This is a genomic window from Pelatocladus sp. (genome assembly GCF_059505505.1).
Map to the genome: position 1 here is coordinate 1 of NZ_JCACKS010000070.1, position 57,671 is coordinate 57,671.

General features: G+C 39.9%; 46 protein-coding genes and 2 pseudogenes (1 of these 48 running past the window's edge). 23 read left to right on the forward strand and 25 right to left on the reverse strand.

Annotation, left to right across the window (positions count from 1 at the left end; translation table 11 throughout):
- Positions 1-81: 81 nt before the first annotated feature.
- Positions 82-1,323 (reverse strand): hypothetical protein, encoded by a 1,242-nt coding sequence (locus AC5JMK_RS06685; RefSeq protein WP_495909696.1) that lies wholly within the window; start codon positions 1,321-1,323, stop codon positions 82-84.
- A 174-nt stretch (positions 1,324-1,497) separates the two neighbouring features.
- Between AC5JMK_RS06685 and AC5JMK_RS06690 the strand changes: the two genes are divergently transcribed.
- Positions 1,498-2,049: a DciA family protein gene (locus AC5JMK_RS06690; RefSeq protein ID WP_096675165.1), complete on the forward strand. Its 552-nt coding sequence runs from the start codon at positions 1,498-1,500 to the stop codon at positions 2,047-2,049.
- A 3-nt stretch (positions 2,050-2,052) separates the two neighbouring features.
- Here the strand turns inward: AC5JMK_RS06690 and AC5JMK_RS06695 are convergent, their stop codons facing one another.
- A complete protein-coding gene (locus AC5JMK_RS06695) occupies positions 2,053-3,093 on the reverse strand; it encodes a CHAT domain-containing protein (protein WP_495909697.1) in 1,041 nt (346 codons plus the stop codon).
- 115 nt (positions 3,094-3,208) lie between these two features.
- Here AC5JMK_RS06695 and AC5JMK_RS06700 point away from each other — a divergent pair, with 115 nt between their 5' ends.
- A complete protein-coding gene (locus AC5JMK_RS06700; RefSeq protein ID WP_495909698.1) occupies positions 3,209-3,445 on the forward strand; it encodes a type II toxin-antitoxin system Phd/YefM family antitoxin in 237 nt (78 codons plus the stop codon).
- 154 nt (positions 3,446-3,599) lie between these two features.
- Here AC5JMK_RS06700 and AC5JMK_RS06705 read toward each other — a convergent pair whose 3' ends face one another.
- Together AC5JMK_RS06705 and AC5JMK_RS06710 are read right to left on the reverse strand one after the other, a co-directional pair.
- Positions 3,600-3,818, reverse strand: a complete 219-nt coding sequence (locus AC5JMK_RS06705; protein ID WP_495909699.1) for a hypothetical protein — start codon at positions 3,816-3,818, stop codon at positions 3,600-3,602.
- On the reverse strand, positions 3,787-7,146 hold the full coding sequence (locus AC5JMK_RS06710; protein ID WP_495909700.1) for a tetratricopeptide repeat protein: 3,360 nt from the start codon (positions 7,144-7,146) through the stop codon (positions 3,787-3,789). Before AC5JMK_RS06710 ends, AC5JMK_RS06705 begins: the two co-directional genes overlap by 32 nt.
- A 167-nt stretch (positions 7,147-7,313) precedes the next feature.
- On the opposite strand from AC5JMK_RS06710, the pseudogene AC5JMK_RS06715 reads away from it, so the two are divergent.
- Positions 7,314-7,473 (forward strand): annotated as a pseudogene (locus AC5JMK_RS06715) (IS701 family transposase); the annotation flags it as partial.
- Positions 7,474-7,829: 356 nt separating this feature from the next.
- Positions 7,830-8,123, forward strand: coding sequence for a hypothetical protein (locus AC5JMK_RS06720; RefSeq protein WP_495909701.1), 294 nt, complete (start codon positions 7,830-7,832; stop codon positions 8,121-8,123).
- A gap of 323 nt (positions 8,124-8,446) precedes the next feature.
- Here AC5JMK_RS06720 and AC5JMK_RS06725 read toward each other — a convergent pair whose 3' ends face one another.
- The 3 genes from AC5JMK_RS06725 to dnaA form a co-directional block, all read right to left on the reverse strand.
- On the reverse strand, positions 8,447-10,441 hold the full coding sequence (locus tag AC5JMK_RS06725; RefSeq protein ID WP_495909702.1) for a tetratricopeptide repeat-containing S1 family peptidase: 1,995 nt from the start codon (positions 10,439-10,441) through the stop codon (positions 8,447-8,449).
- Positions 10,442-10,682: 241 nt separating this feature from the next.
- Complete coding sequence (gene dnaN / locus AC5JMK_RS06730) at positions 10,683-11,852, reverse strand: DNA polymerase III subunit beta (RefSeq protein ID WP_096675162.1); 1,170 nt, start codon at positions 11,850-11,852, stop codon at positions 10,683-10,685.
- Between the two features lie 305 nt (positions 11,853-12,157).
- Positions 12,158-13,531 (reverse strand): chromosomal replication initiator protein DnaA, encoded by a 1,374-nt coding sequence (gene dnaA, locus AC5JMK_RS06735; protein WP_096675161.1) that lies wholly within the window; start codon positions 13,529-13,531, stop codon positions 12,158-12,160.
- A 528-nt stretch (positions 13,532-14,059) separates the two neighbouring features.
- On the opposite strand from dnaA, the gene AC5JMK_RS06740 reads away from it, so the two are divergent.
- The 8 genes from AC5JMK_RS06740 (at position 14,060) to dhaK (ending at position 23,832) form a co-directional block, all read left to right on the forward strand.
- The gene (locus AC5JMK_RS06740) at positions 14,060-15,226 is read left to right on the forward strand and encodes an HhoA/HhoB/HtrA family serine endopeptidase (RefSeq protein ID WP_096678830.1); all 1,167 of its coding nucleotides are present in this window, start codon (positions 14,060-14,062) and stop codon (positions 15,224-15,226) included.
- Positions 15,227-15,264: 38 nt separating this feature from the next.
- Positions 15,265-15,798 carry a peptide deformylase gene (def, locus tag AC5JMK_RS06745; protein ID WP_495909718.1) on the forward strand — a complete coding sequence of 178 codons (534 nt, stop codon included), beginning with the start codon at positions 15,265-15,267 and terminating at the stop codon, positions 15,796-15,798.
- Positions 15,799-15,893: 95 nt separating this feature from the next.
- Positions 15,894-17,075: an HMA2 domain-containing protein gene (locus tag AC5JMK_RS06750; RefSeq protein ID WP_096675159.1), complete on the forward strand. Its 1,182-nt coding sequence runs from the start codon at positions 15,894-15,896 to the stop codon at positions 17,073-17,075.
- 15 nt (positions 17,076-17,090) lie between these two features.
- Entirely contained in the window at positions 17,091-18,401 is a 1,311-nt protein-coding gene (locus AC5JMK_RS06755; RefSeq protein ID WP_495909703.1) for an HMA2 domain-containing protein, read from the forward strand.
- Between the two features lie 308 nt (positions 18,402-18,709).
- On the forward strand, positions 18,710-20,944 hold the full coding sequence (locus AC5JMK_RS06760) for a heavy metal translocating P-type ATPase (protein ID WP_096675157.1): 2,235 nt from the start codon (positions 18,710-18,712) through the stop codon (positions 20,942-20,944).
- Positions 20,945-21,083: 139 nt separating this feature from the next.
- Positions 21,084-21,380, forward strand: a complete 297-nt coding sequence (locus tag AC5JMK_RS06765; RefSeq protein WP_096675156.1) for a DUF5132 domain-containing protein — start codon at positions 21,084-21,086, stop codon at positions 21,378-21,380.
- 488 nt (positions 21,381-21,868) lie between these two features.
- Positions 21,869-22,453: an HMA2 domain-containing protein gene (locus AC5JMK_RS06770; RefSeq protein ID WP_495909704.1), complete on the forward strand. Its 585-nt coding sequence runs from the start codon at positions 21,869-21,871 to the stop codon at positions 22,451-22,453.
- Between the two features lie 305 nt (positions 22,454-22,758).
- Positions 22,759-23,832, forward strand: a complete 1,074-nt coding sequence (dhaK, locus tag AC5JMK_RS06775; RefSeq protein ID WP_495909705.1) for a dihydroxyacetone kinase subunit DhaK — start codon at positions 22,759-22,761, stop codon at positions 23,830-23,832.
- A gap of 37 nt (positions 23,833-23,869) precedes the next feature.
- Here the strand turns inward: dhaK and AC5JMK_RS06780 are convergent, their stop codons facing one another.
- Positions 23,870-25,855 (reverse strand): glycosyl hydrolase family 28-related protein, encoded by a 1,986-nt coding sequence (locus AC5JMK_RS06780; RefSeq protein ID WP_495909706.1) that lies wholly within the window; start codon positions 25,853-25,855, stop codon positions 23,870-23,872.
- A gap of 113 nt (positions 25,856-25,968) precedes the next feature.
- Here AC5JMK_RS06780 and dhaL point away from each other — a divergent pair, with 113 nt between their 5' ends.
- The gene (gene dhaL / locus AC5JMK_RS06785; protein ID WP_495909707.1) at positions 25,969-26,595 is read left to right on the forward strand and encodes a dihydroxyacetone kinase subunit DhaL; all 627 of its coding nucleotides are present in this window, start codon (positions 25,969-25,971) and stop codon (positions 26,593-26,595) included.
- A gap of 149 nt (positions 26,596-26,744) precedes the next feature.
- Here dhaL and AC5JMK_RS06790 read toward each other — a convergent pair whose 3' ends face one another.
- Positions 26,745-27,515 (reverse strand): MlaE family lipid ABC transporter permease subunit, encoded by a 771-nt coding sequence (locus tag AC5JMK_RS06790; protein ID WP_096675151.1) that lies wholly within the window; start codon positions 27,513-27,515, stop codon positions 26,745-26,747.
- Between the two features lie 2 nt (positions 27,516-27,517).
- Positions 27,518-27,628, reverse strand: a pseudogene (locus tag AC5JMK_RS06795) (tRNA dihydrouridine synthase DusB); the annotation flags it as partial.
- A 101-nt stretch (positions 27,629-27,729) separates the two neighbouring features.
- On the opposite strand from AC5JMK_RS06795, the gene AC5JMK_RS06800 reads away from it, so the two are divergent.
- On the forward strand, positions 27,730-28,677 hold the full coding sequence (locus tag AC5JMK_RS06800) for a HEAT repeat domain-containing protein (protein WP_495909708.1): 948 nt from the start codon (positions 27,730-27,732) through the stop codon (positions 28,675-28,677).
- 124 nt (positions 28,678-28,801) lie between these two features.
- Here AC5JMK_RS06800 and AC5JMK_RS06805 read toward each other — a convergent pair whose 3' ends face one another.
- A complete protein-coding gene (locus AC5JMK_RS06805) occupies positions 28,802-30,298 on the reverse strand; it encodes a beta-barrel domain-containing protein (protein WP_495909709.1) in 1,497 nt (498 codons plus the stop codon).
- Between the two features lie 208 nt (positions 30,299-30,506).
- On the reverse strand, positions 30,507-31,382 hold the full coding sequence (locus tag AC5JMK_RS06810; protein WP_495909710.1) for an SDR family oxidoreductase: 876 nt from the start codon (positions 31,380-31,382) through the stop codon (positions 30,507-30,509).
- Between the two features lie 584 nt (positions 31,383-31,966).
- On the opposite strand from AC5JMK_RS06810, the gene AC5JMK_RS06815 reads away from it, so the two are divergent.
- Positions 31,967-32,194: a GIY-YIG nuclease family protein gene (locus AC5JMK_RS06815; RefSeq protein ID WP_096675147.1), complete on the forward strand. Its 228-nt coding sequence runs from the start codon at positions 31,967-31,969 to the stop codon at positions 32,192-32,194.
- A 134-nt stretch (positions 32,195-32,328) separates the two neighbouring features.
- Here the strand turns inward: AC5JMK_RS06815 and hpnH are convergent, their stop codons facing one another.
- The gene (hpnH, locus tag AC5JMK_RS06820) at positions 32,329-33,342 is read right to left on the reverse strand and encodes an adenosyl-hopene transferase HpnH (RefSeq protein ID WP_096675146.1); all 1,014 of its coding nucleotides are present in this window, start codon (positions 33,340-33,342) and stop codon (positions 32,329-32,331) included.
- A 189-nt stretch (positions 33,343-33,531) separates the two neighbouring features.
- On the reverse strand, positions 33,532-34,623 hold the full coding sequence (thrC, locus tag AC5JMK_RS06825) for a threonine synthase (protein ID WP_096675145.1): 1,092 nt from the start codon (positions 34,621-34,623) through the stop codon (positions 33,532-33,534).
- Positions 34,624-35,047: 424 nt separating this feature from the next.
- On the opposite strand from thrC, the gene AC5JMK_RS06830 reads away from it, so the two are divergent.
- Positions 35,048-35,230 carry a hypothetical protein gene (locus tag AC5JMK_RS06830; protein ID WP_096675144.1) on the forward strand — a complete coding sequence of 61 codons (183 nt, stop codon included), beginning with the start codon at positions 35,048-35,050 and terminating at the stop codon, positions 35,228-35,230.
- A gap of 252 nt (positions 35,231-35,482) precedes the next feature.
- Here AC5JMK_RS06830 and AC5JMK_RS06835 read toward each other — a convergent pair whose 3' ends face one another.
- Complete coding sequence (locus tag AC5JMK_RS06835) at positions 35,483-35,812, reverse strand: hypothetical protein (RefSeq protein WP_495909711.1); 330 nt, start codon at positions 35,810-35,812, stop codon at positions 35,483-35,485.
- Positions 35,813-35,996: 184 nt separating this feature from the next.
- Between AC5JMK_RS06835 and AC5JMK_RS06840 the strand changes: the two genes are divergently transcribed.
- Positions 35,997-37,679: an iron uptake porin gene (locus AC5JMK_RS06840; RefSeq protein ID WP_096675143.1), complete on the forward strand. Its 1,683-nt coding sequence runs from the start codon at positions 35,997-35,999 to the stop codon at positions 37,677-37,679.
- 419 nt (positions 37,680-38,098) lie between these two features.
- Positions 38,099-38,449 carry a hypothetical protein gene (locus tag AC5JMK_RS06845; protein WP_495909712.1) on the forward strand — a complete coding sequence of 117 codons (351 nt, stop codon included), beginning with the start codon at positions 38,099-38,101 and terminating at the stop codon, positions 38,447-38,449.
- 48 nt (positions 38,450-38,497) lie between these two features.
- Here AC5JMK_RS06845 and AC5JMK_RS06850 read toward each other — a convergent pair whose 3' ends face one another.
- Positions 38,498-39,769, reverse strand: a complete 1,272-nt coding sequence (locus tag AC5JMK_RS06850) for a glycosyltransferase family 4 protein (RefSeq protein ID WP_096675142.1) — start codon at positions 39,767-39,769, stop codon at positions 38,498-38,500.
- 137 nt (positions 39,770-39,906) lie between these two features.
- On the opposite strand from AC5JMK_RS06850, the gene AC5JMK_RS06855 reads away from it, so the two are divergent.
- From AC5JMK_RS06855 to AC5JMK_RS06865, 3 genes are all read left to right on the forward strand, one after another.
- The gene (locus tag AC5JMK_RS06855; RefSeq protein ID WP_096675141.1) at positions 39,907-40,926 is read left to right on the forward strand and encodes an Npun_R2821/Npun_R2822 family protein; all 1,020 of its coding nucleotides are present in this window, start codon (positions 39,907-39,909) and stop codon (positions 40,924-40,926) included.
- A gap of 106 nt (positions 40,927-41,032) precedes the next feature.
- A complete protein-coding gene (locus AC5JMK_RS06860) occupies positions 41,033-41,980 on the forward strand; it encodes a glycosyltransferase family 2 protein (protein ID WP_096675140.1) in 948 nt (315 codons plus the stop codon).
- Positions 41,981-42,329: 349 nt separating this feature from the next.
- Positions 42,330-43,073: a two component system response regulator RpaA gene (locus tag AC5JMK_RS06865; protein ID WP_016863919.1), complete on the forward strand. Its 744-nt coding sequence runs from the start codon at positions 42,330-42,332 to the stop codon at positions 43,071-43,073.
- A gap of 301 nt (positions 43,074-43,374) precedes the next feature.
- Here the strand turns inward: AC5JMK_RS06865 and AC5JMK_RS06870 are convergent, their stop codons facing one another.
- Positions 43,375-43,542, reverse strand: coding sequence for a metallothionein (locus AC5JMK_RS06870; protein WP_096675139.1), 168 nt, complete (start codon positions 43,540-43,542; stop codon positions 43,375-43,377).
- Positions 43,543-43,932: 390 nt separating this feature from the next.
- Here AC5JMK_RS06870 and metH point away from each other — a divergent pair, with 390 nt between their 5' ends.
- A complete protein-coding gene (gene metH, locus AC5JMK_RS06875) occupies positions 43,933-47,508 on the forward strand; it encodes a methionine synthase (protein ID WP_495909713.1) in 3,576 nt (1,191 codons plus the stop codon).
- Positions 47,509-47,845: 337 nt separating this feature from the next.
- Here the strand turns inward: metH and AC5JMK_RS06880 are convergent, their stop codons facing one another.
- Entirely contained in the window at positions 47,846-48,058 is a 213-nt protein-coding gene (locus tag AC5JMK_RS06880; protein ID WP_495909714.1) for a hypothetical protein, read from the reverse strand.
- A gap of 287 nt (positions 48,059-48,345) precedes the next feature.
- On the opposite strand from AC5JMK_RS06880, the gene AC5JMK_RS06885 reads away from it, so the two are divergent.
- On the forward strand, positions 48,346-49,569 hold the full coding sequence (locus AC5JMK_RS06885) for an MFS transporter (protein ID WP_096675136.1): 1,224 nt from the start codon (positions 48,346-48,348) through the stop codon (positions 49,567-49,569).
- An 84-nt stretch (positions 49,570-49,653) separates the two neighbouring features.
- Here the strand turns inward: AC5JMK_RS06885 and AC5JMK_RS06890 are convergent, their stop codons facing one another.
- The 7 genes from AC5JMK_RS06890 to AC5JMK_RS06920 all read right to left on the reverse strand — a co-directional run.
- Positions 49,654-49,848: a hypothetical protein gene (locus AC5JMK_RS06890; RefSeq protein WP_096675135.1), complete on the reverse strand. Its 195-nt coding sequence runs from the start codon at positions 49,846-49,848 to the stop codon at positions 49,654-49,656.
- A gap of 690 nt (positions 49,849-50,538) precedes the next feature.
- Positions 50,539-51,663, reverse strand: coding sequence for a UDP-galactopyranose mutase (gene glf, locus AC5JMK_RS06895; protein ID WP_096675134.1), 1,125 nt, complete (start codon positions 51,661-51,663; stop codon positions 50,539-50,541).
- A gap of 45 nt (positions 51,664-51,708) precedes the next feature.
- Complete coding sequence (locus AC5JMK_RS06900) at positions 51,709-53,541, reverse strand: glycosyltransferase family 2 protein (RefSeq protein WP_096675133.1); 1,833 nt, start codon at positions 53,539-53,541, stop codon at positions 51,709-51,711.
- 42 nt (positions 53,542-53,583) lie between these two features.
- Positions 53,584-54,897: a glycosyltransferase gene (locus AC5JMK_RS06905; protein WP_096675132.1), complete on the reverse strand. Its 1,314-nt coding sequence runs from the start codon at positions 54,895-54,897 to the stop codon at positions 53,584-53,586.
- A 96-nt stretch (positions 54,898-54,993) separates the two neighbouring features.
- Entirely contained in the window at positions 54,994-56,190 is a 1,197-nt protein-coding gene (locus AC5JMK_RS06910) for a glycosyltransferase family 4 protein (protein ID WP_096675131.1), read from the reverse strand.
- Positions 56,191-56,222: 32 nt separating this feature from the next.
- Positions 56,223-57,530 (reverse strand): ABC transporter ATP-binding protein, encoded by a 1,308-nt coding sequence (locus AC5JMK_RS06915; protein WP_096675130.1) that lies wholly within the window; start codon positions 57,528-57,530, stop codon positions 56,223-56,225.
- Between the two features lie 2 nt (positions 57,531-57,532).
- Positions 57,533-57,671, reverse strand: partial view of an ABC transporter permease gene (locus AC5JMK_RS06920; RefSeq protein WP_495909719.1) — the final stretch only. The gene runs 641 nt beyond the window's last position; only the last 139 of its 780 coding nucleotides appear in the window; its start codon lies off the right edge, out of view; it ends in the stop codon at positions 57,533-57,535.

The following is a 57,671-nucleotide window of genomic DNA, read 5'->3' on the forward strand; positions in this document are numbered from 1 at the left end:
CGCCGAAATGATTTTTGGGTTCGCCGAAATGATTTCTGGGTTCGCCGAAATGATTCTTTTCTGGGAACCAAAGCTTATTAGCTACTCGACTTTGGCTGTAATTCCCTGACTTTGTAAAAATTGCATCTGTTTTTTGACTTGTTCTTTAGTTTTGAAAGCTCCCAGATAAATTAATTTTTTATCTTTTGATAAATAAGCATCAGGAACTACTTGCCTGACTGTGGCGAAGCTTTTTTCATCTTTATTATTTATAATGATGTGAAAAAATCCATCCGTCGATGGTTTTATTCCTGGATCATCGATATTTTGTAGACTTGGTGTTGGTTTTGGCGTGGTAGGAATCACACCAGCAGCAACAGTTGGTGATGCGATCGGCGAGAATGTTGGTTGTGCTTCTGTAGTCGTCTCAGGTGCTATTGTCGGATTTTGAGTAACTTGACTAGATTCTTTTACAAGTGTTGGCTTGGGTTTTGGTGTTAAACCAACAACATCATCGGGATTTTTAACTTCAGGAAATTCGCTAGTTTCTAGATTGGGAATTTTAGGGATGGGTGTAAGTTCTGGTTGTGCGACTGCGGTAATTTTTGGTTGGTTGTTTGTTGGTGGTTGGTGATTCGGGGTATTTTTTTTAAATAAACCACCGAAACTCAAACTCGGCAAACTTTTCAGATTAAATACTGCATAACTAAGGCTAAGACTTGCCATCAACAGCAGTAGCATTGAGCCTATACCCAAAGGTGAGAGCAGACTGTCATGAGAATTCTTACGCTTCTGGGTTGGTGATTGTTCTTCTGTTAAACTTCGCAGCAGTGCTTCTGACGATTCTAAATAGTCATTAGGTGGTTTGGGAATGTCGTCTGCTTTGACGATATTCTCACTCTCATCTGTTTTAATTAACGCAGGCACAATACTAGCGGAATTTGGTACAGGTGCAGAGTGAATAGTGGAAGTGCGCTGTTGCTGTGTAGATTCTTCCTTGACTGGTCTTGGTACTTGTACTTGTTCTTGGGTGTCTGGTTCAGATGTTTGTGTTGCGGTGGTGGAAAACTGTGGTAAGGATATTTCCTCACTACAGTTGGTGACTGGTGATGGGGTTTTAACTTCAGTTGTAGAAGTGGCAATTATCTGTTGAAATTTACTACTGATGGGACTACCCATACGAGTTTGACTAAGTGTCTTGTATGTAAATCGTGTACGTCGATAACGTGCCAACTCTTGATCCAGTTGTACTTCTAAACTCGCCAGTGCTGCTGCAAGTACTGGCTTTAACTCAGGTGTTTTGGAGGATTTTGCACCCGAATCTACCACAGGGTTTTGACTCATTGCCTATCTGCCTCAAACCTAGACTGCCAGATTAATCAAAAGGTAAACTAAAAAAGCCAAGTGCGATCGCCAATCGTTTCATTAAAAATATCTGTGTACCAACACTATCGTACATTTACATATATTTTGATGTGATGCATCAACCAAATTTAATTGTGACGCTCATAAACTAGGATGTCGTTGAAATCTGTTAATGATATCTTAAATGTTCTCCAACTAGAGACCAAGCTACAAGAGCAACCATTTCAACGTTTGCTTAAATGTTGGTCTGAAGTTGTAGGAACAGCAGTAGCAGCCCATACTCGTCCATTGTCAATTCAGCGTAACGTGTTGTGGGTGGCAACTTCTAGTGCTGCTTGGGCGCAAAACTTGACTTTTGAACGTCAAAGGCTACTTGTAAAATTAAATGCACTACTTCCTAATCCTTTAGTGGATATTCGCTTTTCGACTGCTGAGTGGCACTCTAGCAAACAAGTTGCTAATCAACCAAACTCATCTGTAAATCCCCAGCATCCAAGTTACCTTGGTAAACAAATCGCTACAGAAAATCATGTCAACTCCAGTGCTGGTGATGCTAATACAACTTTTGCAGATTGGGCAGTGACAATACAAACGCGATCGCACCATTTACCCCTTTGTCCTCAGTGTGAATGTCCCACACCCCCCGGTGAACTCCAGCGTTGGGGTGTTTGTTGTTTATGTGCTGCTAAAAAGTTTTCTCGTTAAAAATTAAATTGTTAAATTCACCAAATTTAACAAATCGTGCCAATTAGCACCTAGCCATGCAGTAATTTTTGTGAGATGTGGCTGAAGTTTGGCGATCGCATCGGCAAACCCTTCAGCTTTCTTGGCATATTTCAAGGCTCGGTTTAATGCATCACCTATTTCATCTTTATCTGGCTGTAACTTATTTAACTCCTCCTGTGCATCAGCAAAGGCATTGTCAATTTTACGACGGTCTGAGCTTTCTAACTTCGCTAATATTTCACGTAAGGCATTGAGTTCTGCTTGTATGTTGACGCTTGCAGGTGCAGGTAAACTGACTTGTTGAAAATTGACGTTTGCAGTGCTACTATCTCCCGTGATAATTGCGCTACCAGTGGCATTACCCCCAATAGAAACTGAACGGTTTTGTCCGCTTTTATTGTCATGATTCACACCATTATCTTTGTCAAATTTGGCTGGATTTGTTGCCTGTACTGTCTGATAACGCCGTCGCCTCATTTTGATTGTTGGGGTTAAATATTCTGGAATTCCTTGCAAATCAATGGAGGTACAACCCATTTGAAAACAATCCTCATAATTCCTGAGTGCTGCTAAGGCAGTATAAAATCCGACGCTAAACTTAATCGCCGCTCTATCTCCAATCGCCTGATTCATCCCCACCACGCAATCAATGTATTGATGAATTGCTGTAGCTTGTTCTTCGCTGTAGCAGGCGTTGAGTAAAACACACTCAACTTGTGACTCAAACAAATCAAATAGCTTTGCCAGGGCTTGGGTACTGACAAGTTGCACGTGTCCAGAATTATCTTCCAAAGCTAATCTATCAGTACCAGAGCCATGTCCAGAAAAGTGAACAATTGTTGGTTGATGGTGAGACAAAAAGCGGGTTAAATCATCCACTCGTACCGCAGATTCAGTGATGATTTGAAATTCCTCTCGATTTGGAGAGAGTTGCAGTGTGTTTTTGATTTCCCGCACCTCCTCATCTAAGCGCAGATTAATTGTGTTTTTAGGGTTGGCGGAGAGGATGAGGATTTTTTTCACAGTGTTATTTGATTTTGATATGGTGATGTGTTGCAGGAAATTAAGGAGAGGATTTTTGCAGTACCATACAGATAGAAAGGGGATAAAAAAGATAAACTAAGCTATTAGACCCAAAATGCAACAAATTAGTACCAACGAATTACCTGAAAATCTCCAAAAACTATTAACAGAAGTACAACGTACTAAAACACCCTTAACTGTTACCCATGAAGGCAAACCATTAGTAATTATATCTCCTGCGACAATTCAACCTAAACGTGCAAATTTTGGAGCAATGAAAGGAAGCGGAGAAATTTTTGGAGATTTAATAACTCCAGCAGTTTCCCTTAGGACTTGGGAAGTGCTTCATTAAGAAGTAAAAAGTAAAAAGTAAGAAGTAAAAAGTAAAAAGATAATCCCCATAAATAAATTGAGGGGATTTGTAATGAACGTCTTATTTCTCGCGGCACTTTCCGCTTGAAATAAATGTTTTTATTTCGTTCCATAACCGAAGTTGGGGGCTATGGCTAACGCCACGCTACGCTATCAAACCATTTTCCTTTTTCTTTATGAGTGCCTTTTAACTTTTTACTTTTGCCTTGTTCAGTGAAACTTTTACTAGATACCCACATCTGGCTTTGGTGTTTCTTGGTTGCAAACATTAAGCTAGTCCAGTAGGGTGTGTTGTCGCGCAACGCACCATTTTCAAGGTTTCTACCAATAAACCGAGTTTCGACTTCGCTCAACTCTCGACGGTTGAGGGTTGAGCGAAGTCGAAACCCGACTTGTTGAGACTACGAATGATTTACTCCTCCTCCTCCTCGTTCTCCCCTCCTTCAACTCACGATGCTGCTGCTCGGCATGAACCGTTAAAACCTTCGCCAGCAATTCCACCTGACAATCGTCACTGGGGCATTGTTGCGTAGCTTTCAGTGCCTGTCCCCAGTTTTTCAAGTCCGCTGCGGCTTCGGCAATGTCTCTTAAGGCTGTGGATCTTCTGCCATCGGAATCCTGAATCTGGTTGGCAGAGGCGATCGCTTTTTCGAGCAAGGGAGCGGCTTTTTCCGGTTGCTTGAGCTTGCCAATGCCTTCGGCAATGACTCTTAAAGCATAGGCTTTGTCTTCGGAATCCTGAATCTGGTTGGCAGAGGCGATCACTTGCTTGAGCAAGGGAGCAGCTTTTTCGGGTTGTTGAGCTTCTCCATAGGCTTGGGCAATGGCTCTTAAAGCATAAACTTTGTAACGGGAATCCTGAATCTGGTTGGCAGAGGCGATCACTTGCTTGAGCAAGGGAGCAGCTGTTTCGGGTTGTTGTAACTCTCCAATGGCTTGGGCAATGGTAATAAAGGCACTGGCTTTGTTATCGGAATTCTGAATCTGGTTGGCAGAGGCGAGTGCTTTTTCGAGCAAGGGAGCAGCTGTTTGGGGTTGTTGTAGCTCTCCAATGGCTTGGGCAATGGCTCTTAAAACTCTTGGTTTGTCATCGGAATCCTGAATCTGGTTGGCAGAGTCGAGTGCTTTTTCGAGCAAGGGAGCAGCTGTTTGGGGTTGTTGTAGCTCTCCAATGGCTTGGGCAATGAGACTTAAGGCATAGGCTTTGTCATCGGAATTCTGAATCTCGTTGGCAGAGGCGATCTCTCCCTCAAGCAAATCAGCAGCTTTTTCGGGTTGGTTGAGCTTGCCATAGGCTTGGGCAATGGCTCTTAAAACTCTTGGTTTGTAAAAGGAATCCTGAATCTCGTTGGCAGCGAGTGCTTTTTCGAGCAAATCAGCGGCAATTTCTGGTTGTTGAGCTTCTCCATAGGCTTGGGCAATGGCTATTAAGGCAAAGGCTTGGGCACTGGCTCTTGAGCCTCTTGCTTTGTCTTCGGAATCCTGAATCTGGTTGGCAGCGAGTGCTTTTTCGAGCAAATCAGCGGCAATTTCTGGTTGGTTGAGCTTGCCAATGGCTTGGGCAATGGCTCTCAAGGCATACGCTTTGCCACGGAAATCCTGAATCTGGTTGGCAGAGTCGAGTGCTTTTTCGAGCAAATCAGCGGCTTTTTCGGATTGGTTAAGCTTGCCAATGGCTTGGGCAATGGCACTTAAGGCATGGCCTTTGTCTTCGGAATTCTCCATCTGGTTGGCAGAAGCGAGTGCTTTTTCGAGCAAATCAGCGGCTTTTTCGGGTTGTTGAGCTTCTCCATAGGCTTGGGCAATGGCTATTAAGGCATACGCTTTGTAACTGGAATTCTCCATCTGGTTGGCAGAGGCGAGTGCTTTTTCGAGCAAGGGAGCGGCTTTTTCGGATTGGTTGAGCTTGCCAATGGCTTGGGCAATGGCACTTAAGGCATTGGCTTTGTCTTCGGAATCCTGAATCTGGTTGGCAGAGGCGAGTGCTTTTTCGAGCAAGGGAGCGGCTTGAGCAGAATTTTCATCCTTAGCAAAGGCGACAGCCGCTTTTGATTGATACTCAGGACCCGTCCGCTGACTCACATCAGTCAAGTTCCAGCGAATTTGAGTCAATTGCCCCGGACTTGTATAATTCAACCAACCCCAAAACCCCAGCGCCAGTAAGAGGATACTCCCAATCCCCCCCAAACTCAAGTAAATTCGCTGCTTACCACCTTGACGTAGTGCTACGCTAGCTTGAATAAATTCTTGCTCCCCTTTGCTCAGTTCTTCTCGGCGTTGTTCCAGCTTTTCTTCGGCTTCTTTTAACACTGCACCCCGCAACAATGCCCCTTCATCCCGTTGCATTTTTTGCCATTGAAGCATTGCGAACCGCAGCCTTTCTTGCCAAGCGCGAAAGCTACGGTCTGCATTCATCCATTGTCGCAGTTCTTCCCAATTACGAATCAACGCTTCATGAACAACTTCCACAGTTTCTTGGTTAGCAGCATTTTGACTGGTGACGACTAATCGATCATCCGCTAACTGTGTCACCAATTTCCAGCGTTCTTCACCCAATTCGGCTTTCGTCGCCACTCGTCGCGTATCTTGTCTGTCTTCACCCGGTTGCACTAATTGGATGAAAATCCGCCGTACCTGTTCTTTCTGGGCTGTACTATACTTACCATAATTCTGATCTGCATGACGAGCCAACGCACCTTGTACTTTACCTATGTGCTGATAAGCTGTATGAGTTAACTGTTTACCCTGGCGCTGCTTCCACAATTGGGTTAACGCAAACTCCAAAAGAGGTAAATTTCCTGGTTCATCTTGCACATCATCCAAAATGCGTTCCACCAGTCCGCCTTCAAATGTTACCCCCAACTTTTCAGCAGGTTTTGCAATCACTTGTGAAAGTTCATTATGATTCATCGACCTGAGCTTAATATCAGCTTTTAATACATCTCCAAAAGGGGGATATGATAGAGCATTGCCTAAGAAATCTGCCCGCATGGTTGCAACTAGCACATTAGTCTTGCCTGGGGAAGATTGAAAGCAGGCTAATAAGATATCTAAAAAACTATGGCGAGTTTTTTGATCCGCACACAAAGTATAAAGTTCTTCAAACTGGTCGGCAATCAACAAAACCCGATGATTGGGATAATTCCGTTGAATTTTGGAGAAAACATCTTGAAGAGGAACGGAACCATTAGCAAAGTATTCAGCTAACTGACGAGCTTGAAACATTTGCTCAGTAGCATTTTTATCCGGCTCGTAAAGGGGAACCAGCGACTCAGCCAGAGCTTGGAATGGTTCTGAACCGGGACGAAAATGGGTAAACTTCCAGTAACCTGCTTTTTGCAGCTTTGGCACTAATCCCGCCAACACCACGGAAGATTTACCGCTTCCCGACGCACCCAACACAGGTATAAAATTACGGTTTTGAGTCGCCGCGAATAGTTCTTCTACAAATACCTCACGTCCAAAGAAAAACTCCGCATCATTGGGACCAAAGGGAAACAAACCGCGATAGGGACAGGGAAGGGTTTCGTCCGTAGCAACCGTAGATTCAATAGGTACTACCGTTGTATTTTCACGGTAATTGTAGTTGATGATAGTGATAGTAGCAGTGTTGCGATCGCCAGTAATGATCGCACTGCTGTCAGCACTCCCTCCGACTTTGGCACTGCGGTCTTCTGTCATATCAACCTCGTTTATTGATTGCGTAAGGCTTGTACTGATTTAATACGTCACATCAATATGTAGTAGTCGTAAAATCTACGTAAGCATTCAAAGGACTACTACAGTACAAACAGCTTTAATTACGCAAAACTTCACAAGTTGAATTGAAACAAACCCCTCACATGGCGCATACTAGACAAATTTCACCAATAAGAAGAAAGTCGTTACCAGAAATAGCTTTCACTGGTAAGTATAAACTCTACATAGTCATTACACCATTTTTTAGCAAATTCAGAGTGGTCAGTAAATAAATTAAAAAAGCGAAGATTAAATAAAATCAAGAAAGTACGGTTATGTATGCTACCTTTTCTATTTATCTACTATGCCAGAATATATAAAAAATCATCTTACACTATATTCTGGTACTAAATTAAAAGTCTTAACACCTCAATAACTTTTATTTTACCCTTGATCCCCAACCTGTTTTATCTAAAATCAGACCTATTTCAATTTATTTGGTTGTGTGTCGTATTGTTAACAAAATAGTTGACAAACATAACACGAAGATAAAAAAAATCTAAAGCAATATCCTTCTTGGGGATCGCTATAACCCATATATAAATATGCTTTTTGGTACAAAACAGCATTAATAAGTGTATGCAAAATTAGATTATGTCAACAAGCCTTAGAAGGCACCATAATATATGAAAAACATTAAATACTTAACTTCTGCCTGCAAATATTGTCGTTATTACCAACCAGAAGGGCGTCGTGGTGGTATGTGTCAACAGTTGGGAGCGCCAGTACAAGCTTCTTGGAAAGCTTGTTCCTTTGCTCTACCACCATTTGCTCCCTCTTGGGAAAAATTGGAAGATGTTTGGAGCTTACCAGATGCTACCCCAGCCTTAATTTCAGATATCACTAAATCTGTGACTCTTAAAGACGAAGTAGCTAGCTGTACTTCTGAACATACAAAAGCAAAAGTTATGATACATTAGCTTTCTACTACTGATCTGAGATCAGTTAACTAGTAGAAGCACAAGTTCTATAATTTTTTATACATCAATCAAGGTAAAATGAAACTCAGACCCCTTTACAGTCAACTTTTCAAATAGTGGTGTAAAAAAAGTGAACGGCAGAGGGTTGAACTTTGCTAATTCCAAGATAAAATTTGCTTTTTAATGATTATGGGTCTAGACCAACCTTGATATCTACAAAAATCGCTCCTTTGATAGAGGAGCGATTTTTAGTGATTGGTTATGGGTCAATAAGGGTAGTTGGTTTTCCTACTTCCCCTTTCCCCTTTCCCCGCATTCCCTTTTTACTGTTCTAGTTTTCTAATCTGAATGAGTGTATCCTCGTAATAATTATTATTGTTTTGTTGCCGATAAAGCTCTGCGGCTTGTTTAAAATCAGCAAGAGCGCCTTTTTTATCTCCTAAATCACGACGTGTTAGCGCTCTATTGTAGTAAGCATTGGCATATTGAGAATTAATTTTGATGGCTTGATTAAAATCAGCAAGTGCCTGTTGCAAATTTTTCGAGTCAAAGTAGGCTATACCCCTGTTATAATAAGCTTTGTCATAGCCTGGTTTATAGTTGATTGCCTGATTATAGTCAGCGATCGCTCCTTGTTTATCTCCCAAATCAGAGCGAGTTAAACCCCGGTTAAGATAAGCATTGGCATATTTAGGATTTATCTTGAGAGCTTGATTGTAATCAGTTATAGCCCCTTGTTTGTCTCCTAATTCATAACGGGTTAATCCCCGGTTGTAGTAAGCTTTGTCATAGTTGGGATTAAGCTTGATCGCCTGATTAAAGTTATTTAATGCTCCTTGTTTATCTCCCAAATCATAAAGGGTTAAACCCCGATAAATATAGGCGTCGGTATAATCGGGTTTGAGCTTGATAGTTTGATTGAAATCATCCAGCGCTTTTTTAGTGTCTCCCTTTTCAGAAAGAGCTACTCCCCGATTGTAGTAGGCAAGAGCATAGTTAGGATTAATCCTGATTGCTTGGTTGTAATCATCAATCTCCCCTTGTCTGTCTCCTAATTCATAGCGGGTTAAGCCACGATTGTAGTAGGCTTTGTCATAATTGGGATTGAGCTTGATCGCTTGATTATAGTCAGCGATCGCTCCTTTTTGATCACCGGATGCAGAGCGAGCTAAACCCCGATTATAGTAGGCTTTGTCATAGTTAGGATTAATCTTGAGGGCTTGATTATAATCCGCCATCGCCCCTTGTGTATCTTTCAATTGATAGCGTGCTAAACCTCGGTTCAGGTAAGCATCTTCTGCGTTGGGCTTAATTTTGAGTGACTGGTTATAATCAGCGATCGCCGCTTGGTATTGTTGCAATTCATAGTAGATTAAACCCCGATTGTAGTAAGCATCGTCATGTCTGGGGTTGATCTTCACAGTTTGAGTATAGTCAGCGATCGCTCCTTGTTTATCTCCACTATCAGAGCGGGCTATACCCCGGTTATAGTAGGCATTAGCATATTTAGGATTGAGACGAATTGCTTCAGTATAATTGGCGATCGCTCCTTGATAGTCTTTATTGCGATAACTATCATAAGCTTTGATAAAAAAGTCATCTGCTTTCGGCGCAGTCGGAGTAGTATTATTTCTAGTGTATGAACGCCCGCCTACATCGATCCCAACAGCTACCATTTTTTGCAAAGCAACATTGATGGTTGTACCTATACCAACTTCTTGCTCATCAGCCCTACCATGAACACCTACCAATTCCCCTTTTTCATTCAGTACAGGGCCACCACTCATCCCATTGAGAGTCTTATTTTCATATATTAAGTTATAACCATCACGCTGGGCTGCACCGTTAGCATTTATCTGTCCCTTGTTGAAAGAAAAGTAAGGATTAGAAATAGCTGCTGTTTTGGCTGGAAATCCACCTACATATACAGTTGTGGTTGCTGTTGCTTGATCAGAGTTACCGATTTTGGCAACATTGTAAGGTCTGCTACTACTAAACTCGACAATTGCCAAGTCTAATCCTTGCAAGTGTTTGACATTGCTAACTGCATAATTTTGTTGATCTGGTGTAATTACTTGATATTTTTTACTCTCTTTGACTACGTGATAAGCAGTTAAGACTGTATAACTGTCACCGGAACGTCTAATAATCACTCCCGAACCTGTAGCGGGAGGAATTTGATCATCCACAATCTGTACTGTAATCTCTTTACCTATGTTTTCTATGTCTTGAGAAGATAGAGCAACTGCGATGTGTGATTGCGTCAACACAATAGACGCGCCTATCAATACAGATGAAAGACTGTAAAAATACTTCATATTTATAACCTTACTAAGGTCTTTTTATTTACATATTTGCATTAAATAAAATTCTGTTGATGTAGGCAAGATATTTATAACAATCCTAATTTATGAGAATCGCAGAGCTTATATCCTCGACACTCATGCGAAGTCGGGGAGCTTGTCTGGAGCGAATAATTTCGGAATACTGTAGTTTCCTAGAACAAAGAAAATAACTAGGTAGTTACCCCGTCAAAGACAAATGAAAGCTAAGATACATTTAATTACGCAACTGTACAGGCATAGCTAAATAAGTCATTTTTAAACCGCCCAAAGGAGTAAAAATCACTGGGGTGAGTTCTGTATTCATCTGCATCAAAATTTCGGAAGCTGGCAAAGCTTTTAAGCCTTCCATTAAATATTTAATATTAAAAGCAATATCTATATCTTCTCCTAATATGTGGGCTGGCATTGATTCCATTGCACTACCCACATCCTGAGATTCCACAGATAAGGTAATTTCTTGAGCATCGCCATTAACGCTGACTTTCACCAAGTTATTCTTTTGGTCTGCGAGTACAGCAATTCGTTCCAAACTACTCAATAATTGCTTTCTTTCTAATGTCAATTCTCTTTGAAATTGTTTAGGAATAAGTAGACGGTAAGCAGGATACTGACCTTCTAAAGTACGGCTAGTTAAGCGTTGATGCTGCCATTCAAATACAACTTGACCTTGATCAAAATATAAAGCCACAGGTTCTTCAGATTCAGAATTATGAGCCAACATCCGCTCTAGTTCACGCAAGGCTCTTGCTGGTACTGTCACCTCTAAACTATCTTCACTACTAGCATCTGGACTCTCATTTGTAGTTTCTACGACTGCGAGGCGATGTCCATCAGTAGCGGCGAATTCTAGGGTATCTTGCTTAACTGTCAAATGTACACCAGTTAGTACTTGCTTGGTTTCATCTGCACTAGTAGCAAATAATGAACCCCGCAAACCCTCAATTAGTGTAGTCGCACTGAACTGCATAGGTTGAGCATTTTCAATTACGGGTAATTCTGGAAACTCTTCGCCTCCCATTGCTCGCACCTGATAACGTCCGCTCTTAGGTGTGAGTGTGACAATTAAACCGCTATAGTCTGGTAAGTTCTCGGCTGTAGAAGATGATTCATCGTCCAGAGTAATTTCTCCCTCTGATAAACGAGAAACTATATCATTGAGTAATTTCGCAGGTAGAGCGATCGCCCCTGGTTGTAAAACCTCAGCACCGAAACTCGTCCGTATACCCAAACTCAAATCAAACGCTGTTAGGCTAACTTGATTTGTTTCAGCATCAGCCTGCAACAGCACATTCGCCAGAACTGGATGAGTAGGACGAGAAGGAACAGCACGGCTGGTTAGTGAAAGGTGAGTACTGAGATCGCTTTGATTACAAACGAGTTTCATGATCAGGGTTAGCTGGTGTGCTTGGATATGGTAGCACCCTTGGGCAAGGATTGGGGATTGGGGATTGGGGATTATTGTGGAAAACTTGTGGAAAAACTGGGAACTTTTTCCACAGGGTAATTATGCTCACCAGAGTTTTCCACAGAATCTTTATGAGTTTTCCACAGAATCTTTATGATTTTTCCACAATCTAATTTATTCTTAATACTTTTTTATAGTTTACTTAATAATTTTAGTTATTAATTAATACTTTATTGTCTATTGTTAATTACCCCCCTTGTCCCCCATCCCCGACACCCGATATCCTACTTGGGGCGGCTTGTCAGATTAATGCGATCGCTCAGTTGGCGTAGTGTTTGTGCCAAGTTTTTATCTGTTTCTTTTAATTGAATAATTTTCTCACAACTGTACATAACTGTTGTGTGGTCTTTCCCACCAAATTCCTCTCCTATTCTAGGCAAACTTAAATCCGTGTGCTGCCGCATTAGATACATTCCTATCTGACGAGACCAACTAATTTCTCGCCGTCGTGAGTTGCTTTTAAGGTCTTCAATGGTAACATTAAACTCATCAGCAATGATAGTCAAAATTGTTTCTGGGGTTGCTTCTACTTTTTGAGTAGGAGGTTCCAAAACTGGTGCAACATTTTCTACCGTCATCGATAAACCCCAAATGGAAACATATGCTAGCGCCCGAATAAATGCTCCTTCCAATTCTCGAATATTTGAGGTGTAATTAGAGGCAATATATTCAATTACATCCTCTGGTAGACTGATATTTTCATACTCGGCTTTTTTTTGCAGAATAGCCATTCTAGTTTCTAAATCTGGCGGTTGAATATCAGCTATCAAGCCCATTGCAAACCGAGAACTGAGACGTTCTTGCAGCCGAGGAATTTGATTAGGAGGGCGATCAGAAGCAATCACAACTTGTTTGCCAGCTTCATGTAAGGTATTAAATGTATGAAAAAATTCTTCTTGGGTATATTCTTTACCCTCAATAAACTGAATATCATCAACTAAAATCAAATCTGCTGCTCGGTAGTGTTCGCGAAAACTTTGCATACTGTCTTTGCGAATAGCAGTGATTAAATCATTTGTAAACTGTTCGGTAGAAACATAGAATATTTTTGAATCTGGGCAAATTTCTAAGCGATAATGTCCGATCGCCTGCATGAGATGAGTTTTACCTAAACCCACACCACCGCACAAAAACAAGGGATTAAATTCTCTACCAGGTGATTCAGCAACCGCCAAAGCAGCAGCATGAGCCATACGATTATTGGCTCCGACTACAAATCGTGAAAAGGCATATTTGGGATTGAGTTCAGTCGTTTTCAGCCGATTTTTGACAGCATTTTCGGCAATATTACTCTGAAATGGTAATGATAAAGATGCTTCTTTGTCTGTAAACTGAGACACATCATCACCTTGAGCAACAGTAATATAAATTACCACAGGATAACCCAGAATATCCTGAACAACATCAGCAATTGTCTTAATGTAGTATTTTTGCAGCCAATTACGAGCAAAGGGGTTGGGAGTACAAATTACTAAATAGTTATTTTCTAATCGTTCAGCGCTAGCAGTTCTGATCCAAGTTTCAAAGGTGGGACGGGATAGTTCTAGCTGCAAGCGTTCCAAAACCTGACTCCACAGACTATCTATGGGAATTGCCATTATTTACCACCTTTGCTGCTAACCGTCACAATAATATAAGCAAGCACCAATCTAACAGTTATCAGTGATCAGTTATCAGTTAGCAGGGTCAATCCAAAATCTAAAATTGTTGAGTTCACACCATAAATTTGATAACTGTTCACTAATTTAATGTTTAGATTCCCCCAGTAGGCAATATCCTATCACTCACAGATTCAGATGGAGAAGTAAGCACGGATGAAGAATGCAGACAAGAATTTGCAACAGAGAAATCTTAATACTGAGTTAAGTCAATACTACTCGGTTAAGAAAATCGACCAACCTAAAATCTCTGTAGAGAAGCGAAATTTACGGTCTCTAGATTCCCAAAATCGCAGCGAAAAATCCTTAACCGAGCAGTATTGTGAGTTAAGTAAGTTAACAAATAAAGTTTCACAACAGGTGGAGATTGTTAGACACGGGGATGCGGAGAGTGTGTTTAATAAATTCTCCGCGTCCTCGCGTCAGTTCGTCCCCGCGTCAGTTCGTCCCCATGTCTTTGCGTCTTATATGCGGTTCCTGTTTGTAGCTAGCGTAGCATTTATATCTATAACTGGTTGTAATCGTAACGTAAACATACCGAGAAATCAAACACCTAATTCTCAAGTGCCAAACCCGATTAGCGCCCCTGTTCCTGCTCCTCCTGCGATTTTGCAATCATCTGGAGATCCTAACTTTGTGGTGAATGTGGTGCAAAAGGTAGGGCCATCTGTGGTTCGCATTGATTCTGCTAGAACAATAACATCATCAAGATCGGATGACTTCGGCGATCCATTTTTCCGGCGATTTTTTGGAGATGAACCACAGCCTCGACAGAGAGTCGAGCGGGGTAGTGGTTCTGGTTTTATTATCAGTGCCAATGGTCAAATTTTGACCAATTCTCATGTTGTTAATGGTACTGATACGGTAACGGTAAGATTAAAAGATGGTCGTACTTTTGATGGACGAGTCATAGGGGAAGATCCAGTTACTGACGTTGCTGTAGTGACGATTGATACGAAAGATTTGCCAACTATAGCTTTGGGTAATTCTGAGAGTTTGCAGCCAGGAGAAGCAGTAATTGCGATTGGTAATCCTTTGGGTTTAGACAATACTGTCACTTCTGGAATTATCAGTGCTACAGGACGTTCTGGTAGTGCGATCGGGGCTAGCGATAAACGTGTTGATTATATTCAAACTGACGCTGCGATTAATCCTGGTAACTCTGGTGGACCTTTACTGAATAGTCGTGGAGAAGTCATTGGTATGAACACCGCTATCATTCGTGGCGCTCAAGGATTAGGTTTTGCTATTCCCATTAGCACTGCTCAAAGAATCGCTAAAGAATTAATCACTAATGGAAAAGTAGATCATCCCTATTTGGGTATTCAGATGGTGACGCTGACACCCGAAATTAAAGAAAGAATCGGGAAATTAGGTATTAATATCAATACAGATAAAGGGGTTTTATTGATTGATGTGATCAGACGCTCTCCCGCAGCCAATGCTGGACTACGAGAAGGTGATGTGATTCAAAGTATCAATAACCAGTCTGTGAATGAGGTTGAACAAGTGCAAAAATTAGTAGAAAACAGTAAAATAGGAGTCCCGTTGCAATTAGAAGTACAACGCGATGGACGCAATTTGCAAGTTGCAGTTCGACCTGCTGCTTTGCCTGTTCAGCGTGAAAGTCTATAAAATTATGAATGAAAAGATTTCATATGGGAGTTTAAATGATGAGCGAAATGCTCTCAATTATTCAATTAGGTCATCCTATACTTCGTAAAAAAGCAGCTGAAGTTGAAAATATCCAAGACCAAGCCATTCAGCAGCTGGTTGACAATTTAATTGTTACAGTTTGTGAAGCTAACGGTGTAGGTATTGCTGCTTCTCAGGTTGCTCAACCATATTGTGTCATGATTGTGGCGTCACGCCCTAATCCCAGGTATCCTCATGCTCCACAGATGGAACCCACAGCTATGATTAATCCCCGGATCATTGCTCATTCTAGTACTGTGAGTAAAGATTGGGAAGGTTGCTTAAGCATTCCTGGGATCAGGGGTCTAGTACCAAGGTATGAATCAGTAGAAGTTGAATACACAGACAGAAATGGCAAGATACAAAGACAATGGTTAACTAATTTTGTGGCTCGTATTTTTCAACACGAATATGATCATTTTGATGGTATAGTGTTTTTAGACCGCTTAGAAAGCAACTTAGATATTGTTACGGATCAGGAATACCAAAAATTAGTAATTAATAATATTTGACAAAAAATAATTCTAAAGAGCTATACAAAAGGCGGAATTTTAAGTTAAATTTAATTTGATGTTAACCTTTTGGCTTTGAGGTAGCTATTGGGTAAATGACAAAAACTATTAGTAGTCGCGAGGGGTTAAGTCAACCGCTGCAACCATCTTCTGGCTTAATCTTTGCTCATCAGCAAAGCGATGAAGTTCATAACCATAAGGGTGAAGTATCTACACGGTCAACAGCACAATCAATGCTTGGCAAGCTCAAAATTACTCATGTAACTCAAGGCCGCGTGCGAATCCGTGCCACTGACGTCAGTCATAACTCGATACTAGAAAGTTTATCCCGGCAATTACGGCAGCATCACGGTGTAACGGAAGTTACGACTAATAATAAAACCAGCAGTTTGCTGGTTAAATTTGATGAAACTAGGCTGTCTTTGCCACAGATGTTGGCAATACTGCAAGAGTTTGGCATTCAGCAATATCAAGCTGTCTGTGATTCAGAAAATAATAGTGATCCATTCGCTGCTTGGAAATCTGTAGAATTTTGGAAAGAGCAAGGACTTTCGTTTATTCCTTTATTTGCAGGGTTAGGAGTGACAGGGGCGATAGGAATTAACGGGTTGGCAGCAATTCCGGTATACATGATTACAGCAGACGCTACCCGACGTGTGATTGACTATATAGAACCTCAATTATTGGGATCTAAAAAGAATAAAAAATTGAATACAGCTTCTGCAACGCAATCAATAACAAAACATCAAGTGACACCTCAAATATCTTTAGCAAAAGTGGAGCAAATTACAACTGTCAAACGAGAATTATTGCCAGCAAAAAATGTGGACAATGCAAAGATTACTTACAACATTGTTCATGCAATTCCGGGGCGTATTAGGATGAGCGTACCAAAACTAGCTCATGACCGAAATTACGCAAAACGCTTGGAGAGATTGCTTGAAGCTGATCCCCAAGTTACAAACGTACGTATCAATTGTGATGCAGCATCAGTGGCGATCGCCTATCAACCGAACAATATCAAAGCGTCTCGCTGGGTTGATTTGATGCAACTAGCACAGAAGGAGACGACTGCACCACTGCAAACGACTAAGCAACCGCAAGTAGACGCGGTAACACAAAGACACACAGAAGCACAGCAGCAAAAAAAATTCCAGACAACAAAAGTGGAATCAACACCAGAGATAACTGGTTTATGGGCTAATTTCAAAGCTCCAGCTTTGTCTTATGCTCTCGCCTTTATGGCGAACTTTCCTATTAATGCAGCCCCGGACTGAGGAGGGAGGAAAGCAATGGTTGGATCGATATTACGACTGGTATCTACCCCAGAAAAAAAAACCCAAGTAAGAGTCACGCAGCATACTGATCACACTGAGCAGAAATCACCCCAAGAAGTCTACAGCATTACCTATGCAATGTCAGGACAAATCGGGTTGTGCGTACCTCGTATTTCCAGAGATTCTAGATATCTGGAACGACTTGGGAAGCTACTGAAAGCAGAAGCTTCAGTTACAAATGTGCAAATCAATAGTACTGCTGCATCTGTGGTAGTGACTTACAACTCTAGAGAAATGTCGGATGATGAGATGCGATCGCATCTCACTAATCTGATTCAATCTGCTGCACAAGAGCCAGTAACGATTCAACCAGGAAATTCCTACTCCAAAACTAGTCAAATACAAAGCGGACAGATTAAGTCTACTGAACTTGAACTGACAAAAGAAACTTATAGCATTACCTATGCAATGTCAGGACAAGTCGGGTTTTGTGTTCCTCGCATTTCCAGAGATGATAAATATCAAGAGCGTCTTGTAAAGTTGTTGAAAGCAGAGGCTTTGGTTACGAAGGTGCAAATAAATATCACTGCTGCGTCTATTGTGGTAATCTACAAATCTGGAGTCATGTCAGATTATGAGATGCGATCGCATCTAGTGAATCTGATTGAATCTGGCAGAGAACAGCCAGTAACGATACAACCAGCGAATTCATACCCAATAGTTAACCAAACAGAAAATGTACAAAAACAAGATCAGGAGAAATTACCAGTTCTCCCTGCATCTTCCCATCCTCTGGTTACAAGATGTTTTAATACCACTGCTGTTAAGGAAATGGCAGTTGCAACAATTACAGAACGCAAATTTGTATTTAGCAGAAACTTGCCTCAAGTAAGTATAAACAAGCAAGCATCCTCCGAAATTCATAACGGTGAAAACCAGAGTTCTTGTTTATCTACAGCAAAAATCCTGCCAGAGTCTTCATCTGGCCCTGACTCTGCTTTGCTTCCCCAGAAAACAGAACACAAAGCAAAGCAGCCAGATCACAAAGTAGCTTATAGCATTGCTCACGTCATTCCGGGAAGAATTCGTTTTCACGTGCCTCGGATCGCTCGTGATCCCAAATATGTGCAATGCTTAGAGGCTTTATTAAAAGCAGATCCAACAGTCATCGGCGAACGAGTCAACCGTGCAGCAGGATCAATAGTCATCACTTACAAATCTGCGGTGAAAGCCAATACCAAAGATTGTGATCGCAGTGTTTTGGAAGCTGCAATATCCCATTTAGCAAATCTGCTGCAATCTGCTAGTGATGTAGCAGTTGCTTAACTGCAAAGAACCCAAAAGCAGGAATTTTTCAACAAAATACAGGCTTGAAGACACTGTTTGTAATAAGGACTTTAGTCCTCACTACAAACCATCTTCTCGTCGCCAATAAACCTCTTTGCAGGTTAAAGGGGAAAGGATTTTTCAATTCCTTTATACCAATTCACTAAAATCAAGCAACAAATGCAAACTGTAAAACTCAGATACCATCTGATTTTCTGAATTTTGAATTTTGAATTGGTATTAATCCTTACCCCGACTTCTGCAAGAAGTCTAATTGTTCACCAATATTTTTTTATGAGAGAGAAGCAATGGTACAAGTTAAGGTGGGTCTACCATCCTCCGCAGGTCAAGTTTCACAACTGAATTTGACCCAAAAGCATGGAAAAGCCCATTTTATAGAATATAAGGGACATTCACGCACTCATCTTCCCAAAGTAGACTATACTGTTATCCATACAATTCCGGGAAGAATACGGTTACGAGTACCTCGCTTGCGTCATAATCCAGACTACGCACAGCGCCTCCAAGTTCTGCTAGAAGCAGATGCGTTAGTCACATCCTTGCGACTCAAGCCAGCTGCTGCATCGGTTGCGGTTACTTATAACCCTAAAACAGTTTCAGAATTTAAGCTACGCCATCATCTAGGCCATGTATTTCAATCCGCAGCAGAAGTTGTGGTTTTAAAGCCAACAACCCAAAAAACCACAAAAGAAACACAGACATCTTGGCCTGGATTACAACTTTCTGGCGCTGCTACTGCTTTGGCTGTGCTGGGTGGCCCATTGGGTTTAACCATTCCGCCGATTTTGATGGTAGGAACCATTTCTCTTGCTACCTTGCCTGTTCTTCAACGTGCTTGGAAAGGAATTACACTAGAGAGAAAACTAAATATAGACTTTTTGGATTTGATTGCGATCGCCATTACGACAATCCAAGGTAGATTTCTCGCACCAGCATTAATGCTGAGTTTAATTGATATTGGTGAAAAGATTCGCGATCGCACAGCTCGTTGTTCAGCACAGCAAACTTTAGATTTGCTCAGTTCCCTGGGACAATTCGCCTGGGTAGAACGAGATGGTGAAAAACAACAAATACCCATTCACGAAGTGCAGCGTGGCGATATTGTCATTGTCTATCCAGGAGAACAAGTCCCAGTTGACGGGACAATCTTGCGGGGGAAAGCGCTACTGGATGAACAAAAACTAACTGGCGAATCCGTACCTGTATTCAAAACCAAGGGACAAAACGTCTTCGCTTCTACCTTGGTACGGGAAGGACGCATGTATATTTTGACAGAACGAGTTGGCAATGATACACGTGCCGGGAAAAGTCTCCAGTTGATGGAGCAAGCTCCTGTCCACGATACCCGGATGGAAAACCATGCAGCTACAGTAGCACAAAAAACAGTATTGCCAACTTTGTTACTAGGAGTAGCAGTATTTGCCCTGACTCGCAACCCAGCCAGAGCCGCCAGTGTCCTGACTCTAGACTTTGCTACAGGAATTCGGGTATCTGTACCAACTACTGTTTTGGCAGCTCTTACCCATGCAGCAAAACGCGGTGTTTTAATCCGCAGTGGTAGAGCGCTAGAGCAACTGGCACAGCTAGATACCATTATCTTTGATAAAACTGGTACACTCACTCAAGGGGAAGCTGCTGTTGTTGGTGTCGAAAGTCTCAATCCTGCCGTCTCTTCTCTAAGAGTGCTGCAACTAGCTGCAACTGCTGAACAGCGTCTAACTCACCCTGTTGCAGAAGCAGTCATGCGCTATGCCGAAGCTCACAAAGTTGAGATGTTACCGCGTAGCAAATGGGACTATCAGCTAGGCTTAGGGGTAAAAGCAGAGATCGACGGCGAAACAGTTTTTGTGGGTAGTGAACGTTTCCTGCGTCTTCAAGAAATAGACATGTCCGGCTTGGAAGGACATCAAAAACCTGATTCGGCAATTTATGTTGGCAGCAATGGTCAAGTTTTAGGTATAATAGAATATAGTGACTTATTGCGTCCCGAAAGCCGCGAAGTTATTAGCAGACTGTTAACGGTGGAAAATGTGGAAGTACACATGCTCACCGGAGACAATCAGCAGACTGCTAATGCTGTAGCCGCACAGCTTGGAATTGCCCCAAGTCATACTCACGCCGAAGCTTTTCCTGAGCAAAAAGCAACAGTTGTCCGTGAATTACACGAACAAGGCAAGACAGTTGCATTTGTTGGCGATGGCATAAATGATTCACCTGCTTTAGCATATGCTGATGTTTCCGTTTCCTTCGCCAACGGTTCCGATATTGCTCGTGAAACAGCAGATGTGGTACTGATGCACAATAACTTGCATGGGTTACTAGAAGCGATCGCGATCGCTCGCCAAACCAAGCAATTAATTCAGCAAAATACGGGTATTATTGCCATTCCTAACTTAGCTGCTTTGATGGTAGCCGTATTTTTTGGGCTGAATCCTTTAGCAGCAACAGTAGTTAACAACGGTTCCACAGTTGTTGCGGGAGTCAATGGTTTACGTCCACTTCTCAAACCAACAAATGTTTAAAAGTTGGTTGTTGATTGTTGCTTGTAAACTATCAATAAAATTAAAAATCTCTATCGACAGCAAGATGAAATATTCATCTCAAATGAATTAAGATTAGAGGTTTTAATAGAAAGTTCAATTCACGTGAGGTTAATAAATAATGGCACCGAAAATTACTGACTTTGTAGAAGATGCTGGCGCACCTGGAATTATTGCAGGTATTGGTGCGGTCATTTTAGCACCCGTTGTGATTCCAGTAGTAGCAGGAGTTGGTAAACCAATTGCTAAATCTTTGATCAAAGGTGGACTTGTTCTTTATGAAAAGAGCAAAGGAGCTTTTGCAGAATTAGGCGAAAATTGGGAAGACATGGTAGCTGAAGCTAGAGCAGAACTTGCTGAATCTAAGCAACTGCCAGCTGTTGAAGCTGCTGATAATATATCTGACAATGGTGCATAACACGCTTGTTGGGTAAAGTTTAAAGGGCAAAGGGAAAAGGAAAGTTTTTCACTTTAGCCCTTTAACAATTTTGGCTTTTGGACTTCGTCGTAAGCGCTCAGTCGAACGATTTTGGATTGAATCCATTGAATTTGGGAGACTGCGATTCAAATCGCAGTCTCATAGCTAAAGTCTGCTTAAGCAGACTATTAGACATCTGGTGAAAAAGAATATAAAAGCCTTATGTAGTCAGGGTCGATATCCCATTTCTGGAGAGGTCTATTTGATTGATTGAGTCGTCTTTATACGACTTGTGCTATTAGCTATAGCGGTTCTCGCTCAGATGAGGTACATTCTCAAAGTTGAAATGATTTATCTATGAAGTCTAGCTATACTTCATTAGCATAGGAAACGCTATAAGGGTTTAAACCCTTAGTGATATATTGAAAAAATCGGGATGCTCCCTTCGATTGAAATAAATTTTGTAATTACTCAAGGAGAGTGGTTACGTGTTGAAAAATGGTAATGGCACTCTTACTCAGATGCCAAAAACAATGTCGGAAAAAATCATCAAAAGACGCCCTAAACCAATACTGACAAAAATTGTTAGTAATACTCCGGGTAGGTTACGTTTGCGAGTTGCTCATTCCCATCGTCAAAAGGAAGAAATGCAACGTCTCGCCAAAACATTAGAAGCAAATCCTAGTATCAATAATGTGCGGATGAATGTTCAGCAAGGGAGTATTACCATCCAGCACAATCGGGACGATGAGAGTTTCAAAAATGTTCTCACTACCCTATATGATTTAGGGATAATTTTTGCTGATATTACAGGTGGAAAATCTGAAGCAGCAGCAGGAGTATCAGATTCAATTGTTGATTTGAACAAGCGAGTCCACGATGCAACCAAGGGTTTAATTGACTTACGAATCATTATGCCCATAGGACTTGCTACCCTTTCGATTCGCCAGTTACTCATCAAAGGTTTGCAATTAGAAATTATTCCCTGGTATGTGTTGGCATGGTATGCATTTGATAGTTTCATCAAGCTGCATGGTACAACAAGCCAATCAACATCTACGAGTGAAGAATAGGTTCAATTAAGTTTATTAGCGGGTAAGATGCCCGCACTACAAAAATTCTATGCGCTGCTATCGTATATCAGTTCTTATATGAATGGTGTAGATGTAGGATTGCATATTATAGATAGCAGAAAGCAACGGATTTAACTCAAAGCATCAGGTAAGAGCAAATGTTCCTTCAGAAAGTTCTGGAGGAAATAGTTATTATTTGTATTCATGGTTCATAAATATTCTATTTTATTCAGTAAGATATTTAAGGAAAAATTTTAAACTCTTATAATAAAGAGATTTAACCATAAATTATCCGTCAGCAAAATATGAAAAAACTTATTAACAATCCGCCTGATTTTGTGCGCGAAAGTTTAGAAGGTATGGCGATCGCTCACCCAGATTTAATTAAAGTCAATTTTGATCCTAATTTTGTCTATCGAACTGATGCACCGATCAAAGGTAAAGTAGCAATTATATCTGGGGGTGGTAGTGGACACGAACCGATGCACGCTGGTTTTGTGGGAATGGGAATGCTCGATGCTGCTTGTCCTGGTGAGGTTTTTACTTCGCCTACCCCTGACCAAATGCTCGCAGCAGCAAAAGCTGTAGATAGTGAAGCAGGTATTTTATACATCGTGAAGAACTACTCCGGCGATGTGATGAATTTTGAAATGGCGACAGAGTTAGCTCGAAGTGAAGGTATCCAGACGCTGAATATCTTAATCGATGATGATGTTGCAGTCAAAGATAGTCTTTATACCCAGGGACGACGGGGTGTCGGAACTACAGTACTAGCAGAAAAAATCTGTGGTGCAGCAGCGCAAGAGGGATATAATTTACGACAACTAGCTTCTTTGTGTAGGCGCGTCAATTTACATGGACGAAGTATGGGTATGGCCCTGACTTCCTGTACAACACCAGCCAAAGGTACACCAACGTTTACACTTGGGAACCAAGAAATGGAGATCGGTATCGGGATTCACGGTGAACCCGGAAGGGAACGCATGAGTCTAAAATCAGCAGATGAAGTTGCTGAGATGTTAGCGCTATCAATTATTGAGGATGCATCTTATACTCGGACACTACGAGAATGGGACGAAAAAACAGGCGAATGGCAAGAAGTGGAACTGGTAAATGCAAATTTTGTCAAAGGCGATCGCTTGCTAGCTTTTGTTAATAGTATGGGTGGTACGCCGATTTCTGAGTTGTATATCATCTACCGCAAACTCGCAGAAATTTGTCAACAGCATGGACTACAAATAGTGCGAAACTTGATTGGTGCTTATATTACTTCCTTAGATATGCAAGGTTGCTCTATTACTCTACTCAAGCTAGATGACGAGATGATTCGCTTATGGGACGCACCTGTAAAAACCCCAAGCTTACGGTGGGGAATTTAACTCAACTATATAAAACTCTTACCAATGACAAATGACATCAATCTTTAAAACCCGTATACAACATCAGAACTCTACCATTACCTGTGTATCTGCCAGGAAGTTGATCTTTAATCAGCTTTTTAGTTTGGCTTCCTCGTGTTTCTTCTACCCATATTTGATAGCTATCATTATCAAAATACACTTCAGCCACACCAATGAAGGAAGCAGAAGCATTAGTAATACGGAAAAGAGGATCTTGGGGCTTTTGTTCACCAGCAGCATAAAATAGTCCACCCAAAAGTTCAGTTAAGCCACCGTTTTTAGTTTCAATTTTTGTCTTACCTTTCTCTGTTTTAAAACCGAGAATCCACAGTTTTGCTCCATTATTAACTATATTAGTCTCTAAATCACCTTCAGGATTGACTTGGCGTACCCAAATATCTTGAGCAGGATTTAAAAACCTCAGTTTATCCATAACAGCATCATCAATAAATAAATCTCCACTACCGTTACTTTCTAAACTTAGGTGACTAATACTACGATAAACAACAGTTCTCTTAGCCACATTCTTCCATCTCAACTTAGAACCAAAATCAACAAAGAAGTTTTCAACAATCAGTGTTGGTTTACTACCGTTATCTGCGACTATTTCTCCTTTCCCATTCATTACTCCTCCTGTACTAATAAATCTTTCTAGTTTTCCTCGTAGTCGCAGAGAACCGTCAATGATAAATGTTCCTTTCCCACCAGGTACTACTACTGTTGTGGCGCCAGAATCAATTGCCTTTTGAAAAGCCGCTGTATCATCTTTATTATCGTTAGCAATTGCGCCAAACTTCTCAACACTCACCCATTTTTTCGGATCATCCCATTTCAACTTGGGAAACTTTTTAATGGGAAGTTGCAGTGACTTTGATGGTGAAGGAAATTGTGAAATTATGGGATGGGATGTATATTCCTTCAAATTGGAACCTGTAACTATCTTTTTTCCTTCTCTTGTATTATTTAAGAGAATTTCTTTATATCCAGAAGAGACGACATTTCTACCATAAATAAAACCAGCCGAAGAAATTCCTGGAAGTTTCTTAGCGCGATCGCGACCAACCACTTTAGCATTTACTAGGGTCAAAGTACTACCAGGATCGACACCTCCATTGGGATCAATACCATTGATAATTGCCGATACAGAATTAATGCTATTAAAACCCTCCAAACTCATTGCTTGTCCATTATTAAAAATACCTGCAAAATTTTGATCGCGGACAGTAATATTCTGCATGGTAATACCATTAATAGCGTTATTGGTACGCACACCATAATCAAAACCAACTACTTCTACATCTTCAATCAAAAGAGGGCCAACTTCACCATGAGTTAAAGCTAAACCAGTAGTTCCCTTTTTGTCTTCAGAGATAATCTTGACGCTTCTGACTGCTCCTTGATTATTAGCAACAAAATTCAATCCCTCTGCACCTGGATTATTTTTTCCAACTTTAATAGTCAGATTTCTCACAGAATTACCAAAACGTTGAGCCGCTATACTTGCTTTAAAATCTTCTGAATTGGGATCTAAATCTGGATCGAATCCTGTAGAAATAACTGGTCGAGGTTTGTTGACATCTTGGAATAAAGGAGATTGATCTTGAAGGCGAATAATCACGCGATCGCGACTTTGACCTTGTAGCGTAGTAAATTTATAATCCGAGCGGTTACGCTCTCCAGCTGGCCAATGTAGACTATTAGAAATATCATAAGTACCGTTTGGTAAGTAAATAATTCGTCCTTGAGCGGGAAATTGATTGAGTGCTTTTTGAATAGCTTCTGTATCATCCTTTCCATCGTTGGGTATAGCTCCATATTCTGGTGCAGTAACATCTAATACACCTACATTTTTGGGAAAAACAATATTTTCTGGTACACTTGGGCTAGCTTGCGCGATTTGAATCTCAGCATTTTTGGTATAGTCAGCACAAGTAGAAGTGACAACAGCCACAAAAATCAAGCAGGGAATTTGTTTGAAGATAGAGGCTTTAGCAAAAAACACAAGCTGATGTTCTCTTAAATACTTTACTACTCCCTCTTACATTTGTTAATTGCCAAAACCGTAAGAACTCGGATATTTCTCTATGATATCTGCATTCAGCAGGAGGTCTGAAGATGGTGAGAAAAGAGCAGATTTTGCAGTGGTTGCAAAGATTTGCAACTCTAGTCGAAGCAAACAAAGACTACTTAACAGAATTAGATGCAGCCATAGGTGATGCTGATCATGGTATCAACATGGAACGTGGCTTTAAAAAGGTCATTACTCAGTTACCAACTGTTGCAGATAAAGACATCGGTAGTATTTTGAAAACGGTGAGTATGACCCTAATCTCCACAGTTGGTGGTGCAAGCGGCCCGCTTTATGGCACATTATTTCTACGAGCAAGTACGGTAGTAGCTAGCAAACAAGGACTTAGCGAGCAAGATATACTAACTATGTTGCAAGCGGGATTAGATGGTGTCATTAGTAGAGGTAAAGCACAACTAGGCGATAAAACGATGGTGGATGCTTTTTCACCAGCCGTAGCAGCTTTTGGACAAGCTGTGACAAGAGGTGAAGATACATTGTCAGCAATGCAACAAGCTGTAGCAGCAGCAGAGAAGGGAATGCAAGATACAACACCAATGCAGGCTAAAAAAGGTCGCGCCAGTTATTTGGGAGAACGAAGTATAGGACATCAAGATCCAGGGGCGACTTCTGTTTATTTTATGTTGCAGAGTTTGCTAGATGTTATCCAGTAAGTAAGTTGGGAAAGTGAACTACGTGCTGGGCGTTCACTCCTGCTTGAAACTCTAAGTTGAATTAAAGCCTTAATTCAACAGGAAAAAGGCTATTTTTAAGGGATTTTAAACATTTGGGATGCTCACAGTGACAGCCTTGCTGAGTTTAATCAAATCAGTTTTTCATACAGCAGCAAAGAGAGAAGAAAATCAAATATAAAAATTAATACCCAACTTGTTACAACTGCTGCGGTTGCTGATTCTCCTACCTGTTTTGCTCCACCTGTAGTAGTCAATCCCCAATTACAACCAATTACAGCAACCAGCACACCAAAAATTAAGGCTTTGAGCAAAACAGTCAATATATCCGGTACTGCTAAAAAATTCCTCACTGATTCTAAAAAGATCTCTGGGTCTACTTGGTAAAATTGCATAGCCGCAAAAACACCACCCATAATCCCGATTACTAAACCTAAAATTGTGAGAATTGGCAACATTAAACAGCAAGCAATTACCCTTGGTACCACAAGATAATCAATAGGGTCAGTTTTAAGCATATAAAGTGCATCTATTTGTTCTGTGACAGACATTTCACCGATTTCCGCCGCAAAAGCAGAACCGACCTGCCCAGCAATTATACTTGCAGTCAAAATAGGTGCTAATTCTCGACAGAATGCTAAAGCAAAAGCGCCTCCCACAGTATTTACTGCATCAAATTTGACTAATTCCCTAGCGGTTTGAATCGTAAAAATCATACCTGCACAACCATTTACCAACAGTACAGGTAGGATAGAACCTGGTCCTGCTGTCACCATATGTTCCAGAATCTTGTGGTAGCATGTTTTTCCTTGAATAAAATGCAGCCATACCTGACCCATGAGCAAGATACTAGTAACAAGGCGGGCAATGTGCGATCGCCTAGATTTTTTTTGAGGTTGCAATGTTAATTTAACTGCTTAATCGTTCTATCAATTAAATTTACACCCTGCTGTACAGTTTCTATCAAACTTAACTCTACACGCAACTGTGCCGCACCGACAAAACCTTTCACAAAATGAATTTGGTTAAAATTTTTAGTGATGTTTTGGGTGATTTTCGTAATTGCGATTATTAGTGATGTATTGATCTTGCAAATGAACTTACTGACCTACACCCATGATTAAATCTAATTATTCAAAATTCCCAATTCGAGTTCGTTGGAATGCGATCGCCCAAGCAACAGTTGGCTTGTTGTGCTTGTCTTCACCGTTATTTCTCATCAGCGCTAGTTGGGCGCAACAAGTGAATGGACAAAATATTAAAGTAACTTTACCCCTCAACGGTAATTCTCAACCTAATGCTAATCTTGGTGCTGCGGCTGTACCAGTTCTCATTCAAGTTTTACAAGGAAAACAAGCACCAGCAGGTTTTGATGCAACTTCTGCAATACCCGTTTTAATTCAAGGTATACAGGGCAATAATCCTCAAATACGCTCAGATGCTGCGGCTGCGGTTCCTGGTATTATTCAAGCTTTGCAAAATCAAAATCCCCAGCTACAACAGCAGGTCCAACAACTAGGCCAACCAAACGCCCAACCACAGGCTCAACTCAATACTCAGCCCAAAGCCCAATCAAATGCAGGTAGATGTTTTGTGTCAAATCCAGGATCTGTTGTACCATCACTAATTGGAGGTTTGCAAAATCAGGACGAATTGGTTCGCTTTTTTGCTGGTGCGACTCTCGGCTGTCTTGGCGATCAAGCTAAAGGTGCAGCCCCTGCTTTACTTACTAGCTTGACAGATCCAAACCAAGCTGTGCGTTTAGTTGCAGCCTTTGCTTTGGATAAAATCGGTATTGGAATTCAACAAGCAGCTAAGAGTTTATCTGCTGGGCAACTAAATCAATTAGTATCTTCGTTTAGCTCTAGTCTTGGTTTTTTAGCTAACCCATTAATTAACTTACCCCAAAATGTGGTTAATTCTTTGTTCAACACCTCACCAAATCCTCAACAACCTGTTCAACAACCTGTTCAACAACCTGTTCAACAACCCGTTCAACAGCAAATTCAACAGCCAACTCAACAAATTCAACAGCCAACTCAGCAAATTCAACAGTCGAGATAAACAAGAGCGATCGCCCGATAATTAATGGAAGCACAGGCGATCGCAGCACCAAATCTTTACCAATTACAAATGACAAATAACAAATGACGACCCCAATTAGTTAACTTTATTTGTAGCAACTTGCTTACCTCACAGAAAATGCTTCGCTGAATCTGCGAGTTACGGGTTCTAAAATGAAAGTTAAAATTGACTTTTTACGGGTGACAATTTCACCATTAGCACTCATACCTGGTGTAAAGGCGACTTCTTGACCTCGCACCATTAGAGAGTGTTTATCTAACTTAATTCTTGTTGGGAAAACTAAGCCTAATTCTTTATCAACAATGGCGTTGGGACTGACTTGAACAACTTCTCCATCAACAACGCCAAATTCTTGAAACGGGAAAGTTGCCATTTTGACTTTTGCTCTCATCCCTTCGCGAATAAAACCGATATCACGGTTGAGGACTTTTACTTCTAATAGCAATTCTTCCCCATCTGGCAAAATAGACAGTAATTCTTCACCAGATTGTACAGGGCCTTTAGTCGCCTTAACTCTATAGACAGTTCCAGAAACTGGAGCTTCAATTGTTTCTAACTGTCGCTGCTTTTGGGCTTGATCAAGTTGACCTTGAACATTATTTAGTTCTTCTTTACGCTTATTAATTTGGGTCAAAATTTCACTTAAACGTTCTGAAGCCAAACGTTGTGCTTGACTGCTAGCAGCTTGATAGGCTGCTTGTGCTTGGAGAATTTCTTGCTTTTGAGCATCAATATCTTTTTTTAAAGATATGACTTTATCTTGAGCTTCTGTGATTTTATTTTGAGCATTGGTGACTTCATCACTGGCTTTGGTAATTTCTGCTTTGGCACGATTGAGCCTGTCTTGTGCTTCTAGATAATCTATTCTGGGTATGGCACCACTATTATCAAGAGTGCGTAACCCTTGTTCTCTTTTTTGAGCGATCGCCAAGCTACTGACAGTTTTTTCTCGAAGACTTTTGGCGTTGACAAGGTTAGTTTTGGCGTTAGCAAGGCTAGTTTGGGCGTTAACCAAGTTATCTTCTAGCCGACTTAAGCGGACTTTTGCTTGTTCGATCAACGCTTTTTGACGATTTGCTTCTGCTTCTGCTGCTACTTGACGTGCTTTATAATCTTGCAAGCGTGAGGTCAAAAGTTGATCTTGCAGTTGTGTACCTGCATTTGTTGCTCCCGTCCGTTCTGCATCCAAACGTCGTAAATCTTCTTTGATTAAAGAAGCAGATTTGATCAAGCGTAAAACATCAGATTGCTGTAAATCTGGGTCACGTTCAACTACAACTTGACCTTTATTGATGCGATCGCCTTCTTTAACTTTCACAGCTAAAATCGAGCCATTTCCCAAGGATGTAATCGGTCGTACTTGACTAGAAGCAATTAACTCTCCGGTAGCTGTCGCAACTTCATCCACCTGGGAAAAATTAGCCCATGCGATCGCCCCAAATACAACTAAACTAATTGTTCCTGCTAATAATCTTGTATATAAAGGCGGTAATTCTTGTACCGCTTTACCCAATTCATAAGAAAGTTGTTCATCCGGTTTAGCAAATCTTTGTTTAGTTTGACGTGCTTGAGCAGCATTTGCAGCTAAGGAGTATCTCATAGAATTTTTGATAGGTCGGGGAACGGGGATTAGGGATTGGGGATTAGGGATTGGGGAACGGGGATTGGGGATCAGGGATTGGGGATTGGGGATTGGGGATTGGGGATTGGGGATCAGGGATTGGGAAAAGACTTTTTAAATAATTCCCCCTTGTCCTCCTTGTCTCCCTTGTCCCCCTTATCCCCAATCCCTGATTCCCTTTCCCCAACTAAACTGCTAAATAACGTCTTACAAAATGTTCTAGTGTTTCCAATTTAAAACCGAAAATCGTTTCCAAGTTGGCAATTTCTTCAGTTGTACAGAAAAATTCGTTTGCTAGCAATGTGCGGAAGGTTCCCAAATTTTTTTGAGCTTGGGGATTCATAAAACCCAACACTCCACGCAATCCATCAATCATAAATAGTGGCGGATTAATGATAATTGGCTCTTTGTTAAAGATGCGACCAAAAATTTTTGGAATATCTTCTCGTAATAAAATCTCTGGTCCTCCCACTGATAAAATTTGATTACGAGCGCGTTCATTCGTCACAGATTCGACAATCATTCTTGCTAAATCGTCTGTACTTACTATCGAACTCCGGTTTTTGGGGTCGCCAATTAGCAAATAGACCCCTGTCTCCCGAAATCGTTCTGCCAATGGCAGCAAGTTAGATGCTAATCCAGATGGACGTAAAATAGTGTAATTTAAGCCACTGCTTTCTAAATATCGTTCTACTGCTCGTTTGGCTTTGAACACCGGAGCATCTTCATACCCCCGGTTGGCTCCTAATACAGAAATTAATACAAAATGTTGCACTCCATTGATTTTTGCCTGGTCAATTAGTTCTATATTGGCGCGGTAGTCCAAAGCTAAGGGATTGCCATTAGAACCGTGAGTACTAATAATGTACTGAACACCTTGACAAGCTTTGTGAATATCCTGTTGTTGTTCTAAATCACCAATAAAAATGTCAGCACCTCGATGTTCTAACTCTCCATAACGCGAGGTGAGGCGAACAAATGCTCGAACTGACATTTGGCGATCGCGCAGCAGTCGTACAACACGACGACCAATTCCTCCGGAAGCTCCTGTGACTAGAAACATAGTGATTTTGGATTAGGTGTAGGGGATTGGGGATTGAGCAAGACGCAAAGACGCAAAGAGTTGAAGACACGGAGAATCTATCAAAAATATTCTCTGTGTCTGTGTGTCCTCCTTCCCTTATCCTCTATCCCCGATCCCTTGTATTTTAAACTTCCAAAATTACAGGAGGTAAGGTGTGTTACGCCTCTGACTAACGCACCATCACAGATTAATGGGAATTCGACGGATAAAAAAACCTTTGCTACATTTGTTCCCTACAAGAGACCTCTTGCAAAAATATTTTTACCCCACCCTAACCCTCCCCGTAAACGGGGAGGGAACTAAATCTTCCCCCCGTGAACGGGGGGATTGAGGGGGGTTCATTCGACTTTTGCAAGAGGTCTAAGGACAGATGAATCCGCTTTCTTGGAAATTTTGGATTTTGGATTTTGGATTTATTCCACGGATCAATCCGCTTTCTTGTACCATCAAGGAATGATTGGTCAAAATATTACTGTCATTAAGGAATATGCCAAATTACCTTTGGTAGAGTGTTATCCAGGGGAAATAAATCTAGTTTTTATTCAAGCGAACATGATAGAACTATGTCTTCTGGCATCTACGCGATCGCACATATTGGTGATTTTAAGCTTTTTATTGGTGAAGCTAGCAAACTTAGCCAAAAGTGGCCGCCTATACTAAATCAACTCAATAGCGGTACATTTCCCCATGCCATGTTACAAGAGGTATGGAACACAGAAGGCGGTAAGCGCTACTTTTCATTTCACACAAAAACAGAGATTATTAGCGATCGCGATATTTTAGGTATTTAGTTAAAATGCAAAAAATCTAGTCAAACATATTCAGATACAGCAGATTGCAACTTAGTGAAGTACAGGGTAAGGGCGTCTACGCCCCTACATCTGTACCTCATTTACGTGAAAAACGCTGTAGCTTGGTATAAACTCTAACCAAAAATACTACCAATAGAACGAACTAAATTCTGTGGTTGCATAGCATCGGTAGCGGCGGTGGGTTCATAACCGCAGTGAACCATACAATCTGCACACTTAGGATTACCACTCGCACGCCCGTATTTGTTCCACTCGGTCTTTTCCATCAGTTCATTGAAACTGCCATAATGTCCCTCATTCAACAAATAGCACGGTTTTTGCCAACCGAGAACACTGTAACTCGGACTACCCCAAGGTGAACATTCATAGTCTTTCTCACCCGTGAGAAAATCTAAAAAGAGTGGATTGTGGTTAAAGTTCCAGTTTTTTTGACCTGCTTTGTAAGGAGCTAAGATTTCTCTAAATAAGGCGCGTGTTTGTTCTCGCTTGAGAAAATGTTCTTGATCTGGCGCCCACTCATAGCTATAACCAGGCGAAATCATCATTCCATCAATATTGAGTGTACTTAGGAAATCAAAAAACTCCTGTATTTGTTTGCGATCGACACCCTCAAACACAGTAGTGTTAGTAGTCACACAAAATCCCTTAGCTTTAGCAGCACGTATCGCTTGTACCGCAGTGTCAAAAACACCCTTGCGATTCACACATTGATCATGCCAATCTCGCATTCCATCTAGATGTACACTGAATGTTAAGTAGGGTGAAGGTTTAAATTTATCTAGGCTTTTTTCTAGTAACAAGCCATTCGTACACAGGTAAACAAACTTTTTGCGCTCAATCAATCCGTGGACAATCTCGTCAATCTGAGGATGCAGCAGTGGTTCGCCACCAGGAATAGAGACTATGGGTGCGCCACATTCTTCGGCTGCTGCAAAACATTCTTGTGGAGTTAGGTTGCGCTTGAGTATCTCTGTGGGATGCTGAATTTTACCACAACCAGTACAGGCGAGGTTGCAACGAAATAAAGGTTCCAACATTAAAACCAGGGGGTAACGTTTACGACCTTTTACACGTTGGGTAACTATGTATTTACCGACTTCTAATGCTTGCTGTAGATTAATAGCCATTAAAGCTCACTCCCCACTCTTGGATTTAAATAATATTGTGCCGTAAGTCTGTGGTTGTAGTGGGAAATACTGAGTGGGAAGTAGAGAATTATAAATTAGACATCTGCAAAAATTAATTATACGTTACCCACAATGCTTGTAGAGAAGCGAAATTTCGCGTCTCTACATATTTTTCACGCCTATGTCTATTCAAAATCCCATCGCCGCAGCTACAGCGTCAACTTCCGCCTCAATACCTTGTTTAAATTGACTGTTACTGTGTTTAATGGCTGTATCTGGGTCTTTTAAACCATTACCAGTGAGGACACAAACTACTGTTGCATCTGTAGGAACTTGGTCTTTGACCTGCAACAAACCTGCAACAGAAGCAGCGCTGGCTGGTTCGCAGAAAATTCCTTCTTCTGATGCTAATAAGCGATAGGCATCGAGGATTTCGTCATCGGTGACAGAATGGAAATTCCCCATACTAGCTGATTTGACAGCTACGGCTTTTTCCCAACTAGCGGGATTACCAATTCTTATGGCTGTGGCGATCGTTTCTGGGTGAGATATTGGTTCTCCCTTAACGAGGGGCGCTGCACCAGCTGCTTGGAAACCCATCATCCGAGGTAAGCGATCGCACTTACCAATTTGATGATATTGACAAAATCCCATCCAATATGCTGTGATATTTCCTGCATTACCCACGGGAATGCACAACCAATCGGGAGTTTTACCTAAGACATCAACAATTTCAAACGCTGCGGTTTTTTGCCCTTCTAAACGGTAAGGATTGACTGAATTCACCAAAGTGACCGGATGGGTTTCGGCCATTTCCCGTACTATTTCTAAAGCACGGTCAAAGTTTCCTTTAATTGCTAGTACCTCTGCACCATACAATAGCGCCTGTGCCAATTTACCCAGCGCTACATAACCATCGGGAATCAATACAAAAGCGCGCATTCCTCCACGTCGAGCATAAGCTGCTGCTGCTGCTGAGGTATTACCTGTACTAGCACAAATCACCGCCTTAGCCCCTGCTTCCTTGGCTTTAGAAATTGCCATTGTCATACCCCGATCTTTAAAGCTACCAGTGGGGTTAAGACCGTCGTATTTGACAAAAACACGTACTTGTCTGCCAATGCGTTGTGCGATCGCAGGCGCTGGAATCAAGGGAGTGTTACCCTCCAGCAGGGTGACAACTGGTGTTGTTTCACTGACAGGCAAGTAGTCACGATACTGCTCTATAAGTCCGGGCCAGGGTTGGCGATGAGATGTAGTTGCAGACAGGCTCAAGGTCACGAGTTTTCAGGGCTTGTTATTGTTAAATATTTTTGGGTGTTGGGTGTTAGGTGTTGGGTATTGGGTATTGGTTATTAAGTGTTGATTGTTTAGAAATCACTAACAAACAACATATGTCAAACCCAAACACAAATAACCACACAACAAACAACTTATTCGTAGAATGTCAGTTTATCGTTTTAGATGTACCTCTGGGAAGGTTGACGCCACATTTTTTGACACTTCCCACACCCCACACACCTCAAACATCCTAATAGCCGCAATTCCAGAGGAACAAAGTTATGTTTGTCTAGTCAATGACTGCACATGAAAGATCGAATTACAAGGGAAAGAAAAAATTATATTATTTTTTAATAATTCTTTAAACTTTCCTATTATAATATCTTTGATGGTGTGAGTTGAGTTACGGGTAACTTAGTAAGCAATGTCTACATCTAGTATTTCTGAACGCGAATCCCATACAGCTTGGGCAACAAAGTTAGAGAAGTGTTTTAATCAAGTAGATCAGCAAGTTAAATTTATGCACTTGCAAGCAGAGGTGGATTGTCTGCTACAGCAGTTGCAGCACTTGAAAATGCAAAAATTGGCAGCCACCGACACTGAATAATAACAGTATCTCAAAACAAAAGCTCGCCTCTGACAAGTACTGTTTAGAAATGCCAGTGGTATATCGCAACTGTGGGCTATTAATTGGCATTCTCTACCAGTACATTGATTAAACTCAGCTATTCATTGTCGGTTTGACGATCGCTACTGAAAAAAATATTGAAAATTTTACTGAAAATAAATAGTCAATTTATTAATTCACTTACCAGTTAGTTATCAACCAAAAGCTAGCTTATTGATAACTGATAACTGTTCACTGTTCCTCGCGGCTGACAGATTTTACCCATGCAGGCAAAAATTGATTCAGCCAGGTAACTTTATCAGGATTGATTATCAATTCAATACTAACCCAGGTAAAAGCCACGACTAAGAAAGCGCTACTTAATAAGATAGCGATCGCCACTTTTGACGCCAACTCAGAGGAATTTTTCTGAGTCTTGACTTTTCGACGCAGAAGCGAACACCCGTCTGGTTGAAAACTTTGTGTAGGAACCTGAGATGTTTTGACAATTTTCTTAGGTTTTTTGACAATTCGTTTTTTAGTTTTGTTCGTAGCAGATGGATTTGGTGGGCGATTAACCATACTTAATTTTTCAGTAAATCTAGCAAGACTTGTGATTATTTTTTTTCTTTTATACTCCCGTTCTTGAGATATTGCCCAGAAAGAAAAAGTGTAAATTTGTACAAATCAGTAATTTTACTAATGACGTTAAAAAGGTATTTTGAATAAGCTCTATCGTTGAGTGTGTGAGCGAAGTGTAAAAAAGTTGAACGAAAGTCAAAGTAGGGTAATTGCGTGCGTATTAGTAGCGATAGTTAATGGATTTCCCACGCCAGCGATCGCTATTCCCGCACAAAAGCTGGGAGAATTAGCGGAGAGTTTTTCCTCTAATTCTTCTGTTTCCTTAGCAGCATCAGATCAATTCACTTTCCTTGATGATCCGATGGCGCAAGTGACATCAGTATCTCAACTGCGAGATGTACAACCTACAGATTGGGTATTCGGTGCATTGCAATCTTTGGTAGAAAGATATGGTTGCATTGCAGGTTATCCCAATCAGACTTATCGTGGCGATCGCCCCATGACTCGCTATGAATTTGCAGCTGGACTGAATGCTTGCTTAGATCGAGTCAATGAATTGATCGCCACAGCGACGAATGATTTAGTTAGTCGTGAAGATTTAATTGCTTTAGAAAAATTACACAAAGAATTCGCAACCGAATTAGCTGCTGTACGAGGTCGAGTTGATAATTTAGAAGCCCGTACTGCTGAAATTACTGCTAACCAATTCTCCACAACAACCAAACTCAGTGGTTTTACGATAGTTGGTATTCAAGGACGCACTGACAACCGTGCTGACATTAATCCAAGAGACGGTAAAAAAGATACAGATGACGCTAGTACAAATATCAATATCATCAACTATAGCCAGCTATACCTAACTAGCCAATTCACTCCCAATAGCTATCTATTAACAAGTCTTATAGCGGGTAATGGCTCGACAGCACCAAAGTTAAGCAACGATGTTTATCTTGGTTACGAATATCCCACAAATAATCAGTTAAGTATATATGACTTGAATTTTCACTGGCTTGTTGCTGACAACTTAGCAATTGTAGCAGGAGTACAAGGTATAAATATGCCTAGTGCTTTCCGTGGCCCCAACCGAGCAGAAAGCGGAGCAACAGGCCCATTATCATATTTTGCCCAAAGGAACCCAATTTTAGATATTGGATTTAACGGAGGTGGTATTGCTGTTGATTGGCAATTTGCCAAACGTGCTAGCTTACAGGCTCTTTATACTAGTAACACACCAGCCAATCCTGGCAAACGTAGCGGCTTATTTGATGGTAACACAACCACTGGTGTGCAATTATTACTAACACCATCTGATAGCATTGATGTCAGTTTATATTACGTGAATAATTATTCATCAGATGGATGTTTACTGACTTACTTAGGTGATGATTGCCTAACAGCAGTTAACCCCGATACTGGCAAATCAGAACCATTACAAACTAATGCTGTTGGTAGTTCTGTTAATTGGCAAATCTCACCCCAAGTCACTTTAGGTGGTTGGTTTGGTTATACAAATTCTTACATTCCTGGTAAATCAGGAAATGTAGAGACTACAAATTATATGGTGTATCTTAATTTCCCTGATTTATTTGCCAAAGGTAATTTAGGTGGAATTTATTTCGGACAGCCTCCTAAAATTACAGGTAGTGATTTACCTGTAGGAAAAAATGTCCCTGATTATATAAATACAGGTTTAGGGCGTCCAGGGAGTCAGCCAGGAACAACCCATCACATTGAAGCCTTCTATCGCTTCCAGATCACAGATAATATCAGTATGACACCAGGAATCATTCACATCTGGGAACCTGGCCATACTCCAGATAGTGATTCTATTACAATAGGCGTGTTGCGGACTAGCTTCACTTTTTAGATCGAAAAACTCTCTTTTTCTTGAATTTGTATTCATAAAGAGTTCATAAAATTATTTTATTTTGAGTAAAATCCACGCAGTAATAAGTTTTTCAAAAAGCAAAAAATAAATTTTCTATTTCCGAGAATTTTCTATTGTTGAAACCATTCCCAAAAATATAAATTATTGAATAGTTGTTGAGTCATGCATCACAACATCTTCATTACAAGTTTGTAGTAAGCACTTTAGTGCTTAAATATTCGAGGACTAAAGTCCACCCTTCGGGTAGACACGAAGTGGCTTCTGAAAGTAGCCGCTCTTACGAGCGTCTACACTACAAACGCATTACTCTAAAAAATTGATGTGGTAAACCATTAGAACGTGAGTAGGTAGTAATTAGAAGTTCAACGAATAACTACTATCTATTAATTGCTAACGGGATGGAAACAAATTTTGTAACGAAATTAATTAACCCAATGTGTCAATATCTCTATAATCTACTAGAAATAATGCTAGTAGCTGGTTCTACTATGCTGGTTATTCCTTGTCAAGCTCAAAATCTCTCGAAATCCAATCTAGAAAATAGCAATAGTAATATAATATCCGCATCGTCTCAATTTGATGCTGCCAATACAAATATAAAATCTAACTTGAGTAATGGTGATGATTCCAGGAATAATCAACTACAAGTCATTTCTGAGTCAACTAATAATGAACCAGTTACCACTAAAGCTAATCAACGCATTCCCATATCAAGTAGAATCTTTGCTGTGCCTTCAATGCAACAGTAAAGTGTCATCAGCCGTGAAATAAATTTCCGGCTGATAGGTTAAACCTGTTCAAGCAAGTTGATTTTTGATAGTTTTACCTTCCACGCCTTTATACTCTAACTCTAATTTATCAATACAGATTTGTTCGTAGCATTTACCTGCACTTTCCCAGGTGAATTCATTTTCGATTAATTTTCTACCGTTACAAGATAATTCATCTCGTAGTTGTGAATTACTAAATAGGTGACTAATGGCGCTAATATATTCAGCTGGATGATTTGCTCGTAGTGCGGTGAGTGGAACATTTGCGCCATCTACAGCTAATCCTTCTAAACCGCGATCGCTTGCTACTATTGGAACACCAGCAGCCATTGCTTCTAAGGTTTTATTTTTAATTCCAAATCCTGTCCGCATCGGTACAACACAGACAGTGGATTTATGTAAGTACTCTACCATCGAGGGTACACGTCCGGTGACAGTAATTCCTGGTTTTGCTTGCAGTGCTAAAACTTCTGGTACAGGACGAGAACCAACGATATCAAAAGTTGCATCTGGATAACGTTGTTGAACTTTTGGTAAAACTTCATTGCTGAAAAAGCAGACAGCATCTATATTCGCTAAATTATCCATCGCACCGATAAAAACTAAATGGTGTCCTCCTGGATCGGTAATGCGATTGGGGAATGACTCTAGATCCACACCGTTAGGAATGACGGAAATTTCAGCATCAGGATTGAACTGTTGCAGTTGAATTTTATCTTCTTGTGTTGTCACTGCGATCGCCGAAAATTTAGAGCAGTAGCGTTGTTCGTAATGTCGTAGTAAAGGTAAATTGATTCTATCTCGCCAAGGATTTTCAGAAATCCCAATTTCTAGCTGGTTGCGACAGGTTCCATATACAGAACTATGGACATTAACTATAGTTCTTACCTGTTTTTTAAAATGAGGTTTTATATAGATTTCATTAGCGCTATGTTCGCAGGTAATAACATCGCATTTGCCTGCTTGTACAAAATTATCTATCCACTCCTGCATTTCCACAGAATATCGATTTAAGACACTTGGTGGAATTCCTTCTCGCAAAAAATTCGTGAAACGTTGAAATTTTTTAACGATACCGCCATTAGTTCCAAAATCAGGAGGACGGTTAAAAACAACTAAATTACTTAACCAATTTTGTAACTCTGTAATTTCTGCATCTGTGACATCAGCTTCCCGTTGAGTTACCAGGGTAACAGCATGGCGTTGACAAAGATACTTGAGTAAGTTAAACGTTCGTACCTGTGTTCCTCCTCGCGTTGACGGATAAGGAAAATTGGAAGATAACATCAAAATGTTCATAAAGGAATTGATTTGGGAACAATATTGATCAGTGCAGTGATGTATATAGAATGACCTGTTGATATAGTTTATGTCATCATCTTGAACTCTATGTATTTGAGCTACTTATAAATTCAATCTCAGGATCATCTTTCCGTATGAAAAAAGCTGGTATTTATACTCTTGCCAATGATGCTGTTTATGATCAGTTAGTTGCATTATTAAATAGTATTGAAAGAAATATTAACCCAGAGATTCCAGTTTCTATCATTCCCTATAATCAACAATTAAAGAAAATTACAGAAGAAATTAAGTCTAGACCTCATGTCAGTCTTTTTGACAATTGGGAGTCAATTCAACGTTGGGATGATTTTGTCAATTTAGTATGGGATGCTCATCCCAGAGCTAAAGAATCTCAGTTAACTCGTCCTGGCTGGTATAAGGGTTTTGTCCATAGAAAACTCGCTGCGTTTGATGGAGATTTTGAAAGATTCATATTTTATGATGCTGACAGCTTAGTGATGAAACCAATTGATGATGTCTTAACAAAACTAGACAATTACGATTTAATTTTTGATGATTGGGAACATGACAAGCCTGAAGCCGCTACAGATATTAATCTTAAACTTGCAGCAAGTGCAACTAATCTTATAGAAGCTCAATTACGTTATAAAATTCATTGCAATAGTTTTTTTGGTTCCCATCAAGGACTATTTGGAAGTGAAGAATTAAATAATTTAATGTATCGCCTAATTGACAAAAGAGAAATTGAATGGATTAATCAAAAGTTTTGGTGGTCAAGTTCAGCTTTATTCAATTACATGACTATAGATAATAAATATTCTATATTTAACTACACTCTTAGCCCTAATGGTAAAGACAGAACTGGAAACTGTGCAAATGCAGATACATTTATAAATATTGACAATATCCTTTACAACCAAGAGGATTTAAAACCTATTCACCGCATTCATTATATGAGCTATCATGCACGTGATTTTGCTCGTTTATGTTGTGGTGAAGATGTTGATATTCGTTACCGAGAGGAATTTTTGTATTATCGATTCCTTAAACAAATAGAGCAAAAACCACGGCAATTTCAACCGCCAAGTATGATGGCAAAAACAAATCGATATTTAAAAAAAATTATGAATAAACTTAAGAGAACTATTGCTTGATTTGGTGGCTGTTTTAAATTAAATATGTGAAAAATTTATTTTGTGAACGAACACAAATGTACACAGATAGGATTTTGATTAGGATTTTTAATATTTATAGGATAATATGCCAAAAATCAGTATTTGTATTTCAACTTTTAACCGAGTTAAACTTTTACCTTTTGCTATTAATAGTGTACTACAGCAGACTTACCAAGATTTAGAATTAATCATTTGTGATGATGGTTCTCGTGATGGTACACCCGAATTAATTTCACAATACACAGATAGCCGAATTAGATATATTCGACATTCGCAAAATATCGGTAAAAGCAATAATATGCGCTCTGGTTTTGAGGCTGCTACAGGTGAATATTTTATCAAATTTGATGATGATGATCGATTAATACCAGATTTTTTAGAACGTACTGCTAAGATCTTAGATCAAGAACATAATATTGATTTTGTTGGTACTGATCACTGGATTATTGATATTAATAATATTAGAGATGAGGCAAAAACTCAGGAAAATTCTCGTCGCTGGGGTAGAGCAAATTTAGCAACAGGTATTGTAGATAATTTATTAGAAATAGTCTTTATTCAACAAAGCTTCCAAATTGGTGCAACTTTATTTCGTCGTCAAAGTTTGTCAGAGTTAGGGTTTATGCAACCTAATTGGCAAAATTGTGAGGACAATGATTTATTTGTGCGGCTAGCTTTAGCTGGTAAGAAGGGTTATTATTTGCCAGAGTTATTAATGGAATATCGCATACATGCAGAACAGCAAGGAATAAATCGCGTTATTCCTTATTTGCAGGATAAATTGGGGTATTTAAGTCATTATAAATTTGAGTCAGATAAATTAGAGAAGGTTAGGTTACAGCGTCTTGCAGAAACGCAGTTATTATTAGGTTTGCGGTTACTTGAAAAAGGAGAAATTCAAAAAGGTAGAGAGTTAGTTCTCGCAGGTAAGTCTTTTTCTCACGCTAAGGCGTGGACTGGGTTAGGGTTATCGTTGTTACCCAAGGGTTTGAGAAAGAAGGGGTTTGAGCTATTGCGACAGATGCGGGGGTGATATTTTAGAGCAAAATGTATAAAGCGTCCTTAATTCACTTTAATCACTTGTGCCTTCTGAATAATTCTTCGTCAAGGTTTTGGGTATTTTGTAGCTTATTCTCAGTTACGCGCAGCCAAAAACGCGGTGTAGAGAGTCATGGCTACACCGTTTTGCAAAAAATATGGTAGATTGTATGGCCAGTAACACATTCGCTTTAGGATTTAGTATAGCTTGGACTTGTTTTGAAAATCTTTGAATTTTAATCTTTATGTTAGATTTAAAATATTTTTTATAATCTAATGAAGCAATCTTTGTATTTCCCAAAGGTTCTTATTTATCCTTAATAAGTAGTAATATTTTTTTAATAATGCCGAGGATTCTAGTCATAGACGATGACCCAGCAATTTCAGAGTTAGTTGCCGTCAACTTAGAGATGGCTGGCTACGACGTCAGCCAAGCAGAAGATGGGATCAAGGGTCAGGCGCTGGCTTTACAACTTCAGCCAGATTTGATTATGCTCGATCTGATGTTGCCCAGGGTAGACGGATTCACTGTTTGTCAGCGCTTGCGACGAGATGAACGTACAGCTGAAATTCCTGTGTTGATGTTGACAGCACTCAGCCAAACTCAGGATAAAGTAGAAGGCTTTAACGCTGGCGCGGATGACTACCTAACTAAACCGTTTGAAGTTGAGGAAATGCTGGCGCGGGTGCGTGCTTTATTGCGGCGTACTGACCGGATTCCCCAAGCCGCCAAGCACAGTGAAATTCTCAACTATGGGCCTTTGACCCTGGTTCCTGAACGTTTTGAGGCAATATGGTTTAATCAAACAGTCAAACTGACTCATTTAGAGTTTGAGTTACTTCACTGCTTGCTTCAGCGACATGGTCAAACTGTTTCCCCAAGTGAAATCCTCAGAGAAGTTTGGGGGTACGATCCAGATGATGATATTGAAACCATTCGAGTCCACATTCGCCACTTACGAACCAAACTAGAACCAGATCCTCGCCATCCTCGTTACATCAAAACAGTATATGGTGCTGGATACTGCCTAGAGTTGCCTAGTGTTCCCCAATCAAGTGAAGGTGTCTCTACATCAAAAGTCGATTGATCCTATTTGGGCTATTGTGTAAATGTTATTAAATTAACGTTTGAATTGGCACTCGTATGTTGTCATCACTTCAAGAGTGCCAATAAGATTTTGCGTTTATCAAAACTTCTAATTAATTGGTGCGATCGCCATCACACCAGAGTCTGAATCAGTGATGATCGCAGTATCCCCTTTTGAACCTATCAATTTACTTTTTGCTGACCCTGCTTCTTATTGCTCTTGGTGGCATCTTGACACAATCTAATTTAGCAGGTAGGTTATTCGAGTTATGTTATTAGGCAGTTTCAAGAGGAATGGATGATTATGCGTGACATCCACAGCCTTGATGACCACAACCCTCTCCACTGGGATGACCATTCGCACAGGCTTCTCCACAATAAGGCTTGCCATCTTTGATCACAGCATCGGTTAGAGAAACTATACAAAGGCAAGATTCACAAGCGCATTTCATCTGAGTAACAGTTGTCATAGCAAGCACCAAAAGAAATTTGTTTTCAAGTAATTAATATAAAACACCTGAACATAAATTCAGTTATTTAAAGAAATTATAACTCCTAAGTAAGTCGGCGTGAAAAAACCAAACTATGTAAAGATAAGTAAATACGGAGAATGTATATACTGAGGTAACTAAACGATATGAGCGCTCGCTTAAGGGTATTTTTGATTCGTTAGCAAGACAAAACCCTGCTAAACCTGAGAACTAGGGATGCACCAAAGAATTATCTATTTTCTCTAAATACTTCATATCATTTACCACCACACCAGTTTTCATCAATTTCTTACTCCGAAACTGTAGAAATTTTGGAAAATAATAAATTAAGTCGAATTATTAAGACTAACCAAATTTCTTTTGGCAAATATGACTCATCCCTTTTTAGAACACTTGCATAGCCCTGAACGTCCCGTAATTGTTTTCGACGGTGCGATGGGAACTAACTTACAAACGCAAAATCTTACTGCTGAAGATTTCGGTGGTGCTGAATATGAAGGTTGCAACGAATATCTAGTCCACACCAAACCTGAAGCTGTGGCCAAAGTTCACCGTGACTTCCTTGCTGCGGGTGCGGATGTGATTGAAACCAATACTTTTGGTAGTACACCTATAGTATTGGCAGAATATGATCTCGCTGATCAAACATACTACCTTAACAAAACCGCCGCCGAACTAGCAAAGCGTGTCGCAGCAGAATTTTCTACACCAGAAAAACCCAGGTTTGTAGCTGGTTCAATGGGTCCGACAACAAAATTGCCTACTTTGGGACACATTGATTTTGACACAATGAAAGATAACTTCGCCCAACAAGCAGAAGCTTTGTGGGATGGTGGTGTCGATTTATTTATTATCGAGACTTGTCAGGATGTGCTGCAAATCAAAGCGGCGTTGAATGGTATTGAAGAAATTTTTGCTAAAAAAGGCGATCGCCGTCCTTTGATGGTTTCTGTGACAATGGAAACAATGGGGACAATGCTAGTAGGTACGGAAATCAATGCTGTGCTAACTATTTTGGAACCTTATCCAATAGATATTCTCGGTCTAAACTGTGCCACAGGACCAGACCTGATGAAGCCGCACATAAAATATCTTTCCGAACATTCTCATTTCGTAGTTTCCTGTATTCCTAATGCTGGTTTACCAGAAAACGTCGGTGGACAAGCACACTATCGCTTGACACCAATGGAATTGCGGATGTCATTGATGCACTTTGTTGAAGATTTAGGTGTCCAAGTAATTGGGGGTTGCTGTGGGACACGTCCAGATCACATTCAACAATTAGCACAAATCACTAAAGAACTTAAGCCAAAAGTTAGAGAACCGCAGCTAGAACCAGCCGCAGCATCAATTTACAGTACTCAGCCTTACGAACAAGATAATTCTTTCTTAATTATCGGTGAACGCTTAAACGCCAGTGGTTCTAAAAAATGCCGTGAATTGCTCAACGCAGAAGACTGGGATGGACTAGTGTCGATGGCGAGAGCGCAAGTCAAAGAAGGCGCACACATCCTGGATGTTAACGTCGATTATGTGGGACGTGATGGCGTGCGAGATATGCACGAATTAGTTTCTCGCATTGTCAACAATGTCACACTACCTTTGATGCTCGATTCCACAGAATGGGAAAAGATGGAGGCGGGTTTAAAAGTCGCTGGTGGTAAGTGTTTGTTGAATTCTACCAACTATGAAGACGGCGAACCACGTTTTTTGAAAGTATTGGAATTGGCAAAGAAATACGGTGCTGGTGTCGTCATTGGTACTATTGATGAAGAGGGGATGGCGCGAACTGCCGAAAAGAAATTCCAAATTGCTCAACGTGCCTACCGTCAAGCATTAGAGTATGGTATCCCATGCCATGAAATCTTTTTTGATACACTTGCTCTACCTATTTCTACGGGAATTGCAGAAGACCGAGAAAATGCCAAAGCGACTATAGAAGCGATTCGTCGCATCCGCAAAGAATTGCCTGGTTGTCATGTTGTTTTAGGTGTATCTAATATTTCCTTTGGTTTGAGTCCCGCCGCCCGGATAGTGCTGAATTCCATGTTTTTGCATGAGGCGATCGCAGTAGGTATGGATGCGGCAATTGTTAGCCCTAACAAAATTTTACCACTGTCGAAGATTGAAGAGAAACATCAACAAATCTGTCATCACCTAATTTACGACGATCGCAAATTTGAAGGTGATGTCTGTATTTATGATCCCCTAGCAGAATTAACCAAGATGTTTGAAGGGGTGACGACAAAACGTGACAAAGGTGTTGATGAAAATCTCCCCATTGAAGAACGTCTCAAGCGTCACGTGATTGATGGTGAACGTATCGGTTTAGATGCAGCACTGGCTGAAGCGTTAAATAAATATCCGGCTTTGGATATTATTAATATCTTCCTGCTAGATGGAATGAAGGTAGTAGGTGAGTTGTTTGGTTCTGGACAAATGCAGCTACCTTTTGTGTTACAGTCAGCCGAAACCATGAAAGCGGCGGTTGCTTACCTAGAACCGTTCATGGAAAAATCAGAAGCTGGCAACAATGGCAAGGGTACGTTTATTATTGCCACAGTCAAAGGTGATGTTCACGATATTGGGAAAAACCTGGTAGATATCATTCTCTCTAACAACGGTTATAGGGTGATTAACCTGGGAATTAAGCAGTCGGTGGAAAACATCATTGAAGCATACGATAAGCACAAAGCTGATTGTATTGCTATGAGTGGGTTGTTGGTGAAGTCTACCGCCTTCATGAAAGAAAATTTGCAGGTATTTAATGAAAAGGGAATTACTGTCCCTGTAATTTTGGGTGGTGCGGCCTTAACTCCCAAGTTTGTTTCTGAAGATTGCCAGAAGACTTACAAAGGTAAGGTAGTCTATGGCAAAGATGCTTTTTCAGATTTGCACTTTATGGACAAATTAATGCCAGCAAAAGCATCTGGAAAGTGGGATGATCTGCAAGGATTTTTAGGTGAATTGGCAGAAGAAACATCTCAAAATGGACATAAGGAATCTATAACAGAAAAATCTCCAGCAGAAAAAGCACCTGTCGAACCAACAGAAGTTGATACCAGGCGTTCAGAAGCTGTGGTGGTAGATATTCCACGTCCCACACCACCTTTCTGGGGAAGTAAGTTATTACAACCGAGTGATATTCCTTTAGAAGAAGTATTTTGGTATTTGGATTTGCAAGCTTTGATTGCAGGACAATGGCAGTTTAGGAAGCCAAAGGATCAATCTAAGAAGGAGTATCAGGCTTTTTTGGATGAGAAGGTATACCCAATTTTGGAGGAGTGGAAGCAGCGAATTATTACAGAGAATTTGTTGCATCCGCAGGTTATTTATGGGTATTTTCCTTGTCAGTCTGAGGGGAATAGTTTGTATGTTTACCACCCCGAAAATGTAGAGACACGTTCGCTTTTAGCGTTCCCGCAGGGTAATTTGGCGTCTCTACAACTTGTTACAAAATTTGAATTTCCCCGTCAAAAATCTCTGCGTCGTTTATGTATTGCAGATTTCTTTGCATCGAAGGAGTCAGGGGTGATTGATGTGTTCCCGATGCAGGCGGTGACAGTGGGTGAAGTGGCGACGGAGTACGCGCAGAAGTTATTTGCAGATAATCAATACACAGATTATCTGTATTTCCACGGTTTGGCTGTGCAGATGGCAGAGGCTGTGGCTGAGTGGACTCATGCACGAATTCGGCGGGAGTTGGGTTTTACTGCTGAGGAACCGGATAATATTCGGGATATTTTGGCCCAGAGGTATCAAGGTTCACGGTATAGCTTTGGCTATCCGGCGTGTCCAAATATTCAGGATCAGTACAAGCAGCTAGAGTTGTTGGGGACTGAGCGGATTAATCTGTATATGGATGAAAGTGAACAGTTGTATCCAGAGCAGTCTACGACGGCGATTATTTGTTACCACCCGGTAGCGAAGTATTTTAGCGCGTAACTTCACCCCCACAGCCTCTCTCCGAACTTGCGGAGAGCAGGTATCAATTATAGCATAGACGGTGATTATTTCGTTTAGCATATTCCCCTCCCTTTTTCATATCTTGGAGGCAAGGTGGTTTCATACGAAAAAAGAAAAATATGGAAGTCTGTATTTCTCGTTTTGAAGCATAGATTTTTACCCCTCTCCAAACCTCTCCCCTTATTAAGGGGAGAGGCTTTAAAAGAAGATTTTAATTTTTCTCTGCTTGTATGAAACCACCCTGCTTTTTCATATCTTGGAGGGGATTTTATTGCATAAAGTTTATAAGGAAAAATGGGCAACACTCAAAGACCCGCTACGGTTGATTTTGATGGAGAGTTGAGGTGTTGTTGGAGAATTGCTTTTGAGACTGGCTGATTACTTGAAATTCATCTGGATTTAGCGACAACACAATATTTTCAGACTCTACCTGAATGAGCCAGCGATCGCTCATCTTTTCGTTGATAATTATTTCTCGACCACAAACAACTCCCCTTCTTCCGGCGACATATTCCGGGTACAGGATCACAACAATGTTTCCTAATTGAATCTTCTGTGGATTTTGCAATCGCGTTTTTTAGCTTGATATTATATAGACTGATAATAACTTGACCATTAGGAATCAAACCTTAAATTTACAGAAAAAACTGTATCACATATATCATTTTGCTAATTTTGTTTTAGACAAGATCAAACATACTCAGTAATATAACGCAGTCAACCAGTATCTAAAGTTTGCTGTCTGAAGAATGGCGATCGCTACTTGCAACAAGTGTGTAATTCTTAAAATAATTAAGGCGAGCAACATCAGGATTTATGGCATCTAAATTGCGATCGCTTTTCAATAATTCAAGCTGGATTGGTGTGGCTTTATCTTTCTACGCTTTTATTGCAATTGGTATCGCTGAGGGAGGTTTGGGTGTTCTCATCCCCTCGATCCAAGCAACATTCAATCTGACTTCTGCAACTGTCACCTTACTTTTTCTCAGCCAAGTTTCTGGTTACATATTTGCTGCACTGACTAGCAGTCTTCTTAGCAGTCGCATTGGCTTGGCACGGATGTTATTAATGGCGTCTTTTTGTCTTACCTGCGCTCTTGTTTGCTATGCTGTTTCTCCCTACTGGTTATTAATGGTTGCAGCAGGTACACTCCTTGGTTTAGGAATTGGCTTGATTGATGCTGGTATTAATACTTATATTGCGAACCACCAAAATAATGCTGATTTAATGGGTTTACTGCACGCTTTTTATGGTATCGGGGCGTTGCTAGGCCCTGCTGTCGCTACAACACTGTTAGCAATGAACATCAATTGGCGGGGTGTGTATTTTGTCATTGCTACTGTTGTTGGTTTAACAGTACTAGGGATGCTATGGGCTGTTGTGTATAACTATAGACCACTTACTAAACGAACTAGTGTTACAGATACGAGTGCAACAGCTAATTTAAGTGTAGCTTTGAGAACACCTACAGTGTTGCTGGCTGGATTATTCTTGCTAATTTACGTAGGTACAGAAGCCTCAGTTGGTAACTGGGCTTACAGTGTTCAGACGTTAGGTCGAGGGACGCCAGAAATTCTTGCAGGCTATAGTGTCAGCGCCTATTGGTTGGGGTTAACCTTGGGACGTTTAGCTACGGGGCGTATGGTGAGATATCTCGGTGCAGTCCGTACTTTGGATAGTGCTTTAATATTGCTAGGAGTCAGTTTAACTGCTTGGTGGTTGCTACCGAAACAATTATTTAGTTTACCGATTATTGGCTTTGCTTTGGCTCCTATTTTCCCACTGACAATTTGGTTAATGCCGCAACGAATACCTACTGCAATTGTACCGGCGGGAATTGGTTTTATGACGAGTGTTGCTAGCTTGGGGGCTGCGGGAATTCCGGCTGGTGTTGGCGCTGTTGCAGCCCGTTTTAGTTTGGGGATTATTCCAGTTTTGATGATTCCTTTAGTAGTAATCATGGTGATGTTGCATCGTTGGCTGGTAAAGCGATCGCCTGCTAACCACGATAGAAAAGATTGGTTTAGTAAAAAAAGGTAAAGGATGAAGAGTGAAGGGCAATAGGTAAGAACACCAATGCCCAATACTCAATGAAATCCCATTGGCTTCAGGCGTGGGATGAGCTTAACTGAACTGTTGCAGTTGGCTACCAATCCAAGTAGCACCCCTAGCTATACATTCAGGACAAACATCTCCGTAGCTGTCACCTTTGTCGCTGCACACAATTAATCTTGCTTCTTTCGTCTGAAACAAGCGATCGCATACTAAACACATTTGGCTGTTTGTTAAGAAGCTGTTACATTCTATTTGAAACTTCATCTTTTCACTTCCTAAGAAAGTTTTTAAATAAAAACTGATTTTTATCACATAAATATAATATTAGTTTCTACTTTAATCAACTAAAAAATATTAATAAGTAATCAGCAATACTATTTACTTTCTAAAGACGAAAATAAGTTGTAATACTAATATTAATCATTTAAAAATTATATGCAAAATATGACCATCAAATAACTAGATAATATAATGTATTGCTAACTTTAGTTTCCCTATTTAGACTACTAAGCTGTTCTAAAAATGGGTTTGCAAAATGCGTGGACTTAATTACAATCCTCACGCATTAAAATACAATTAATTAACTTAATAAACATATAGTAATCCTAAATCCTTTGCGAGAAAGTTGGAAACGATTGAGCGAATAAAATTAGCTACTGCACAAAGAAAATCTATTTAACTGAACTTTATCAAATCTGACTTTTCACGGCATCTGGAAAACGCCATTTTGAGCTTTTCTCACTGCAATATTTTTATCCAATATTTTTTGTATAGATGAACACTTAATTACTTAATATTTTTTATAACTTTAGTCGGATTAGAGTTAACTATTTCTGCGAATATATTGGTTTTGAGGTAAAGTCAAACCTATTATCAACACGATAATTGGTGTCCAAAGTGATGAAGGAGGAGTCGAGTCTAAGAAAGACTTTTACTCCTCTTTTTTTAAAGTAATTATATTTCAATTAACTTTTTCTCGAACACACCAAGCGCTCGAATCACAGCCTGATCCATGTCATAGTACTTATACTCAGCAAGCCGTCCAACAAAGATTACCGTACCATTCAAGTTATCTACCTCTTTGAGGTAAAGGTCTAGCCGTTCACGGTTCTCCTCACGAGGTATGGGGTAATAGGGGTCGTTTTTCTCTGGGATATAAGCTTGAGGATATTCCATCACCAAAGTCGTTTTGGGTAAGCTTTGTCCCGACAAATATTTTTGTTCAGTAATGCGGGTGATGTCGTAATCGTTGGGGTAGTTGACCGTACCTACTTCTTGATAATACTCTTGCTCCAAAGTTTCAAACTGAAAGCGCAAACTACGATAAGGCAACTCGCCATACATATAATCAAAGAAAGTATCAATCGGTGCGGTACAGATTATCCGGTTAAACTTAATGTCATCAATAACTTCCCGGTAATCTGCGTTCAGGAGTACCTTGATGTTGGGATGAGTAAGCATTCGGCGAAACATCTCGGTATAACCGTACTTTGGCATAGCCTGATATATATCCTGAAAATAACGGTTATCCCGACTGATATAAACTGGAACACGTCCTGTTACTCCACGATCCAATTGCTCAGGTTTTAATTCCCACTGCTTAATTGTGTAGTGGAGGAAAACATTTTCATAAATGTAGTTAGCTAAAAACTCTAAATCTCCACTAGTGCTTTCACGCAACTTGAGAATAGGGACTTTAACTCCAAAGCCGAAGTGTTCTAGAAGCAAATTCTCCAACTTCTGTGCATAGTGTGGAGGAAAAAGAGCATAGAGAGAATTGAGATTAAAAGGAATAGGCACTTTCTTTCCTTCTACAACCCCCAGCACATGATGATAGTAGTGTCTCCACTCAGTAAATTGAGAGAGATAATCCCAGGCTTTTTTAGATTTGGTGTGGAAGATATGAGGACCATACTTATGTACTAAAATGCCATGCTCGTTGTAGAAATCGTAAGCATTACCACCAATATGATCCCGCCGTTCCACAACTAGCACTTGTTGTGCCAATTGAGTTGCAATCCGTTCAGCTAGCACGCAGCTTGAATATCCAGCCCCTATAATCAGCCAATCTACTTTCATGCTGCTTCTCCTTACTTGACATAGTTTGGATGTTGAAACTTTGTCTTACTTTTGAAGTTCAAGATATTCCTGCCAAAATTGCATAGAGGTCAAGTCGTTGAATGCTTTTTTCCACTCTGCACTGACACTAGACCATCTCAAACAACTCCTAATTGCAGAGTTAAACCAAGTAAATAAAATATTAAGACCAGCTTTTTGATCGAATTCGTACTGATAAGAGTTAGGATTTTCGTCTATAACATAAATAATTCTTTTTTTAGCTAACCCTTTACAGATAGAATCACGTTCTTCTTCTTTAACACTAACTCGAATAATCACACTCTCGTCAGCAATTATAAATTGTGGAACTAAATGACCATTAAGCGTTAATAAAGTAACTATTTTTTGAAATGTTCCAGCTTTAGTAACCTGATAAAATTCACTCCGTAAAACTGAATTAACCAATATAGTTTGATTTTTATAACTTTTACTGAGTTCATAAATTTTAGAATGTAGAATCTCTGGATAGTTGTTGGTAATGAAATTAGGCCCCTGCATATAATCTTCAAAACCTTTAATTACCATTTGTGCAGAATTATAATCAAAGATGCATAAAGAATATAGGATAGATTGTGTGAATATTTTAACTGTTTTCACATATTCCAAGGAACTATGAATTGAATTAGTTATTAAGTGATTACGAATGTGATAGTATGAATCCCAAATGGGTCTTTTAGCATAAAAGGGTTCGTGCCACACAGCTATAGATGGAAAAGCCACTATTCCATTATCAAAATGTTCATTAATTCTTAAACCAAATTCCATATCATCTATTTTGATAAACAAGGGGAGCAGTAATCCAATCCTTTCGACAATTTCTTTAGGGAAAGCAAAAAACCAAAATCCCCCATAATCGATATTGTCTTCTAACAAAAGTGAGGTAAGTGTGATGGTATTTCGTAAATCAAGATTGTGCTTTAGAGGATAACCTGTGAATTTATCTTGCTTGATGTTTCCTTCATCGTCAATGGATTTATTATATATTGCTCCTGCTTCATATAAGATGTGTTTTTTGTATAAATCGAGCATACTGCCAGCTACAGCAAAATCTTTCTTTGCATACTCATATAAAGAAAAAAGCCTGTAAATAGCTTCACTGTCTATCTCTATATCGTCATCCATGAACAAGAAATGTGTATAAATGTCTTCTTGCAACGCTTCAATCAATCCTTTAGTAAAACCACCACTTCCACCGACATTGCGATTATAAATAAGCTTAAATTTATAGTCTTTAAAATCACTCGTATTTAGAGTTACGCCATTGTCCACTACAAAGATTTTGAAGTGTTTATACTGCAATAAATTGTCTTGCAAAATAGTATTGACTGTCTTTTTTACATAAACTTCTTTTTTAAATGTACAAGTGATAATAGCTAATGACACATCCCTATGCTTTTCTTGTTCAGTTACAACTAACCCTTCTGTAAATAAACCTTGCTGACTAAGGCAAGTTATTTCTAGATAAATGCGACCAGCTTCTTGATCGTGCTTGAGTTTGGGTAAGCAAAATTTAGCATAATCTGATATTTTACAATCTTTAAAACTTTGATTGAAAATAACTTCTCTTGTAATCGCTTCCGAAGTTTCTCTATAAGCAAAAACCTCAAAATTTCCCTCTAATCTCAGTAAATAATAGAGTGAGTTAATATATGTATATTTTGTATAGTATTTTTCGTATAATGAGTTGAAATAAGTGTTTAAAGATATGATAGTATCTTTATGTAAAATGAATTGTTTTTTGTCTTCCTTAAAATTAATTGATACATCATTAGAAAGTTTGAAGTATAAATCAGAAATCTCAGCAGTTTTAGGAAATTGTACTCTGCTCACTATATTCATATGCTTCCTACCTTTTAGGCGTGTTTCCTGAGAATAATTAGTTTAGGTTCTGTTATAGTGTGATACTTGCTCTAAGTATTGGTAAATGTAATCTACAAAAGGTTGATAGACTGCTTGAGGAGAAAGCTTGGCGATCGCATAACTATGAGCTTGTTCCTCCATCCATTGGCGCTTTTGTTTGTTGGTTAGCACTGTGTGTATAGCTACTGCGAAATCTTCAGGTGCATCTGCTACCAGAACAGCACTACCTACAACCCCACCCAGTCCTTGAACGCCTACACTGGTGGAAACACAAGCACGACCATAGGACATTGCTTCTACGAGTTTGATTTTCAGTCCGCTACCAGCTAGCAAAGGAACCAGACAAACTTCAGCAGCACCATATTCCGGTTCCAAATTATCAACCCTACCCAAAAGATGAACATTCGGAAAAGATTCTTGTATCAAGTCACAGACAGTACCACATACGTGGAGACTACAATCGTGGATTAACTGTGTAACTCTTAACCACACATTTTCAAGAAACCACTTGAGACCATAGTAGTTGTGATCCACACGACTTCCAACAAACAAGCATCGTCCAGGTACTTGCGTGACGCTGGGATCATGAATTATCGCAGCTTTAGGTATACAGATAACCTCAGATTGAGGTGTCATTTGCTTGAGGAGTTTTGCTTCTTCTTCCTGAATAGCTAAAATTACCTGTGCTTTGCTTAACTGTATTGCTTCGTGTTCCCAACTCCAGTTTGATTCAACAGTGGTAAGTCCTAATTTTTTAAAGTGAGCATATCTTTGATGGAGTACGTCGTGGGTAAGTATAACTTTCAATACTGTTTTATCTAAAACGGGGGAGTCTAAAACACTTCCTAGAAAAGTGTAATTAGCGATCGCTACATTAGGTTTGAATCTCACAAACCTTGAACTTGCAAAATTTAGCTCCTCTGGCGTTGGTAAAGCATCCCAAGCTTGAGTTTGTCGTTCCTTCCTGATAGAACGGTAAATGTTTTTCAGATTTTCTGGTAAGCAAATATAAACCAATCGCACCAATTCCATTAACCAATCTGATAAAGGGTTAACTCTAAGCAGAAGACGACCTATCCTCAAGTTATTCTTAACCGACACATTAGCAAGTGTTGCCAATGCAGGCGAAATTATATACCAGGGAACTCTGCCTTTAGGTGATGAATTAGGAATTACATACTCAATTTCACAACCAGCTTGCCGCAAGTAGCACAGAAAATTCAATATATAAGTAGCGTTACCAGCAGTATTCTCAACAGGAATATCTCTACCAACAAATTGAATTTTGATAGGTCGGTCAATACGATATATAGACACATTTTTGACTGAAATCATCAAATATATAACCTTATTTTGAAATTTTTAAAATTATGACATTGAAACTTCTGACATCAATAAAACTAGACAAGATTGAATTAGTCAAAACTTCAACTATAGATTAGGAACAGAGGTTTGTATCAATTTGTGCCAAACCTCTAGGGTTTCTTGTACCATTCTTTCTTCAGAAAACTCTTGAGCATGTGTTTTGGCATTCTTTGCTATCTCTTTCATGCGATCAGGATTTCTGAGTGACCATCTCAATTTCTCAAGCAGATCATAGGTATCTCCAGTTCTAAATAACAAACCGTGAACTCCATGTTCAATTACCTCTGGAATTCCACTTGCATCTGAGGCAATAATTGGTAAACCATATGCCATTGCTTCAGCGATCGCATGAGATTGACCACCTTCATAGTGGGTTGGAAAAACAAACAAATTAGCAGCTTGCAACCACCTACGGACATCAGATCGATAACCTAGCATGAAAACTTTGCTCTCAACACCATACTCTCGTATTTGACTGGATAATTTCTTCCTTTGCTCACCTTCACCAATCCAGATAAATTTCACATCTGGGAACTCTTTAATAATATGAGGAATGATTGGGATAATATCCATGTAACCTTTTTGCTCATGTAAGCGTCCTACTGTGAGCAGAAGTTGGCTATTTTCACAAATCCCTATTTCCTTTGTTAACTTATTGTGGAATTCTACATAGTTTGTTTTATTTGTGCCAAGAATGGGCTTAATACTAGCACCGTTATAAATGCAGAGGATTTGATGTTCAGGAATTTGAAATAAATTAGCCACAAGTCTGCGATTATTTTGAGAAATAGCTAATAATTGTTGATTCCTATTTCTTGCCCAGGTATATGCTTTTAATTTCTTGGGACTATAAGGCGTTTGCCATATAGGTGGAACTAGCCCAAACCGAATTATAGTTGGTATTTTTAGAAATCCACAAGCCATAATACTGCCAAAGCAATGGTCAGGCAATGGAAGAATAATTTGTACAACATCTGGCTTCACTTTGAGCAGTAATAAAATTGTTCGTACAAAATATGGTAAATATTTTTTGAAATATTTTTTCAAGATTACCTGGTTACGATATTGTTTTTCCTCAATTTCTAAACGATGATATTGTACACCTGCTGTGAGCAATTCTTGAACTAAAGCTTTTGTTCCATCAGAATTTGGGAATGCTACATGAACATTCCAACCTAATATTACAGATGCTGACGCAATTTTTAAAGTATATTCTTCTACTCCACCGCGTATAATTGATGGAATAATCAGTAAGGATTTCATGATTTTAATTTTTGAGAATTGAAGATTTTATATTAATTGTCAATCATTAATTTTCCACCATTTATTTGCCATGTTCGCGGTTGGTAAAATAAACATTGGCTCATATTGATATACTCACTAACTCTAAATTGAAAAACTTCAACTGCATCAAGATAATTGTGTCCAGGTTGACCGATGAGTACCTTCATAATATATAAACCAGGTCTTAAGCTAAGGTATGGGATCTGAAGCTGAATTTCTTGCCTTTCTGGTATGAGATTAAATTTCACCTGATCACTAAAACTACTCAATCGGAGAATAATTCCTCCCTCTCCAAATTTTTCTTGAATTAAAACAATTACACCTACATTTTCGATATAAATATGAGCTTTGCATCCTATGCAAAAATTAGTGGATTTACCACAAATCGGTGATGCAATTATTTTTCCTTGATTATCTTTAAAACAGAGATAAATAATATCCACCCCTAGACTTTCATTCTGAGATTTTTCTGGTAGAAATAATGCCTTTGTAGAGTATTCTGCCCGTTCCCTCAAAAAAAGGTCTGCTTCATACTTACTCATTATTAAATGAGGTTCTCCAGATGCAATTACATTGCCAGATGAAAGGTAAATTGCCGTATCACAGGCCGTTAGTATAAGATTTGGATCGTGAGAAACGAGTATTAGAGATGTGCCATATTTGCGTAACTCACCAAGACGGTGAAAGCATTTAACTCTAAACTTCATATCTCCGACAGCTAGCACTTCATCAACCAGTAAAATATCTGGATTTGTATGAATTGCACTGGCAAATCCTAACCTTGCAGCCATCCCAGAACTATAACTCTGTACTGGTGCATCGATTGCATCCCCAATTTCTGCAAACTCTACTACTTCATCAAATCGCTCATTAATTTCCTTCTTTGACAAACCCAAGATTGACATATTGGCATAAATATTTTCTCGCCCTGTCAAAATAGGATTGAATCCAGCACCTAAAGCAATCAAAGGTGCTACCCGACCATTAACTTCTACAAAACCAGTATCGGGTTTAATCAACCCTGCAATCATCCGCAATAAGGTAGATTTTCCACTGCCATTTTTACCAACTAAACCAAGTGCTTCTCCTCGACACAATCGAAAATTAACATCCTTCAATGCCCAAAATTCTTTTGGTCGAATAATGTCATTTTTCTCTCGCAGACCAAGTAATTCAGAAGCAATATCTTGAATACCATAGAGTAGCGATCGCTTTAAATCTCGACAAAACTTTTTAGAAACACTGTTAACTGAAAGAACAATTTCATGATCATTTTTGTATGGCTTTGCTGAAATTTCCTGCTCATTGATATCAAGCATGATTAAGAACTCATTCTCTCAACGACATAAGGCATCGCCAGACGATAGATAATCCAAGCTAAAACTAATCCCACAATTGCAATTAGACTGGCTATCCAAAATCCTTTGGGGTCAGATATCACACCTGTTGTTGCCAACTCC

Excerpts from the sequence above, each read along its gene's own strand:
- AC5JMK_RS06685 (WP_495909696.1), bottom strand. The coding sequence starts at position 1,323 with ATGAGTCAAAACCCTGTGGTAGATTCGGGTGCAAAATCCTCCAAAACA.
- AC5JMK_RS06690 (WP_096675165.1), top strand. The coding sequence starts at position 1,498 with ATGTCGTTGAAATCTGTTAATGATATCTTAAATGTTCTCCAACTAGAG.
- AC5JMK_RS06700 (WP_495909698.1), top strand. The coding sequence starts at position 3,209 with ATGCAACAAATTAGTACCAACGAATTACCTGAAAATCTCCAAAAACTA.
- AC5JMK_RS06710 (WP_495909700.1), bottom strand. The coding sequence starts at position 7,146 with ATGACAGAAGACCGCAGTGCCAAAGTCGGAGGGAGTGCTGACAGCAGT.
- AC5JMK_RS06720 (WP_495909701.1), top strand. The coding sequence starts at position 7,830 with ATGAAAAACATTAAATACTTAACTTCTGCCTGCAAATATTGTCGTTAT.
- AC5JMK_RS06725 (WP_495909702.1), bottom strand. The coding sequence starts at position 10,441 with ATGAAGTATTTTTACAGTCTTTCATCTGTATTGATAGGCGCGTCTATT.
- dnaN (WP_096675162.1), bottom strand. The coding sequence starts at position 11,852 with ATGAAACTCGTTTGTAATCAAAGCGATCTCAGTACTCACCTTTCACTA.
- dnaA (WP_096675161.1), bottom strand. The coding sequence starts at position 13,531 with ATGGCAATTCCCATAGATAGTCTGTGGAGTCAGGTTTTGGAACGCTTG.
- AC5JMK_RS06740 (WP_096678830.1), top strand. The coding sequence starts at position 14,060 with ATGCGGTTCCTGTTTGTAGCTAGCGTAGCATTTATATCTATAACTGGT.
- def (WP_495909718.1), top strand. The coding sequence starts at position 15,265 with ATGAGCGAAATGCTCTCAATTATTCAATTAGGTCATCCTATACTTCGT.
- AC5JMK_RS06750 (WP_096675159.1), top strand. The coding sequence starts at position 15,894 with ATGACAAAAACTATTAGTAGTCGCGAGGGGTTAAGTCAACCGCTGCAA.
- AC5JMK_RS06755 (WP_495909703.1), top strand. The coding sequence starts at position 17,091 with ATGGTTGGATCGATATTACGACTGGTATCTACCCCAGAAAAAAAAACC.
- AC5JMK_RS06760 (WP_096675157.1), top strand. The coding sequence starts at position 18,710 with ATGGTACAAGTTAAGGTGGGTCTACCATCCTCCGCAGGTCAAGTTTCA.
- AC5JMK_RS06765 (WP_096675156.1), top strand. The coding sequence starts at position 21,084 with ATGGCACCGAAAATTACTGACTTTGTAGAAGATGCTGGCGCACCTGGA.
- dhaK (WP_495909705.1), top strand. The coding sequence starts at position 22,759 with ATGAAAAAACTTATTAACAATCCGCCTGATTTTGTGCGCGAAAGTTTA.
- dhaL (WP_495909707.1), top strand. The coding sequence starts at position 25,969 with ATGGTGAGAAAAGAGCAGATTTTGCAGTGGTTGCAAAGATTTGCAACT.
- AC5JMK_RS06800 (WP_495909708.1), top strand. The coding sequence starts at position 27,730 with ATGATTAAATCTAATTATTCAAAATTCCCAATTCGAGTTCGTTGGAAT.
- AC5JMK_RS06805 (WP_495909709.1), bottom strand. The coding sequence starts at position 30,298 with ATGAGATACTCCTTAGCTGCAAATGCTGCTCAAGCACGTCAAACTAAA.
- AC5JMK_RS06810 (WP_495909710.1), bottom strand. The coding sequence starts at position 31,382 with ATGTTTCTAGTCACAGGAGCTTCCGGAGGAATTGGTCGTCGTGTTGTA.
- AC5JMK_RS06815 (WP_096675147.1), top strand. The coding sequence starts at position 31,967 with ATGTCTTCTGGCATCTACGCGATCGCACATATTGGTGATTTTAAGCTT.
- hpnH (WP_096675146.1), bottom strand. The coding sequence starts at position 33,342 with ATGGCTATTAATCTACAGCAAGCATTAGAAGTCGGTAAATACATAGTT.
- AC5JMK_RS06830 (WP_096675144.1), top strand. The coding sequence starts at position 35,048 with ATGTCTACATCTAGTATTTCTGAACGCGAATCCCATACAGCTTGGGCA.
- AC5JMK_RS06835 (WP_495909711.1), bottom strand. The coding sequence starts at position 35,812 with ATGGTTAATCGCCCACCAAATCCATCTGCTACGAACAAAACTAAAAAA.
- AC5JMK_RS06845 (WP_495909712.1), top strand. The coding sequence starts at position 38,099 with ATGGAAACAAATTTTGTAACGAAATTAATTAACCCAATGTGTCAATAT.
- AC5JMK_RS06850 (WP_096675142.1), bottom strand. The coding sequence starts at position 39,769 with ATGAACATTTTGATGTTATCTTCCAATTTTCCTTATCCGTCAACGCGA.
- AC5JMK_RS06855 (WP_096675141.1), top strand. The coding sequence starts at position 39,907 with ATGAAAAAAGCTGGTATTTATACTCTTGCCAATGATGCTGTTTATGAT.
- AC5JMK_RS06860 (WP_096675140.1), top strand. The coding sequence starts at position 41,033 with ATGCCAAAAATCAGTATTTGTATTTCAACTTTTAACCGAGTTAAACTT.
- AC5JMK_RS06865 (WP_016863919.1), top strand. The coding sequence starts at position 42,330 with ATGCCGAGGATTCTAGTCATAGACGATGACCCAGCAATTTCAGAGTTA.
- AC5JMK_RS06870 (WP_096675139.1), bottom strand. The coding sequence starts at position 43,542 with ATGACAACTGTTACTCAGATGAAATGCGCTTGTGAATCTTGCCTTTGT.
- metH (WP_495909713.1), top strand. The coding sequence starts at position 43,933 with ATGACTCATCCCTTTTTAGAACACTTGCATAGCCCTGAACGTCCCGTA.
- AC5JMK_RS06885 (WP_096675136.1), top strand. The coding sequence starts at position 48,346 with ATGGCATCTAAATTGCGATCGCTTTTCAATAATTCAAGCTGGATTGGT.
- AC5JMK_RS06890 (WP_096675135.1), bottom strand. The coding sequence starts at position 49,848 with ATGAAGTTTCAAATAGAATGTAACAGCTTCTTAACAAACAGCCAAATG.
- glf (WP_096675134.1), bottom strand. The coding sequence starts at position 51,663 with ATGAAAGTAGATTGGCTGATTATAGGGGCTGGATATTCAAGCTGCGTG.
- AC5JMK_RS06900 (WP_096675133.1), bottom strand. The coding sequence starts at position 53,541 with ATGAATATAGTGAGCAGAGTACAATTTCCTAAAACTGCTGAGATTTCT.
- AC5JMK_RS06905 (WP_096675132.1), bottom strand. The coding sequence starts at position 54,897 with ATGATTTCAGTCAAAAATGTGTCTATATATCGTATTGACCGACCTATC.
- AC5JMK_RS06910 (WP_096675131.1), bottom strand. The coding sequence starts at position 56,190 with ATGAAATCCTTACTGATTATTCCATCAATTATACGCGGTGGAGTAGAA.
- AC5JMK_RS06915 (WP_096675130.1), bottom strand. The coding sequence starts at position 57,530 with ATGCTTGATATCAATGAGCAGGAAATTTCAGCAAAGCCATACAAAAAT.